This is a genomic window from Streptomyces sp. NBC_00576, from assembly GCF_036345175.1.
Lineage (GTDB): Bacteria > Actinomycetota > Actinomycetes > Streptomycetales > Streptomycetaceae > Streptomyces.
Genome location: NZ_CP107780.1, coordinates 977103 through 1034773, shown reverse-complemented (window position 1 = coordinate 1034773; position 57671 = coordinate 977103). Strand labels below are relative to the sequence as shown.

The window sequence follows — 57671 nt, the reverse complement described above, 5'->3', positions numbered from 1 at the left end:
GCCTGCGAACGTTTCTGTCCGCGAATCGTGTGAGAAGTATTGACGTCATTCATGGGATGTCTAGCATTCTCTTGCTCGACACTTCGACCCTTGTTCGGCATGTCGGACATGGTCGTGCCACGTCGGCATCCGGACCGCCTCTGACGGGGTGGACCGGAGCCGCTTGCTCAGGGATGACGAGGTCCTTATGCGCACACGTAGTTTCCGTCGCAGACGTCCGTCGGTGGTGCTCGCCGCCGTGGTTGCGGCCCTGGCCGCGTTGGCGGCGCTGCTCGTGGCCGGCCCGGCTCAGGCGGCCACCACCAGCGATGTGCGCGGTGTGGATTCCGGCCGGTGTCTCGACGTAGAGGGCTTCAGTCAGACCGACGGCGCGAACGTGCACATCTGGGACTGCCACGGCGGAATCAACCAGCAGTGGACGTTGACGGACAGCAGCCAGCTGACGGTGTACGGCAACAAGTGCCTGGAGGTCCCGGGCAGCGCCACCACGTCCGGGGTCCGGGTGCAGATCCGCACCTGCAACGGCGGTGCGAACCAGCAGTGGCGGGTGAACGCCGACGGCACGGTCGTCGGCGTGCAGTCCGGGCTGTGCCTGGAAGTCTCGGGCTGGGGCAAGACCAACGGCACGGCGGTGCAGATCTGGTCGTGCCACGGCGGCACCAACCAGAAGTGGACCGGCCTGTCGGGGGCGAACAACGTGTGTGGTCTTCCGTCGACGTACCGCTGGACCTCGACCGGCCCGCTGGCGCAGCCGAAGGCGGGGTGGGCCTCGCTCAAGGACTTCACCAACGTCGTCCACAACGGCAAGCACGTCGTCTATGCCACGACGCACAACACCCTCGCCGGTAACGATGGGCGCTGGGGATTGACGACCTTCAGCCCCTTCACGAACTGGTCCGACATGGCCACCGCCACCCAGAACCCGATCCCCTTCGACGGCATCGCGCCGACGCTGTTCTACTTCGCCCCGAAGAACCTCTGGGTGCTCGCCTACAACGGGGGTTGGCCATACAGCTTCTCCTACCGCACCTCGAGCGATCCCACCAACCCCAACGGCTGGGGCCCGCAGCAGGAGCTGTTCACGGGCACCCTCCCGAAGGGCGGCCCCCTCGACGTGACCCTCATCGGCGACGACACGAACATGTACATGTTCTTCGCCGACGATGAGGGCGGCATCTACCGCGCCAGCATGCCCATCGGCAACTTCCCGGGCACCTTCGGTTCGTTCACGAAGATCATGAGCGACACGGCGCTCAACCTGTTCGAGGCGCCGGAGGTCTACAAGGTCCAGGGCCAGAACCAGTACCTCATGATCGTCGAGGCCCAGAATTACACAGGGTTCGGTCGCTACTTCCGCTCGTTCACGGCCACCAGCCTCGACGGCACGTGGACACCGCAGGCCGGGGCCGACACCGTGACCAACCCCTTCGCCGGCAGTGCCAACAGCGGAGCGACGGCCTGGACCAGGGACATCAGCCACGGCGATGTGGTTCGCACCAACCCCGACCAGACCAAGACCATCGACCCTTGCAATCTGCAGTTCCTCTACCAGGGGCGCGACCCCAGCACCGACGGCGGGGACTACGGCCTCCTGCCCTACCGGCCGGGGGTACTGACACTGCAGCGCTAGCCGGCGGCATGACGCAGGTCCCGGTGTTCCTCACGTTCGCGGGCAACGACGCACGCCGAACCGGGCCCGGAGCCCGACTGAAGCATGCCTCGACACCGTCAGGCCCTACCCACCCGACAACGTGACAACGCCCACCCGTGGCCGGCCAGTGCTTTCACTGCGAGGGGACCGGGCATGCCCGCCCGCTGTGGGAGCGGTCGCGGACAGCCGGCTACGCACAGGTTCCTCACCACGCCGTTCCGCCAGTACGTCATGTGCCCGCCGATGCCAACGGGACGGCACAGCAGCCGAGTTGCCGACACGAACGTCGAGCAGCCCGCGCCAGATTCAGCACTCACTCGCAGAAGAGGACGACTGCATGAGAAAGCCTTGGGTACTGTCCCTCATCACGCTGGTCATGGCCGCGCTCGGGATGACGGCAGCAGGTGTGGCACCTGCCTCCGCCGCCTCGAACACGCCCTTGCGGGTCATGCCGTTGGGTGACTCCATAACCTGGGGCGTGGGAAGCAGCACGGGCAACGGCTACCGGGGTCCGTTGTGGGACATGCTCGCGGCGGACGGCCATCCGCTGGACTTCGTCGGCACGTTGCGGGGCGGTTCGATGTCCGACCCCGACAACGAAGGTCACTCCGGATACAGGATCCACCAGATCGCCGAACTCGCCGACGCCTCGCTGACCCGCTACCGGCCCAACGTCGTGACGCTGATGATCGGCACCAACGACCTGGCCGGGAGCTATCAGGTCTCCACCGCCGCCGACCGGCTGAAGTCGCTGGTCAACCAGATCACCGCCGACGTCCCCGACGCGACCGTCCTCGTGGCCTCCCTGGTCGTGTCCACCAGCGGCTCGGAGGAGCAGTACCGTGCCGCGTACAACCAGGCCATTCCCCAGATCGTGAGCGAGGCACAGTCCGCGGGCAAGCACGTCGGGTACGTGGACATGAGCAGCCTGACCACGGCCGACCTGGACGACGCCCTGCATCCCAACGACGCGGGCTACCAGAAGATGGCCGACGCCTTCCACCGCGGCATCCAGTCCGCGGACAGCGCCGGGTGGCTGAGGAACCCCGCCCCCGCCCCCGCACGCGTGCAGTCCGACATGGGCGGCAAGTGCCTGGATGTCAGCGGCTTCGGCACCGCCGACGGGACCGCCGTCCAGATCTGGAGCTGCGGCGACAGCATCAACCAGTACTGGTCCGCCTACACCGATGGCACCCTGCGCTCCATAGGCAAGTGCCTCGACGCCGCCGGCTTCGGCACGGCCAACGGCACCAAGGTGCAGATCTGGTCCTGCCACGGTGGCTCCAACCAGATCTGGGAGCCCTACAACGGCGGCTACCGCAACCCCGCCTCCGGCCGCTGCCTCGACATTCCGGGCTTCTCCACGACCGACGGCACACAGCTCCAACTGTGGGACTGCCACGGCGGCTCAAACCAGAAGTGGACCACTCTGACCGCAGGATGACCCCCGCTCCCGGGACCGGAGCCCCTCCCCGCCCCGCTCCCGGGACCGGAGCCCCTCCCCGCCCCGCTCCCGGGACCGGAGCCCCTCCCCGCCCCGGTCCCGGGATTCGAGGGCCGCTCCTGGACCGGCTGGCATCACCACGTCACCCTGGTCACCGCCGCCCACGCGTTCCTGACCGAGCAGCGCCTGGCTCCCAAAAGCCGATACAGCGGGTTCACCCTCTACCAGATCCTCGACGCCATCCGAGAATGATGTCCGACATTTCGAACTTCGGTCTCTCGGCCCCCTTACCCGTGAGGAAGCTGATCTGCATGTCCTGGCTCCAACACCCCCACAGCCGCCGGAGAGTCATGGCGGTCACCGCCGGCCTGGCCGCGGGCACCACACTGCCGGCGATGGGCGCGATGCGCGCGGCGGCGGCCACGACGGCCCAGCAGGAGCGGTTCACCAACCCGGTGATCTGGCAGGACTTCGCCGACCTCGAGGTCATCCGCGTCGGCGACACGTACTACTACACCGGCTCGACCATGCACTACTCGCCGGGCGCGCCCGTCCTGCGCTCCTACGACCTGGTCAACTGGGAGTTCATCGGCCACTCGGTGCCGGTCCTCGACTTCGGCGACGCGTACGACCTCAACGGCGGACGGGCGTACGTCCAGGGCATCTACGCGTCCTCGATGCGCTACCGCCCCAGCGACAAGACCTTCTACTGGCTGGGCCAGATCGGCTGGCAGCGGTCGTACGTATACAGCGCCACCGCCGCGGCGGGCCCCTGGACCCGGCACGCCGAGATCGGCAGCATCTACTACGACGCGGGGCTGCTCTTCGACGACGACGGCACCCCGTACGTGGCGTACGGCGCCAACGAGATCCACGTCGCGCAGCTCTCCCCGGACATGCGCACCGAGGTCAGGTCCGAGCACGTGCTCACCAAGCCCGACGCGTTGCACCTGATGGAGGGCTCCCGCTTCTACAAGATCAACGGGAACTACTACATCTTCGTCACCCGCCCGCCCAACGGCCAGTACATCTGGAAGTCCACCTCAGGCCCCTTCGGCCCGTACGAGATGCGGGAGGTGCTGTTGGACCTGCCCGGCCCGATCCCCGGCGGCGGCATACCGCACCAGGGCTCGCTGGTCGACACCCCGAACGGCGACTGGTACTACATGGGCTTCATCGACGCCTATCCCGGCGGCCGCGTCCCCGCCCTGGCGCCGGTCACCTGGAACGCCGCCGGCTGGCCCGAGCTCCAGACCGTCAACGGCACGTGGGGCGAGACCTACCCCTACCCGGTCACCCCGCACCCGCTCCCGCCGATGACCGGCGCCGACACCTTCGAGGGGACGGCGCTGGCGCCGTACTGGGAGTGGAACCACAACCCCGACACCGCCGCGTTCACCGTCGACAACGGGCTCACCCTCAGGACCGCCACCGTCACCGACGACCTCTACAGCGCCCGTAACACCCTCACCCGCCGCATCCAGGGCCCCGCCTCCACCGCGACCGTCGTGCTCGACTGCTCCGGGATGGCGGACGGCGACCGGGCCGGGCTGGCGATGCTGCGCGACTCCTCCGCCTGGATCGGCGTCACGCGGCAGAACGGCGTCAGCAGGCTGGTGATGTTCGACGGCCTGACCATGGACGCCAGCTGGAACACCAGCAGCACCGGCACCGAGCAGGCCCGCGCCGACCTCCCCGCGTCCGGCAGTCGCGTCTGGCTGCGCGCCACCGCCGACATCAGCCCGGGGCCGGGCCGCCAGACGACGTTCTCCTACAGCACCGACGGCACCACCTTCACCCCGCTCGGCCCGGCCTTCACCATGAGCGAGAGACCTCATTTCTTCATGGGCTACCGCTTCGCCGTCTTCAACCACGCCACCAAGGCCCTCGGCGGCAAAGTGCGGGTGGAACGCTTCGACCTGCGCGCGTGCGCGCCGACGGCGCAAGCAGGCACGGTGGACACGAACGCCTGGTACGTCGTGGTCAACCGCAACAGCGGCAAGGCACTGGACGTGGCGGGCGCGAGCGCCGCGGACGGCGCCGCGCTCACACAGTGGGGCCGCTACGACGGGACCAACCAGCAGTTTCAGTTCGTGGACTCCGGTGACGGCTACTACCGGTTGAAGGCGAGGCACTCCGGCAAGCTGCTGGACGTCTCCGGCTGGTCGACGGCCGACAACGCCGCCATCAACCAGTGGAGCGACCACGGTGGCGTGAACCAGCAGTTCCGGTTGGCGGACTCACCGGACGGATACGTCCGGTTGATCAACCGCAACAGCGGGAAGGCCGTCGAGGTACCGGGCTTCTCCTCCGCCGACGGGACCGGCATCGTCCAGTACTCGGACTGGGGCGGCGTGAACCAGCAGTGGAAGCTCGTCCGCGTCGGCTTCGTGGGCTCGCGCTCCTGCTGACACCGGTATCTGGTTCAAGCCCACCGAAACTCCCCTTACCCGCTGGGCAAGGGGAGTTTCGGTGGGCGCGCGCGAGGTCGCACAGCCGACATCGAGGTCCGAAAGGAGTGCTTTCTGCGGTGTCCGACAGATCAACAGAAAGGCACCAAAGCCAGTCTTTGCGCGAGTCAGGCCACCGCTCGAAGCGGCATCAGATCATCCTCACAGTTTTCCGGACTTGAGGGTTGCGTTTCCGCTGGTGGAGCGTAGGGCGGGAGGTGCCGTGGGAGTAGTGGCCTGTCGTTGTGTCGTCCAGCACGCGCTCGGCCTAGATCCATGGGCAGCCTGCCTCGACACAGCCATGGGCCTCGCGGCCGACCTCACTCCAACCAGCAACGGCTACGCCACCGTTCGGTTCCTCACCAGCCCTCACCGCGGCCGCATAGCCACGATGGCCGGGCTACCTGAGCGCGGTCCACGAGTCCCGATCGTCCGGCTGCGCGCGGAAACCGGACAAGCCGTCTACCGGGCCGAAAGGAATACCGCCCGCCTCGGCAGCTTCGTCGTGGTCGGCCCCAACCGCGACACGGTCTCCCCATATGCAGACCGTCTGCTAGAAACGCGGACGATCAAGGAGGCTGCCGTGAGGCAGTATCCGAGGGGCTGCGCTGCCAGAGATCCCGGTAACTGGACAGGCTGACAGGCGTTCCCGGCCGCCCGGGTCCGCCGGCCCGGACTTTCCCTGGTCAGCGCACCCTTCCCCGTGGCTTCAGCGGCGTTTCGGGCAGAGCCGGTGCGCGCAGCGGGTCCCCGTCGTAGCCCTTCACCTCGCCGAAACGGGTCCCCTTCGCCCAGTCCTCGCGAGCCTGCACGATCTCCTCCTGCGTCCGCCCGACGAAGTTCCACCACATATCGAACCTCGCCGTTGTTTCCGCAGGTCAGCGCCCTCTGGGATGGCTGCCGGTCAGCAAACCGTCAGCATCAGTCGCGAGGAGTTGGTTGACCGTGACCCAGGGTTCGTTGGCTCGTGGAATGGGGTCGTTCTTCAAGGAGTGCGAGCATCCGCGGTCGAGATGGTCGAAGTGCCCCCACCCGTACAAGATCCGGTATCGGTCGGAGACCGGGAAGCAGGCGGAGGAGTCCGGGTTCGAGACTAAGACGTCATCTCAATTGGTGGATGACTGTGTAGATAGTCGCTGGCAGACGTGCTGTGGTGGCGGTTGAATGCCTTGGTGAGCGACTACTGGACACCCGCGCATCACGCGGTCGAGCACGAGGATGCCGAGACCCTGGCCCGGTTGCTGGCCCACGGTACCGATCCTGATGAGGCCTTCAGCAACATGACGCTGCTGACGCACGCGATCGACGCCGAGGGCGACGGCTCCCTGCAGAGCGGCCAACCGTTGACCGTGCACACCACTGCCGTGCTGCTGGCCTTCGGGGCTGACCCGGAGCTCGCCGATCCAGACGGTCGCACCCCCATGGACATCGCCAAGCACTACGGCCACGACCTGGCGGTGAAACTGCTGCGGACCCACATCAGCGGCCGAGCCGCCGGTAACAGATGAGGGTGCAGGCGATGCTCGTGAAAGCGAGGAAATGCTCGGCCTTGCGCTCATAACGACGGTGGAGACGGCGGCAGCCGGCGAGCCAGGACATGGTGCGTTCGATCGTCCAACGGTGACGTCCCAACCGCTGGGAGCTCTCAACTCCCTTGCGGGCGATACGGTGCCGGATGCCTCGGCTGCTTAACCATCGCCGCAGGTGGGCATAGTCGTAGCCCTTGTCGGCATGAAGCTTGTCGGGCTTGCGACGTCGGGGTCCCCGGCGGGAGCGGACCGGCGGTATGCCCTTCACGAGCGGGATCAGGGCCTGGCTGTCATGGACGTTGGCACCCGATATTCCCACGGACAGGGGCAGACCGGTCCGCTCCGTGATCAAGTGGATCTTTGAGCCGTACTTGCCCCGGTCGACAGGATTCGGACCTGTCAGGTCCCCCTTTTCAGGGCGCGCATGTTCACTGAGTCGATCGCACACCGAGACCAGTCCAGGTCACCGCGGGAGCCGAGTTCGTCAAGGACAAGGCGGTGGAGCTTCGCCCAGACCCTGGCCTTCGTCCACTCGGTGAAGCGGCGGTGAGCCGTCGCGCCGGACGGCCCGAAGGACGCGGCCGGCAACTGCTGCCAGGTGCAACCGGACGTTGCCACGAACACGATGGCAGCCAGCACTTCACGGTCACCGTGCCGCCGCCGACCACCGCCCTGAAGCCGTGAGGGCGCCTCCGGAACCACCCGCTGAAACAGCGCCCACAACTCGTCCGGCACCAGCCGCTCAACGATCCCCACCACAGCCAAGAGCCTAACAAGCCAGCCAAATGAGATGGCTTCTAAGACCGTGTCCTATGTGGTGAGGCGATCGTTGGCCTGATCATGGGGCGGGATACGTGGAGTTGGATTGTTCCGGACGGGCTGTGGGAGATCGCGAAGCCGCTGATCCCGCCGTCCAAAGTGCGGCGGCAGGGCGGCGGAACGCAGGACACGCCTGATGAGACGCTGTTCGCGGCGATCATCTACGTGCTGGTCAGCGGGTGTGCCTGGCGGGCGTTGCCGCCGTGTTTCGGGATTTCAAAGTCGACCGCGCACCGGCGGTTCGTGATCTGGTCGCGGGCTGGGGTGTGGGGCCGCCTGCACGAGGAGATCCCTCACCGGCTCGACGATGCCGGCCTCCTGGACCTCTCCCGAGCAGTCCTCGACTCCGCCCACGTCAGGGCGAAAAAGGGGGCGAACACACAGGTCCAAGCCCCGTGGACCGGGGCAAGCCGGGTTCCAAGATGCACGTCCTGTCGGACGCGAACGGACTGCCCATGGTCGTCGGCATCTCCGCGGCCAACGTCCACGACAGCCTCGCACTGAAGCCCATGGTCGAGGGTCACCAAACGAGACACGACCCCCATCGCGGCCGCCACTTCAAGCCCCAACGCCTGCACGCAGACAAGGCCTACGACGTCCCTCACCTGCGAAAGTGGTTATGGGGCAAGCATATTGGAGTCCGTATCGCGCGGAAGGGAATCGAGTCCAGCGAACGACTCGGTCGCCGCAGATGGGTCATCGAGCGCACCATGTCCTGGCTGACCGGCTACCGACGACTCAACCACCGCTACGAACACCACCCCCGCAACTACCTGGCCTTCCTCGGCCTCGCGGCCGCCCTCTGCTGCTTCAAGCGATACGTCCGCCTCACCACATAGGACACGGTCTAAGCCCAATGCCGTTGCTTTTGCCGTGGGCGTAGGGTGGTTGGGAGTGGGTGCCGGGGGTGGTGCGGGTGGCTGCGAGTGCGTCTGACTTATCGGGTCTTGGCTTGTTGACCTGGGTGTATCCGCCGGGGTTGGTGGACCGGGTGGTGGCCGCGTGCGGACGTTCAGAGCAACGAAGGCGACTGCTTCCTGCGCGGTTGGTGGTGTACTTCGTGTTGGGGCTGGCGCTGTTCTCGCCTGCTCCGTATCTCGAGGTCATGCGACACCTGGTGGCGGGGCTGCGGGGCCTGGGGCTGCTGGGTGACTGGCACGTTCCGGCGAAGTCATCACTGTTCCGGGCCCGGCAGCGGCTGGGTTTTGAGCCGCTTCAGGTGTTGTTCGCGGCGACAGCGAAGCCGATGGCGAAGCCGATGGCGACCGAGTCGACGCCCGGGGCGTTCTGGCGGGGCTTGCGGCTGCTGGCCGTCGACGGGACCTGCTGGGACGTCGCCGACACCGAAGCCAACCAGGCAGCCTTCGGCCGTCCCGGCAACGGCCGCGGAACGGGCCGGAGTGCCTTCGTTCAGGTGCGGATGGCGGCGCTGGTGGAAGTGGGCAGCCACGCGGTGCTGGACGCGGAACTGGCCGGCTGCCGGACCGGGGAAGTCACCCTGGTCGGCCGGCTGCCACGGTCGTGCGGTGCGGGCCAATTGGTTCTTGCGGACCGAGAGTTCCTGGGCGTCCCGCTGTGGCGGGCCTTCACCGCCACCGGTGCCGACCTGTTGTGGCGGGTGCCGGCCAACCGCGTTCTGCCCGTGCGCAAGCTGCTTCGTGACGGGTCATGGCTCTCCGACATCCACGCCGGCACCGACCGGGCCAAGCGTGACCCGGTGCCGGTCCGCGTCATCGCCTACCAGCTCAAAGACACCGGCGGCGCTGCTGTGGCCGGCGACTTCCGCCTGGTCACCACTCTTGTGGACCCCCGCCGTTATCCGGCCCGGCAGCTGGCCGCGCTCTATCGTGAGCGCTGGGAGATCGAGTCCGTTTTCGCTGAGATCAAGACCTACCAGCGCGGTGCGAAGGTCGTGCTCAGCAGCAAGACGCCGGACGGTGTCCTCCAGCAGATCTGGGCCCATCTGCTGGTCCATCACGCGCTGCGGGAACTGATGCTGAGAACCGCGGCCACCCGTCAACTCGACCCCGACCGCATCTCGTTCACCGAAACTCTGCGCTCCGCCCGGCGTAGCGTGACCGTCACCCCGGGCGGCTTTTCCCCCTGAGCTCCTGGTCCAAGCACTGCAAGTCCTTCAAGAGGATCTCCTGGAAAGACTCCTGCCCGTCAGACGCCTGCGCAGCCAGCCCCGCGTCGTGAAGCGCAAGATGTCCAACTACTGGCTCAAACGGCCTGAACACCATCACTGGCCACAACCCACCCGCGCCGGCGCTCAAGCCATCCACATCAAACGACCCCAACCCGCAGACCCTTAAAGCAACAGCATTGGGACTAAGCCGCGAACGCGGGTGTGCATACGTGGTGTTGTGGTGTCATCCGGGCCTGATGGTCTAGCGATCACTGCGGCTGTCAGTGGTTCTCATGGGCGTATCTGGTGGCGGGTGCGGCCTGCGCTTTCTCGAGTGGCAGGCGACCAGCGTGGTGTCGAGGTCCAGGATCAGACGGCAGCCGTGTCCCTCGGTCAGCAGACTGCGGCGGGCACCCTGTACCTCAGGCGGCGTAGCACGTTCCGCACAGAGGTTGTCTTCAGGTTCGCGTACCGCATGTCTGCGGCAACGCACAGCCTGACCTGTGCACGGCGGTTGCTGCCGTCCACAGGGTGCATGAGTATGGCCGCACTGGAGCCCGGACGATGAGCCACCGATGGAGGGCAAGTCATGAGTGAGCTGACCATCGCGCTGGAGGAAGGCTTCCGGGGCCAGCACATCGTGGTCGTCGTGGATGGAGACGTCGTCCTGGACGATCCCGACGTACGCACTCGGCTGCAGATCGGTCTCGCCCGGTCTATCCCCCTCCGCCTGTCGGAGGGGGACCACTCGATCGATGTACGGGTCGACGCAACCGACCGTCTGAACATGCGTGTCGACCCAGGTGTCACCAGATCGGTCCGGATCAGCCTCGCTGCCGACGGCAGCCTGCAGGCCGTGACCGGCGGCGACCTCCCCGGCTACCTCTGATACCCGTTCCCGCGCGGGATTGATGGTCCCCGTGCAATCTCTGCTCGACACCCTCCTTCCTGCAGGCCAATTCCGGTTCCACTCACGACCCTGCGCCACGAGGGTCCGGCCACCGGCGGTCCGGTTGCGCCTCGCCTTCGGCGGGCTTTCACTGACCAGTGGGAACAAGCGCGTTTATCGGGCCTCCCCGTGCGTTTCGCGTGTCCGGCGCTGCGTCCGCCGAACGACGCCTCAACCAGCCGCTCGTGTTGGCTCCAGGTTCGCGGGTCGGCGTCCCACGTGTCCACGTTCTCAAGTCCCGAACGGTCTGGGCTTCCAGCCGTTCAACGTCCCCCTTCACCCGCGCATGCTCCGCAATGTCGGAAGCAGGAGGCAACATGACCACGCAGGAATCCAGCCCGCGCAGCGAGTTCGACCAACTCGTCACCGCAGTGATGGGCACGATCTCCCGCCGTCTGGGCGGCGAAGAGCAGATCGGGTATGAGACAGCACGAGAAGCCGAAGGCATCGCGACGACACGGCGCAGCGGTGTATACCGGCGCGACAACCGCCCCGTCCCGGCCGGGAACGGGGGGCAGGCCGTCGCGACCGGTCCCGCCGCCGAGGCGGGAGCGGTCGCGACGGGAGCGGTCGGCTTTCCCCTGACGTCGGCCGTGTCGCCGGGCGACGGCGAACAGGCCACCCTGCAGCAGATCGTGTCCGGGCAGGCCCAGGCTCAGACCGAGATGGCCGCGCCCGACAGCGCCGCCGTCTCCTTCGAGGAGCTGCGCGTGGACGTGGACGGCCCGGCTCCCACCATGACGGTCTCCGGTACGATCTGGCGGCTCACCAGCGGTCGGCTCACCTGGATCGCCAAGGTCCGCAAGGAGCCGAACGGCTCGTACACCGGACCGATCGGGTACCGCGACGGCAACACGTCCCTGCGGCCCGGCACCGCGATCCGGCTTCGGCTCACCGGCAACCCGCCACTGCAGCACATGGGCGCGCTGGTGACCTTCCTACGGCCGGACGCCCCAGACGAGGTGGCCCGCTACTCGCACGTCACGCCGCATTTCCGTGAGGTCGGGATCGAGTACGACAGGGTCTCCGACGCCGAACAGACCGACGAGTACGAGTTGCACGACCACCCGGTGCGGCCAGCCGACCTCCCGAACATCAAACTCACCGTGGAGGACGCGTTCAGCCGACAGGGTATTCACGTCACCCGTACCCGGGGCAGCAACGTGATTCCGCTCTCGGCCTCCGTGAACGGCACGTGGTCCGACATCGAGATGCACGACGCCATGCAGCAGCACTGGTCCGAGTGGAAGCCCGGTCCTTCCGGACAGGGCCTCGCCCAGTGGCAGGTGTGGACGCTGTTCGCCGGACAGCACGACATGGGTCCCGGCCTGGGCGGCATCATGTTCGACGACATCGGCACCGCCCAACGGCAGGGCTGCGCGGTGTTCTCCAAGTCGTTCATCTCCGAGCAACCGCCGAACGACCCCGACCCCGAGGCGTATGTGCGGCGGATGCGCTTCTGGACGGCGGTGCACGAGATCGGTCACTGCTTCAACCTCGCGCACTCCTGGCAGAAGTCGCTGCCCACGCCCTGGATTCCGCTGCGGGACGAGCCCGAGGCGCTCAGCTTCATGAACTACCCGCACCGCTTCAACGGCGGACCGCAGGCGTTCTTCTCGGATTTCCGGTTCTTCTTCTCGGAGGACGAACTCCGCTTCCTGCGGCATGCTCCCGCGCGATTCGTGCAGCAAGGCAACATCCCCTGGTTCGACCACCACGGCTTCGAGCAGGCACGACGCAGTGCCGGCACCGGGTCGCTGGAACTCACGCTGCGGTTCAACCGCAGTGCCGACCGGGAGGGCGCGTACCGGTTCGCCATGCTGGAGCCCGTGATCGGCGAGCTGAAGCTGACCAACACCACCGGCGTCCCCGCGATGGTGGACCGCGCGACGCTGCGCAGCGACAACCTCAGCATCCTCGTCCAGCGCGAGGGCACGACAGAGGCCCGTGTGGTCCAGCCGTACCTGCGCTACTGCCTGCGCCCCGAGCCCGTCCTGTTGCAGCCGAACGAATCGCTGTACGAGCAGGTCGTCCTCTCCTCGGGCCTCGGCGGCTGGCAGATCTCCGAGCCCGGCGCCTACAGGGTGTACGCGGCGCTGCGGGCTGCCCACGACGGCGCGTCGCCCTCCGCCGACGGCGCGTCTGGCGGCCAGATCCTGGCGGACCCGATCACCGTCCGAGTGAAGCGTCCGGCCAGCCGCGAACAGGAACGCCTCGCGGACGACGTGTTCACCGACACCGTGGGACGCGTCCTCGCACTGGGCGGCAGCCGCGTCCTGGACGACGCCAACGACGTGCTGCGCGAGGTCACCGAACGGATCCCCGACGCGGCAGTGGCCAAGCACTCGGCCGCATGCCTGGCCACCGCAACTGCCGTCCCCGGCAAGGTCCTCACGACCCGGAACGGCACGGCGAGCATCGAGGCCAGGGGAACCGACGCGGAGGCCGGTCGGCAACTGGCCGAGCGCGCATACGGTGACTTCGACGCTGCGGCGAACACCTTCGGCCACATCCGCCTGACGCAGGACGTCACGCGCTGCGCGGTCGGCCTGGAGGAACTGGGCCGACGCGACTCAGCGACCCAACTGCTGGACGGACTCGCCCAGACCCTGGAAGGACGCCACGTCAAGCCCGAAGTGGTGCAGAGGGTGCAGCGTGAGCGGCAGCAGATCGCGGGTGGCCGGGCCGACCGGTAACCGCAACCTCTCTCGCGACAAGTGGCCCCTGACGAAATGTCAGGGGCCACGTCAGCGTCAGACGATGGCCCACCCCGGAACTCTTGCCCCGTCGGCCTCTCAGCGCACGACGTCGGCGACGACCCTCCAGGGCCTCCGCCGCCTCCGCCTCAGACCCCCAGGCAGTCGTGTTCACCCCTGACCGCACAACGCCACCTACAGGAAGCAACCCATCCAGAAAGGGTCAGTGGTGTGTCCTATCGTTCGCACCATGGCGCTCACAGACATCACTGCTTCAACGGTCATGCAGGCAATCGAAGAGTTCGACCGGCGGGGCCGCGGCGCCTTTCTGGAGGCCCACGGCTTCGGACACTCAGTATCAGTGCTCCGTGAACTGGGTTTCACCGTGGTCGACGAACTTAAGGATCAGTCTTGAGGCACCGGCCCAAAATTCCCATCGCAAGTTGCGGCCAGCCGTCGGCATGCACAAACTGGCGGAAGGCCCGGTTTCTGGGGAGCAACTCCGGGCTCCCCAGGCACGCCCATGAGCTTCGGCGGAGTTGAACCGTCGGCATCCCACGACCGAGCCTCGTCGGTGCCGTGCTCTCCGCGCAAGCGGAGGTGAACCGGGAGCGTGGTGACTTCGGTGATCGATGACGTGGTGCTCTCCGCGAAAGCGGAGGTGAACCGATGCTGCCGTGAGGTCGACGGCTGTAGCAGATGTGAAAACGGCCGCACAGGCTCTGCCCCGAGTGCCGGGGCGGAACGTTTGGACGTTGGAAGGGGAATCAGCTGCGCAGGGAGCTGAAGTACCCGGCGGGCAGTGATGAGACCTGCGGTTCTCTCGCTCGGTGCGTGGTGTGGATGTGCGCGGACGTTCCGATGAAGACGTCCAGTGGACGCGTAGTGGACAGAAGGATCGGTATGGATCAGGAAAGCCAAAGTAGAGACGGGACACCTTCGCTTTCCTGACCTGCGAAAACGCGAAAACCAGAGCAGGATCGGGACGGGTGGGGAAGATCCTCAAAGGACTCATAATCCGTCGGCCGTGGGTTCGAGTCCCACCCGCCCCACCGTGCACTCCTGTGAACTGCGGAAACGTCTCATCTGGGGTGCGGATTCAGGGCGTTGGTCCACGGGGCTGAATCCGTTGCTCGTGAGTTCGACTCCGCTGCCATCGGCGTTAGTTGAGGACACTCTGACCTGCGCAGACGTATCGTCCCATGGCTGGAGGATGGCGTCGTGGGTGGGCTGTGCGAGCGTCTGGACGTCGAATTCTGGACGCTGGCTGGACACGAGGATCCGGAAGTGCTGCCCGGTGACCTCGGGTGTCGGGAGACGGCCCAGGCCCCTGTGTACTGACCGCCATGAGGCAGGGTCGGTCAGAAGCTCGGTGCTCGTCGGTGCCGGGCGAGTTCTACTGCTTGAGGTCGATCGTGCGGACCGGCTGGCCCGTCGTGCGAGCGATGGTTTCGAAGTCGTGGTCGTAGTGGAGCAGGGTGAGTCCTGCTTCTTCCGTGGCGGCTACCAGGAGGTCGACGGGGCCCGCGCTGCGGTGCTCCCCCTTGGCGGTCAGTTGTTCCTGGATGGTGCGTGAGCGGCGGTAGACGCCCTCGGGCATGGGGCACCAGGTGTAGTGGGCGTCGAGTGCCGCCTTCAAGCGGACGCGGTCCGTGGCCGAACGATCCGAGTAGAGGACTTCCAGTTCGGTGAGGTCGCAGATCGCGACGAGGCCGCACGTTTGACCTGGGTGTCGGGCAGCTGGACTCCTGGGAGTCGCGCTCCAGTACTTCACCGTCCAAGGCGCACAATCACCGCACCCGCGAGCGCGCCGTCCATCAGAAGCTCAAGCTCTCAGAGTACGGGCTCTTCGACGTCGAGACCGGTGACAAGATCGTCTCCGAGACCGAGGAGGAGGTCTGCGCGCAGCTCGGACTGCCCTGCGTCGCGCCGACCCTGCGCGAGGACCGCGGCGAGATCGAGGCCGGGCTGCGGGTCGAACTGCCCGCACCGATCACAGAGTCGGACCTGCGCACACCCATACCGACCTCACCGTCGGGCTCGCCCCGTCGGCCTCGGTTCACTCGCACGTCAACCTGGGGCGTGACGCGCTGACCCGGCGGCGGGCACGGGGTCTGCGAGAACCCGTACGTCGCCATCACGGGCCACCCCGCCTCCCGCCTCATCGGCAGGCGCCCCGGCATCGATGCCGAACCCGACGCGGTCTTCGCCGCCTGCGCTTGCAGCGGCACCGCTCTGGAGATCAGCGCCCACCCGCACCGGCTCGACCTGCGCGACGAGGAGTCCTGCGGGCAAGGCGGCAGGGCGTGAGGTTCGCCATGAACAGAGACTCCCCGCAGTCTCACCACCGGAGAATGTGATCAACACCTGGCCGGAGCGGCGGTCGCGGGGTTTTCTGCGGAAGAGGAAGCTGTGACGGGCGAGGCTGCCGGACCGTCGAGCGTACCGGTCGGCAAGTCGTCGGAGGAAACCGGACAGATCCTACGGAAGGTGGATGTGGATTGATCTGATTCGCATAAAATTGAGATATGTGCGCCACCCCAGCGAATAACCTGCCTGCTCCGATCAGCACGTTCGTGGGCAGGCGGCGTGAGACCGCCGAGGTCCGTCGCCGTCTGGAGACGGCGCGACTGCTGACACTCACAGGGCCGGGCGGGGTGGGCAAGACCCGGCTGGCCATGGAGGCGACCGCAGCCTCGGTGAAGGAGTTCCCGGGCGGGGTGTGGTTGGTGGACCTGACACCGGTGCAGGACCCGTCGGCGGTGGCGTCCGCGATCGTGTACGCCCTGAGGCTGGCGGAGCAGGGCTCCCTGGCTGGCCTGGAGCAGCTCGCGGGATATCTGTCCCGGCGCCGGGCACTGCTGGTGCTGGACAACTGCGAGCACCTGCTCGACGCCTGCGCGCAGGTGGTGGTGGGGCTGCTCTCCGCCGCGGCCGAGCTGCGCGTTCTGGCGACGAGCCGGGAGAGGCTGGGTGTCACCGGCGAGCACGTCCTTGTCGTGGACCCCCTGCCTTCGGACGAAGCGGTGGAACTGCTGCGGGACCGGGTCACCGCCGTTCGGCCGTTCTTTGAGATCACCGAGGCGGACCGGCCCGCGGTCATCCGGCTGTGCGAGGACCTCGACGGACTGCCGCTGGCTATCGAGCTGGCCGCGTCGCGGCTGCGAAGCTTCACCTTTGAGCAGGTGGCAGACCGGCTGGAGAACCGGTTCGCGCTGCTCACGGTCGGTTCGAGGGGCGCGTCGCCGCATCAGCGCACGCTGCGTGCGACGGTCGAGTGGAGCTGGGATCTGTGCAGTACCGCCGAGCAGCTGTTGTGGGCCCGGTTGTCGGTGTTCGCCGGTGACTTCACCCTGGACAGCGTCGAAGGCGTCTGCGCGGGCGACGGTATCGATCCTGACGAGGTCATGGACCTGCTGGACCGACTGATCATGCGCTCTGTCGTGCTGACGTGCGAGGGACGGAGTCCGCTGCGCTACCGGCTACTGGCGACCATCCGGCAGTACGCGCGCGAGCGGCTCGTCGAGTCCGGCGAGGAGGAACGGCTGCAATTGCGCCACCGGGACTTCATCCTCGCCCTCGCCCAGCACATCGACGACTGCTGGTTCGGCCCCGACCAGGCGGAAGCACTGGAAAGGCTGCGCGCTGAACACCCCAACCTGTTGGCGGCCCTGGACTGCGACGCCGACAACCAGGCCAGACTCGCCCTGGTCACGGCGCTGAGCCACCACTGGCACACGGGATTCCTCCGCGAGGGGCGTCGGCAGTTGGAGCGGGCGCTCGCCGCAGCGCCCGAGCCCACGCCGACCCGCGCCCGGGCGTTGATCCTCGGAACCTGGGTGCCTCTGATGCAGGGCGACCTGACCGTGGGTGACCGGTGGCTGGACGAGGCGGACGAACTGGTCAGGGAACTGGACCGGTGTGCGGAGCGTGACTTGCTGCGCGCCTTCCTGCACGGCTTCCGCGGCATTTCGGCGCAGCACCAGGGGCGAGTTGGGGAGGCAACGTCTCATTACGAGCAGGCGGTGGCCGCCCTGACCGAGCTGGGTGAGGAGCGCGAAGCGGCCGGCTGGCTGATCGCATTGGCCCAAGGGCAGCTCATTTCCGGGGACTCTCGCGCATCGGACACGGGCAGGAAGGCCCTCGCCATCACCGAGGCATACGGGGAGCGGTGGGCGCGCGCGCGTCTGTTGCTGGCGCTCGGCAACAACGCCTGGGTCCGAGGCGAAGTGGAGGCGGCCAAATCGCATATCCGGACCGCACTCGAATGCATGCGGGGCTTCAACGACTATGTGTCGGTCGCGTTGATGCTTGAGCAGCTCGCCTGGGCGACCGCCTCCGGCGGTAGTTATGTGCGGGCGGGACGGCTACTGGGCGCCGCGGATGCCCTGTGTCGGGAAGTCGGCACCGTGTTGTCGTCATTGAATCGGCGTATGTCCGATTACCACGAGCGGTGTGAGGAACAGGTTGTACGGGCTGTGGGCCGGGCCTCGTTCACCGAAGCGCTCACCGAGGGTGCCCGCCACGTCGGCCCGGAGCAGGCCATCGACTTCGCCTTGGAGATCGACACTCCCACCGCCACGGCCCCGGTCACCTCGCCCTTCCCGCTGACTCCCCGGGAGCAGGAGGTCGCAGCCCTGGTGGCCAAGGGTATGAGCAACAGGCAGATCGCGTCCGCCCTCGAACGCTCCACGAGCACGGCCGACCGCCACGTCGAGAACATCCTGGCGAAACTGGGTTTCAGCTCGCGTGCCCAGATCGCAGCCTGGTGGGTGGAAAGCCGGGGACGCGTATCCACTGCGCAGGAGTGATGTGCCAGAGGCCGTCCCCTTCCGCATGTGATCCGCTGGTCGCCTGACCGGGATCGGTAGGCTGGCCGGGGCCAGTAGGGCGAGTCCCATGTAGCGGCGGGCCTGTTCCATTCGTCGTTGGTGCGACGCCGGATCTCCTTGTTCAGCCGCTCCTGCGGGTTGTTGGACCAGATCAACCGCCAGATCTCGCGCGGGAACGCAGTGAACGCCAGGAGATCGTGCTGGGCGGTCTCCAAGTGGGCTGCGGCTTTGGGGAACTTGGCTTCCAGCGCGTCCCAGGGCGCGCCGCATCTGGGCCTGGACAGCCTTCGTGTCGGGTTGTTCGAAGACGATCCGCAGCAGCGTGCCACCCAAGGCTGGGCCGACGTGGGCACCTGGCTCAGCAACGCGCCGGCGTAGTGGGTGCGGCAACGCTGCCGCGAAGCGCCGGGTAGCACCGCTCCGATCGTGTTGACCAGACCGGCATGGGCGTCGGATACGACCAGCTGAACGCCGGACAGGCCACGCGCGGAACACAGGAAGGCGAGCCAGCCTGCGGCGTCTTCGCTGGAGGCGACGTCCGGGCAGGGGATCTCGCGGTGGCCGTCGGCGTTGACGCCGACGGCGATCAGTGCGTGGACGTTGATGATGCGGCCGCCCTCGCGAACCTCCAAGATGAGGGCCTGGTCGGCCCGGCGGCGTCGTTCGAGGAGCCAGTGCGGGAAGCAACTGCCCTGGCGCACCTTGGGAATGGCCAGCGCAATGGTCCCGGCCCTCGTGGCCCACTCGCGCGGGCGATATCTGTTGCAGTGGTTGACGCGTTCGTCGCTGACCTGACCGTACTCGGCATTGCAGAAGGCATCGGCCTCCGCGGACATGAGTGCGTCGGCGAACGTCTTGACCATCGCGCGTAGCAGATCGGGACTCGCCGCAGCGTCAGGTGTGGTCATGGTGCTGATCTCCTTCGATACTTCGAAGATCAGCCGGTGGTCGTTCATCTATGAGGGCACCACTCGTACCCTCCACTTACCTGGACGCAACCGCGGGCGGCCCACCGCCAGGGATTTCGGTCTGTGGCGGATGCCTGGGGTGGTCGGTCCGCTCGGATCGTATGGGGGGGCAGCGACCTTCTCGTGATGACCAGGTTGGGGCTGTTTTCATGCCGATGACCTTCGTTGCTGGTCGCGTCGGGTGTGCGGGGCGTCCGCCTTCGGCGGTTTCGCGCGCATGATGACTGAGGCCGTCGAGACCGTGGTCACCCGGCATGTGGTCGTGTGGAGAGGACTCGGTCATCGGGCACGGCGAGAGCCGGCCCATACGAAAGCGCGCGGTGCGGTCCGAGCGGCGGACGGTCGGCCTCGGCCCGGCCCAGGACGCGGGCTCGCGGACCGAGGAGGGCCGGGCGTGTCCCCCGATGTCCGCTGGCGCGATCATGGCCGTGAGCGGGCCGCTACCGGGCGGCGCGCGCAGGACCTCAACCTGTGGATCGGTTTCTGCACTTCTCAGTCGGAGCCGGCCCGGCGCGCTCCAGCAATAGGACGCGCGAGCGCAGCCGGGATGGGCGGGCACACGGCGCCGGGGATCTTGGCGGGCCCTGCAATCGACGTCGGCCGGGGGCGTTATTGCAGGTCAGCGGCGTGGGTAGAACGACCCATGGACCCAAGCGGGCCGACTGGGCAGAACCACCAATGGCGCTGCGTCAGTCCGCACACCCATCATCAGCGGCATGACGCAAGCGGAAGATCAACCCCGGCGGCACCGGCTCGTGCCCGCGAGCCGCTCTGCCCCCGGGCGCCGGTGCATCTGGTTGCGTTGACCAGATCCCGAGGCGGGCTCCTTTCTGTTCGAAGCGGTCCGAGGGTGGCTTCTTCCCATTCCGAAGCCTCTTTCTCGGCGGCGCCTCTGTGTCACTCCGACTCATTGCGGGAGAAGCGACTCATGAAAGTCCTCCTGCGCTTCCGAGAAGGTAATTCCGATGAAGAATCCTGCGCCTGAGCACGTTACGGCACCGAGAGGGCCCCCGCTCCTGGATCGGCCGGAGAAGTACATTCTCCGGCGAGAGTATTCAGGACAATTCAGGCCCCCCGACCGCAGGGGAGGGGTACGGCGAATTCGGTCACGCTTCCGTGACTTCCCAGGAGAACAAGTTGAGACCTCTCATGAGATCCAAGCGTCGCGCAGGAATGCTGGTGGGCGTGCTCGCAGCCGCCGCGATTCCGCTCGCGGCACCCGTATCGGCGTGGGCGGCGCAGCCCTCGGCGCCCGCCGCCGGGACGGCGTCCACCGGTACCGCGCCGACCTCGCAGCAGTGGAACAAGCTCACTGCGCTCGCTGAGTCGCAGGCTTCCGTGCTGGGCCTCTCGAACGGCGCCAAGCCGGTGCTGTCCCTGGCAGCGGACGTCTCCGCCGCTCAGAAGGCCGCCGTACTGAAGGCGATTCCGCAGGGCGTCGACGTCACCGTCAGGATGAGCGGCCTCACCAAGGACAAGGTGAAGCGGATCGAGGAGGCGGCGACAGGCCGCAAGTGGCACTCCGACGCGCAGAAGTACGGCGTCGCCACCACCTACGACAGCGCCACCGGCAAGGTGGCGCTGACCACCGACGCGCCCAGGTCCGCCCTCACCAAGCTGCTCGCTTCCTACCCTGGCGCCGTCGAGGTGAAGCAGGAGCGGTTCGAAGCCCAGAACACCCGGTGGGCGGATGTGTCGCCTTTCTTCGGTGGCAGCTCGATAACGAACGGCGGGGGTGTATGCACCTCCGGATTCGCCGTGCACGACAGGACGAACCCGTTCAAAGAACATCTGCTGACAGCGGCGCACTGCTTCCCGTTCAACAACCAGGTCTGGAACGGGAGCACGCACGGTCCGTCGCTCGGCGTAGTCGAGCACAAGTTCAACTCCATCGACACCGAAATGATCGGCGGAAAGGACTACGACAAGTACATCTATACCGGCGGCTACACCATGAGCACCAGCACGCACTTTATCTACGGGTATCACGGTGCGACGCTCAACCAGCAGGTGTGTGTGAGCGGGCAGACCACACTCGTCCACTGCGGCCACAAGATCACGAACAACGCGTTCAGTGTCGTCTGGCCCAACACCGGCGGTATCGGTCCCCAGCACAACAGTGGATTCCTCTACGAGCGGGGAGGAACCAACAATCCCTGCTACTGCAATGGAACACTCACGCAGGGTGGTGACTCCGGCGCCCCCATCTACGTTCCGGACTCGACCGACAGCGGTGCCATGATCGTCGGTCTGCACAGCGGTCTCATCGGAACCCGCATGGTCGGAGTGAAGATCAGCAACATTCTGAACGACACCTCCAGCACCCTCGTCACCTGACACCGCATCCGGCTCGCCGGACCGGTGCGATGGGCAACGCCCGCCAACGGCCGTGGCGAGTGGGCACCCCGCCTGCCACGGCCGCCGTTGCTGTCATTGTCCGCTCACCCCACCGCCGTGCCCTGGACACAGACGTCCCCGCCCTCAGCGGGCGGCACCGTACTCGCCTGGAGCCTCACCATGACTTCCGCTGGCAACCGCCGCACCACCACGTCCGTCACCCCGACCTCGATCCACCTGCGCCCGAGCATCGAACCGGGCATGCGCGCCCACGTCCGAGCGCGCAGCTGGCTCCTTTTCGGGACGCCCTATCTCGGCCTCCTCACCGTGATCGGCGGACTGCTGGTCGCCCTCGCCTTCATCATCAGCGGCCCGGACATCACCTCAACCGGCACCGCCGCGCTGAGCAACGGCGACTGGACTCAGGCCGATACCTGGGGCGGGCTGCTGGCCAAGAGCGGTACCAGTCTGCTGGCATTCCTCCCCCCGCTCATCGGCGCCTACATCGCCTACGCCCTGGCGGGTCTACCGGCCGTGACCGCCGGCCTGATTGGCGGCATGGCCGCGATCGGCCTCGACATGGGCTATCTCGGCGGCCCGATGGCCGGCGTCATTGCGGGCGTCACCACACTGGCGCTCCAGCGCATCCCCCTTCCGTCGGCTCTGCAGAGGCCCGCAAACACCCTTCTCGTCCCGCTGTTGTCCACCCTCTGCACCACAGCCTCGCTCTTCGCTTTCGTCGCACCGCAGATCAGCGCGTTGGCTCAGTGGCTGCACGATGAAATGGGCCGACTGCAGTTCCAGAATGTCGTCGTACTGGGCCTGGTTCTCGGACTCATGGCATGCGTCGACCTCAACGGGATCCTGGCAGGCACCGCCATGTCCTTCGGGCTGGCAGGCCTCAATGGCGACAACCCCGCCGACGCCGCACCGCTGAACCTGACCATCATGGCAGCGGTCGTGGCAGCCCGCATGGTCCCTCCGCTGGCCATGTCGCTGGCCACGCTCGTGCGCCCCAAGCTGTTCAGCGTGGCGGAACGCGACTGCGGCAAGGTCGTATGGCTGCTCGGCGCGGTCGCCGTCCCAGAAGGCGCCCTTCCCTTCGCTTTCGCCGCCCCCCTGCGGGTGATCCCGGCCTGCATGGCCGGCGGGGCAGTCAGCGCCGCGTTGGTCATGGCCACGGATGCCACCACGTACGTTCCCTTCGGCGGCGTCATGGCCTTGAACCACTTCGGCAAGTTGCCGTTCTTCCTCCTCGCCCTACTGGCCGGCGTCCTCGTCACAGCCTTGCTGACAGTCGTCCTCAAGAGCTTCGGCCACGCGCAGACCACCGCCAAGCCCGTTTCCGGAGCCACGGTCAGGACCAGAGCACGTGTCAAGGCGCCGGCGGCGGGCTGACACGCACCGCGTGACTCGAGGGATGACAGATGTGGGACCCCGACACCGAATACGCCCTGGCTCGCGGCACCCCTGGCCCGCTGGTCCGGCTTCGCCGTCCGAGAACTACCGCGCCCTCCCGTCCTGACCGAACAGGCCGTGTCCTTCGGCGGGAGGTTTCCCTCCGGCACGGCAAAAGCGGGACTTCCAGCACGGACCCATCGAGGCGGAACCCGGCGTCCCACGCCAGGCGCTGCGGGCTCTGGCGGATCGACGGTGGCCAGGCCCGGCCGCCACCCGGGCAGTCGGCCGCCCGCTGCGTGTCCTCGCGGCTCGATGGGACACGGCGATCTTCGCCACGGACCGAGGGCCACGACGGCTGCCCATCTGGCGGATCGAGATCGACGGGGCCGAGGAACCGCTGCGGGTCCTCGATCCGGCGGTCCGCCACTACGGACCGGGCCCACCGGGAGACGGCGACGCGCACCTCCCCGGGGCCTCAGCCCGCCTCGGCCGGGACGGACGCGACGTGGCCTTCGCCTTCATTGGCGATCCGGAGCAGTACACCCACTATCCACAGGCAGCCGTCCTGCAAACGGAGACAGCTGTCACCGTGGTGCCCGTCGCTGTCGACACCGGCCACCTTGTACGCACCAGCCACGCGCAGTGGCGCCAGGTCACCGTACGCCTTGACGCCCCCCCTGGGCGCTCGTGTCCTGGTCGCGTACCGCACCGGATGCCCCGTACCCGTCGCTTCCGGCCGCGAACCCGGCTGCGCAGACACCCAAACGGCAGACGGGAAATCATCCCCGGGCGGGAAAGACGTGAAAAAGCGTTCGAGTTCGACTCGGGGACGACCTGATAATGGGGCGACCTGAACGCCCATTTAATTAGGGCGAATCATGAACCGCTGGCCGGATGCTCCAGAATTTTGATTCACGACATGAAAGGGTTGTGAATCAAGCGGTGAGGTCCCAGAATTACATTCCGAATCCGCCGTAAAGATGCCTGCAATGCGCTGGCGGAAATCTCTTCACTCGCATGGGTCAGGGAGAATTTCTCCCTCATGTATGGAAACGAAAATGGAGCGAATAATGCCGAGAAAGACTATCTCCCGGTCGCTGCTGATCGGGGCCGTCCTGTCCGCGTCGCTGGCCTTGGGGGCCGTGCCGTCGTACGCGGACATGTCCCCGCAGGCCGCCGGGATCAGCGACTCCGACTGGTCGCTGGTCGGGCAGGTCGGCAGCTACAACAACGCGTACATGGAGTACGTCGACAACCAGGGTGAGGCCACGTTGGTGTTCACCGGAGGGAACGTCCCCGACCAGTTGCAGTGGCCGTCGGGCTTCCCGGGGTTCTCCAACGCCAACCTCGCTCTCTACGGGGAGTACAGCCAGTTCGCCAGCAACAGCGACATCGACACGACCATCAGCGACACAGCTGCGCGGATACAGGCTGCCGGCTACGGCGCCTCTTCGGGCTACGACCCGGACACCGACGTGGTGGACGTGACCACCGATGCCCCCTCGTCCGTCACCAACCCGCTCGTCTCCACCTACGGCAACAAGATCCACATCGTGGTGGGCACCCCCGCCATCAGTGACTCGGACTGGGCCAGGATCCAGGAGATCGCCGACTACAACGGGGCCTACACGGTGTACCTGGACGCCCAGAACCAGCCCACGCTGGTGTTCACCGGAGGCCAGGTCCCCGCCCAGTTGCAGTACCCGTCGGACTTCCACGGGTTCACCGACCGCAATCTCGCTCTTTACGGGGAGTACAGCCAGTTCGCCAGCAACAGCGCCATCGACGCAACCATTGACGACGTCACCACGCGGATAAGCAACGCCGGCTACGGCGTCTCTTCGGCCTACGACGCCTACACCGATGTGGTGGACGTGACCACCGATGCCCCCTCGTCCGTCACCAACCCGCTCGTCTCCACCTACGGCAACAAGATCCACATCATCGCGGGAAGCCTCGCGACGCAATCTGACGGGACAGGAAATGCAGGCAAGACATCCGGTTCCCCGAAGAAGCACTCCTTCAAGAACCACGCGCCCGGCAAGAAGTCGACCGCGACGAAGCACGCGCCCGCCAGGAAGCCGGCACCCAAGAAGCACGTGTCCGCGAAGCACTTCAAGAAGGCGTCGGCCGCGCCGGGAGCGGTGCACAAGACGCGCTTCACGGTGCCCAAGTAGCGGTAACCGGTCCTGCCGCCACAGCGTGAGGTGTCAGGCCGTCGGCTCGGCGGGGGCTCTCCCGGCCGAGCCGACGATCTTCGCGCCGAGCGGCGTCCTCGGCCGGGCCGTCGTTCTCGTAGCCGCTCGGGATCGATGACGAGTCCGAGGTTCGCCGATTCGGTCCGCTGCGGCACTCCTGAGCATCTCCGTTGACCGCTGCGAGTGGCTCTCGTCTGGGCCGAGGGGACGGCCCGGACCGCAGCGGACTGACCGCCAGGCGGCCGGGTCGGTCAGAAGCGCGGTGCCCGTCGGCACCGCGCGAGCTTTACTGCCTGAGGTCGATCATGCGGACCGGCTGCCCCGTCGTGCGAGCAATGGTTTCGAAGTCGCGGTCGAAGTGGAGCAGAGTGAGGCCTGCTTCTTCCGCGGCTGCGGCCACCAGGAGATCGACGGGGCCCGCACTGCGGTGTTCCCCTTTGGTGGTCAGTTGTTCCTGGACGATGCGGGAGCGTTGCCGGGCCGCAGCAGCGCGGCCTCCGGCTCTCCGGACCCGGCTGGGCTGTAGTCGACGAACGCGACGAGCGGATGGTGACCGAAGGGTTTCTTCCAGGTCGCGGTGGCGTCCTGCTTGTCGGAGTGTGCAACCAGCGGCCCGATCTCCCGGTCGGCTTCCTTGATCTCCTCGTCGAGTGCTTGGCAGCGGTGTGCGAGTCGCCGCAGCAGGGTCCTCACCGCGCAGGCCGATCAGCCAGTTCGCCCGCTGGACGCGTGCGTCGATCAGCTCGCGAGCGGACAGACCTCGCAGCCTGAACGCCGGCCGTGTCTGGTCCCTGACGTCCCGGGCTCTGGAAGGCTTCGGCAACAGCCATCTGGAGGCTGCGACCGACCGGCGGGTCGTACCTGCGCATGGCTGGGGCCGGCGCCGACCAATGCGGAACCGCAGACATAACCGCGGGCCATCGTCTGCGCCCTCGCCGCATGCCTTCTCTAGAGCAACTTCCTTACCGGTTCTGCGCCTTGTGGACAGGGTGGGGTCGGCCCGGGGCAACGGGATCACCTGCCACATCGAAGGGTTCGGAGTGGGTCAGGGTTTCGGGCCGACGCGATCCGCCCGCGCACTCGGGGGAGTGTGCGGGCGGATCGTTCACCGACGGTGCGTGCCGTCGGCTGTCGGGTCGTGGCTACGGCGTGACGGTCAGCGCCGTGTGTCCGAGGGTGGTCGTGCCGTCGCTGTACTCGACGGCGCCGACGTAGCGTTGGCCGCGTGTGGCGTCCGGCCATGACACCGTGACCTGCGGACGGTCGCCTGCTGAGACGTGCTGCTGGGCCGGGGTGATGGTGGGTGTCACGGCCGGGGTGCTCTGGCCGACCTTCCAGCTCCAGAGGGTGTACTGCTGGCTGGTGGTGCCGGCCGGGAGTTCGTACTGGAGGACGTAGACGTCGTAGTCGCCGGGCGGCAGGTCGACGTGCTCGTCGGAGCCGGGGCCGGCCCAGTCGCCGATGTGGTTGCCGTCGGTGTCGAAGGCGTACAGGTCGAGGTTGCTGCCGGGGACGTGGTCCGCGGAGGTGATGGCGAACCGGGTGAAGGGGACGCCTGCGGGGACGTGGACGAGGTGTTTGACGACGGCGTCGTTGGTGCGCTGACTCATGGTGAAGTCGGCCTGGTCGGTGCCGGTGAGGGTGCCGGTGGTCTTCTCGCCGGTGTAGAGGGATGCCTTCGCGGTCAGCTCGCCGTTCCAGTCGACCCCGGTCCTCAGCGTCGCGGAGCCAGTGCCGGTGACCGTGGCCTCGCGCGGGGCGGAGAACGCTACGGAGCGCAGGGCGATCGGACTGGTGACCTCGTGGTGGCTGTGCGCGTCGCTCAGCGTCAGGGAGCCGAAGGACCAGGTGTCGTGAGCCGCACTCGTCCGCTCGAACGCCACCTTGTACGACGCCGACGCGCCCGGCGCGAGCGTCAGCCGCTTCGGGGTGACCTCGGCGCGGAAGCCCGGCGGGGTCTGCAGCGTCGCCTTGTAGGTGGCGGTCTGCGCCGTGACGTTGGTGACCGTGCGCGTCACGGTCTGCCTGCCCAGTAGGTCGCCGACCGCGATCGAGGGGTAGTTGAGGTCGCTGGGGTCGGTCTTGGTGGCCGTGGCGCAGGCGTCGGTGCCGTCCTCGGTGGCCGGCTTCTGGCCGATCGCGCAGATGTACGCGGTCCAGTCGGCGGAGGTGGAGTCGTAGACCAGGCCGGGGTCGGTGGCCCGGGTGACCCGGGGCAGGCCCGCGCCGTAGTCGAGAGGTGAGGCGGAGTCGGCCAGGTTGCGGCCGATGGGGTCGCCGTTCTCGTCGGTGGGTGTGGCCGTCGTCATCAGCGCCGACTTGATCTCCATCGGTGACCAGTCGGGGTGCAGCTGCCGCAGCAGGGCGGCGAGGCCGGCGATGTGCGGGGACGCCATCGAGGTGCCGTCGGCGAAGCTGAACCGGCCGGGGTAGTAGCTGGCGCTGCCGGGCACCACGCCCGCCGGGATGAGCTGGCCGAAGGAGGCGATGTCGGGCTTGAGCAGGTCGCCGTCGCTGAAGTGGTCCGGGCCGCTGGAGGAGAAGGAGGTGATCTCCCGGGTGGCCTGGTGGCTGCTCTGCGAGGGCGTGAACCGGGCGGTCGCTCCGGCCTGGGAGGCGTACGCGTGGATCGCTTTCGCGTCCTCGGTGCCGACCTGGATCGTGGGCACCGAGAAGACGTACGGGGGCAGGAACTCGTCGTAGGCCGGGGTGTCGGTGAACACGAGCCCCTTGCCGCCGGCCGCCAGGACCTCGTCCGCCTTGGAGTCTTCCCAGGTGCCGGCACCGCCTCGGTCGCAGACGATGATCTTGCCCTTGGCCTGTGCCGGGTCGAGCGTGCCCGTCGCGCACAGCGCGGCCCTGTCGGCGTCCGAGCCGTCCTTGCGTACGGCGGCTGCCTCGACCAGCGGGGCGGAGCCGGCCCCCGGGTTCAGGCTGACGCGGGTGTAGCGGCGGCCGTCGCCGAGGACCAGGGAGGCGGTGTACTGGGTGTCGTGCGACGACGCGGCGACCGTCGTGACCCACGGGCCGGTGTGCTGCACCGAGTCCGGGCCGGCGTTGTTGGCGGCCGCGGCGATGAACACGCCCGCCTTGGCCGCGTTGAACATGGCCTCCATGTCGGGCTGCTCGGTGAGGGTGCCGTTGAGGGAGAAGTTGATGACGTCGACGCCGTCCGCCACGGCCCTGTCGATCGCGGCGGTGAGGTCCGCGGTCGGGCAGCCGAAGCCCGGCCAGCACGCCTTGTAGAAGGCGAGGCGGGCAGCCGGGGCGACACCGCTGAGCCGGCCCTCGGCGTTGCTGCCGGGTACCGACGCGGCGACGCCGTAATTCCCGGCGGCCGTGCTGCCCGTGTGCGTGCCGTGGCTGCTGGTGTCCAACGGTGAGGGGGAGTCTTCGCGGTCCGCGGGTACTCCCGCACCGAACCACTGCGCGCCGATCACCTTGTTGTTGCAGGTCACCTTGCGTGCGGGGTCCTCACCCGGGTCGCAGCCGCCGTGCCACTTCTTGGCGATGGCCTCGGCGTCGGGGCGCGGCTCCGGCAGCGCGCCGAACATCGGGTTCGAGGGGTCGAAGCCGGTGTCCACGACCCCGACGATCACGCCTTCTCCGGCGTGCTCGGGGCCGCCCGCCTTCGCCCACAGACCCTTGGCGCCGGAGAGGCCCAGGAGACGGGGGATGTCGGGGAACTGGGCGGGGCGGGCTGTACGGGGCGTCTTGGAGCCCGGGGTGTGCGGTGTTCGGACGGCGGCGGGGCCGGTGAGGGCTGATCGCGCAGCGATACGGGGTTCCGCCCGGCCATACGCCCCCGGCCCGCCGTTCGGACCTGTCGACGTCAGCTGGGCGACCCGGTTGCGGGTCACCGAGGCGACTCCAGGAGTCGAGGCCAGCTTCGCGGCCTGCCGGCCGGTCAGTTCGGCGGCGAATCCGCTGAACGTGTAGGAGTAGTCGTAGAGCGTCTCGACACCGGGCACGGCGTCGAGGACCCGCTCCCGGCGGTCGTCCAGGTGCGCCACGTACTTCTCGACCGCGGCGGAGCCGGCGTCGAGCCGCTTCCCCTCCGCGGGCGTCGTTCGCTTCAGCCGGGGCAGCCCGCCCTCGTACGCGGCGACGGGCGGGTCGGCGAGCTCGACAATGTAGGTGTCGTCGCCGTAACTACCACCGTTCCCAGCGGGGTTGGCGTCGGCGGCGGAGGTGGGAGCGATGACCGCCATGACGGTCAGGGATCCGACGAGGAGAGACGCGAGAGTGGTGACGGCCGCTCTCGGGCGTATGCGTGTGCGTGTCACTTGTGATCCATATCGATCGGGCGCCGCGGATGCTTCGGCAGGCACGGGCTGTGTCACACTCCGGGACTCCGCTGAACTGACAGATCGTCAACGGGCGCGTCGGGCATTGCCTCGCTCACGTGGATTGGTCGTCCGAGATGCCCATGGCTGGATGAGCGCGCCGTCGGGGTCGTAGAACAGGAAAGATCGGAGTCCCGGCCATGGGGCCAGATGTAGTCGGTCTGAACCTCGATACCAGCGGCCTTGACACGCTGACAAAAACGTCATCGATGTCGGGCACTGTGAGCGCCAGCTCCGTGATGCTGGTCGCACCGTAGCGCAGGTACTCGTCCGGAGCCTTGGTGGTGATCGGGTTGACCGCCTGTTGCAGCTCCAGCGTCACGCCGGAGTCGTCGGAGACGGCCAGGATCCGGCTCGTCGCGTTCTTGGCGCCAAAAATCTCGTCGAACGTCGAGGGGTCGAAGAAGGTTCCGGGCTCGGTGCTCTCGAACAGCACGTTCTTGAATCACGGGAGGTCCTGATAAAAGGGCAGTGATCGCTCCGGATCACTCACCATGACGCAGATGTGATGGAAGGGCATGATTCTCCTCTGTGGGGTGAGGGAATGGGCGCCGCAGGCCCTGGTCCGGCGGCACCGATACAGACCAGTCTTCGGCCAAGTCCCGGCGCTGGTCTGCAACTTCAGCCGCAACGGTAAAACCTGACTCTAGTGGCAGGTGCAAGTCTTTCGAGGTGAGACTTCCGCGAGGGGAAAGGCCGAGGCGGCGGCCGGTTCGGTGAGTGACCGCCCACCACTCTGGTGAGATGGTGAGTCAGAACCGCCAGTCTGTGACGTTCTGCAACTGGTGGGCCAGTCTGTAGAGTTGTGCGGACTGCCGGAAGGAGCCGGGTACATCGGGCGGAGTTTCTGCGTGCCAGGGAGGTAGTCGGGCGGGGCGGGTTGTCATTCGCGCAGCAGTGCGCCGCCGTTGATCGACCAGACCTGGCCGTTGATCCACTCCGCGTCGTCGGAGAGCAGGAACGCCACCACTCCGGCCAGGTCGCCGGGCTGGCCGAACCGGGGGCTGGGGATGGTCATCCGCGCGAATTCCAGCGCCTGGGGGGTCAGGGCCATCTTTTCGGCGGATTCGGTCATCACCACTCCGGGCGACACGCAGTTGCAGCGGATGGACTGCTTGCCCCAGCGGGAGGCGACGTGGCGGGTGAGTGCGTTGATCCCGGCCTTGCTGGTCTGGTACGCCGCGCGCTTATGGTCGCCCACGTGCGCGGACAGGGAGGAGGTGTTGACGATCGCTCCGCGGCCCTGTTCGAGCAGCAGGGGAAGGGCCGCGCGGCAGGTGAGCGCGAAGCCGATCAGGTTCACCTCGAGGGTGCGCCGCCATACGGCCGGGTCCATGTCCAGCAGGTCGCCGTCACGGCCCAGCACGTCCGCCGAGGCGTCGGCGGCGACATTGTAGAGCCCGTCGACTCCGCCGAGCTGGTCGACGGCGGTGTCGAACAGGGCGCGTACCGACCGCTCGTCGGCGAGGTCGAACTCGACGGCGAGGGCGCTTCCCCCGGCGTCGGTGATGCGCTTGGCAGTGGCCTGCGCCGCGTCCGCGTTGATGTCGCCGACCACGACCGTGGCGCCCTCGGCGGCGAGGCGCTCGGCAGTGCCGGCGCCGATCCCGTTGCCGCCTCCGGCAATGACGATGCGCTGTCCGGTGAGTCCCCTCATAGCATGGCTCCTGTTGTTGTGTTCTTGCGTGGTGTGGTGTGATTGCGCGCCCGGCCGTCGACTCCTCGCGCGGTGCGCGGTACTCGGTCGGCCGGACCAGCTTGTGGGCTGATGAGCTTGACGAACCGCTCCTGGTGCTCGCCGAGTCCGGGAGTGGCTCAGATGCCCTCTCAGCCCATGACGTGGGGTTGGCCGGTCCAAGCGGTGAGTCCGCCGTCGACGGCCAGGGTGACGCCGGTGATGTACGAGGCGTCGTCGGAGGCGAGGAAGGCGACCACCGACGCGATCTCGGATGGTTCGGCAGCGCGTCCCAGCGGGATGTGGTCTTCGTAGAGGTCGCGGACATCGGTGCGGGCGTCCAACCACTGCCGCAGACCCTGGGTGAGGACGGGCCCCGGGGCGATGGCGTTGACGCGCACGCCCTGTTTGCCGAAGTCGACGGCGACGCTGCGGGTGAGGTTGATGACGGCGCCCTTGGCAGCGTTATAGGCGGCGAGGTTGTAGTCGCCACCGAGTCCGGAGATGGATGCGGTGCTGACGACGGAGCCACGTGTTGCCGCCAGGTGCGGCAGGGCGTAGCGAATGGTGTGGAACACCCCGTTGAGGTCGACGTCCAGCACGGCCTTCCACCCGTCGAGGGTGACGTCGGCAGCGTGGCCGGGAGCGGCGATACCGGCGTTGGGAACGACGAGGTCGAGCCGGCCGTGCTCGGCGACGACCTCCTCGATCACTGCCCGTGTGGCGTCGGCGTCCGAAACATCAAGCACACGGGGCTGCAGACGAGTCGGGTCGTGCTGCGTCGTGAACGACGCGACAGCATCTGCATCGATGTCCACCGCGACAACGAACGCGCCCTCAACCAGCAGGCGTTCGGTGATCGCGGCACCGATACCGGAGACTCCGCCGGTGACCATCGCCACCTTGCCGTCGAAACGGTTCTCTACTCTTGCGCTCATCTCAATGCCCTCTTTCTGGGTGGGGTCAGTCGACGCTGAGTTCAGGGGTTCGGGTAGCCGTGCGCCTCCGGCCTTGCCGGCGCCGCAGCACGTCCGCCGAGACTCGCGCGGGTGTAACCGTCCTCGCCTGTCAGGCCGTCGACCTGCCAGCTGCCGTGGTGGTCACCAGGCGACCGGCAGCACGTGAGGGCCATAGGTGATGGTGTTGTTCCGGAAGGCGATCTGGTCCAGTGGCACCGCCAGCTGGAGGTTCGGCAGTCGACGCAGCAGCGCGGGCAGTGCGATCTGCAGTTCCACCCGGGCCAGGGGCTGGCCGAGGCACTGGTGGGTGCCGTAGCCGAAGGCGAGGTGGCCGCGGGTGTTGCGGTCCGCGTCGAAGGTGTCGGGGTCGGCGGAGAAGGACGCGTCGCGGTTGCCGGCGGGCAGATTCATGAGCAGGGCCTCGCCGGCCCGGACGAGCTGCCCGCCGATGGTGACGTCCTCGGTGGCGACGCGGAAGATCCCGTCCTGGACGATGGTCAGGTACCGCAGCAGTTCCTCGACCGCGTTCGCCACCACGGCGGGGTCGTCGGTGTCACGGATCCGGGCGAGCCGGTCGGGCTTCTCGAGCAGGGCCAAGGTACCCAGGGCGATCATGTTGGCCGTCGTCTCGTGCCCGGCGACCAGCAGCGCCAGGCCGTTGACCACCACGGTGTCGCGGCTGATCTCCCCGGCGGCGACCCGCTGGAGCTGCCGGCTGATCAGGTCGTCCGTCGGCTCGCGCTCCCTGCGCGCCACCAACTCGTACATGTAGCCGGCCAACGCCAAGTTGGCCGCCTGGTTCTCCTCGTCCGTCGCGTCGGCCCTGACGATGGTGGCGCTGTGCTCCTGGAAGAACGTGTGGTCCTCGTAGGGCACACCGAGCATCAGGGAGATGACCATGGAGGGGATCGGGAAGGCGTAGGCGCTCACCAGATCCGCCGGTGACCCCTGGCTGATCATCTGCTCCAGGAAGTGATCGACCTGCTCCTGGATCAGCGGGCGCAGCCGCTCCATCCGCTTGACGGTGAACTCGCCGGTCAGCATCCGACGCAGCCGGATGTGCTCCGGGTCGTCCATCCGTACGAAGGACTGGGCCACCTCCAACCCGGCAGCGGCCGGGACAGGAAAGCCCGGCGTACGGTCGTCCGCGCTGAGCCGCGGATCACTCAGGGCCTCCCGGATGTCGGCGAATCGGCTCACCACCCACATCGGTTCGCCACGCCACAGCGCCCGTCGCAGACCCTCGCCCTCACGCCAGTCCGCGTAGCCGGCCGGCGGATCGAAGGGGCAGCGAGCGGACCGCACGCCGGGGAACGGCGGGAGACCGGTGTGGTCGACCGGGTCGGTCATATTGGCCGTCGTACTCATGGATCACTCCTCGGAAGGGCTTGGAGAAGGGGAGGGGGTGTCTTCGCCGCACGCCACGGTGCGGCCTACAAGGTCGGTGAAGCGGTGGTCATGGCCGTGGTGGCTGTGTCCCAGGTGGTGCCTGACGCGATGAGCGCCCGATAGGCGCGCAGGGCCTTGGGTGCCTTGCCGACGGCGAGCACACCGGTGAGCCGGTCTCCCCGGCGGTAGGCCACGAGTAGCCGGCGGCCCGTTACATCGCTGTCCAGGACGAGGGCTTCGTCGTGGTCTCGCAGATATCCGTACGCCTGGATCCTGGTGTCGTACTGGTCGGACCAGAAGTACGGCACGGGGGCGAACGGCCTTGGCGCGTGCGGGTTGAGCAGGTTGTGGGCGACGGTGAGTGCCTGCTCACCCGCGTTGGTGCGGTGCTCGACGCGCATAGCCGTGTCGAACAGCGGGTTGTGCCAGCACGCCACGTCCCCCACCCCATATACCCCGGGGGCGGCAGCGCTGTACTGGTCGCACATGAGCCCGCCGCCAAGCGTGAGCCCGCTGTCGGCCAGCCATTCGGTGTTGGGCACCGAGCCGATGGTGACCAGCACGTCGTCGGACGGGAGCACCCGCCCGTCGGCCAGCTCGACACCGACGGCCTCGCCGCCGACGCTGATCACCTCGGCCACCGTGACTCCCGTGAGCAGCCGGACACCGTGGTAGCTGTGCAGCCGCGACAGAAATCGCCCCGCCTGCTCGCCGACGGCCTGGGCCATCGGAACCGGATCGGCTTCCAGCAGGGTCACCTCCACGCCCAGCCCCCGCGCGACGGCGGCCACCTCGGCACCGAGGAACCCGGCGCCGACGATCACCAACCGCCGCCCCGCGCGCAGCCGGGCCTTCAACGCCACCGCATCGGCCCGCGTGCGCAGCGTGTGCACCCCGGCCACTCCGTCAGTGCCGGGCAGCGGGCGGGCGCGCACCCCGGTCGCCACGACCAGCGCCTCGTATGACAGTCGCGTGCCGTCTGACAGCGATATCGTCCGCGCGGCCGCGTCCAGCCGAGTCGCCCTCACCCCCAGCCGCAGATCCAGATCCAGCTCGTCGATGTCCGCCCGCGGACGCAGGGCCAGCCGGTCCAGCTCCCACTCCCCCTTCAGGAACTGCTTGGACAGCGGCGGCCGATCGTACGGCAGGTGCGGCTCATCACCGACGAGCGTGATCCCGCCCCGGTGCCCCGCCCTGCGCAGCGCCTCCGCCGTGGCCAGTCCGCCCGCCGACGCGCCTACCAGCGCAATTCGGTTCACTACTCCGCCACGTGGATCGCGGCGGCGGGACAGGCCAGGGCCGACTCACGCACGGCCTGGTGCTGGTCCGCCCCGGGAGCCTCGGTCAGTAGCACGACGATGCCGTCCTCCTCCCGTTGGTCGAAGACGTCGGCCGCGATCAGGACGCACTGCCCGGCGGCCACGCACTTGGGTTCGTCCACGGTGATCTTCATGGGGGATTCCTCTCTCGGCCCGGAAAGGCCACTTCCGAAAACCACGTTAACCGACATCCGTCGGCAATCCAACATCCGTCGGTTAGGTAATGTGTGAGCCATGACCACGACCCGACAGCACGCACCGGCAGGCGACCGGCGCGTACGGCGCACTCACGCGGCCTTGCAGGGAGCACTGATCAAGCTCGTCGAGGAACAGGACCTGGGGCAGATCAGCGTCGCGGACGTGGCCGAGCAGGCCGGCGTGAACCGCACGACGTTCTACGACCACTACCGGGACGTGCACGAACTGGCCGAGGCCGCCTGCACCTCGACGATCGACACCCTGATCGACTCACTCCCCGCCCTGGACCCCGCGCCGGCGGACCCGGACGCAGACCCCGCCCGGTCACTCGTCGCGTTCTTCGAGAACCTTGCCGAGCACGCCGGCCTCTACCGAAGCCTCCTGGGGCCACAGGGCAGCGCCCGCGTCACCGACCACATCCGCAGCCGCATCTCCGCCACCGTCCACGTCGCCATGCGCCTGAACGCCGGCGCACCACCGGAAAGCGTTACGCCGACCGACATCCCCCACGACGTACCCGCCGCCTTCACCGCCGGCGCACTCCTCGGCGTGGCCACCGACTGGCTCCAACGCGACAGCCCCCGCACACCGACCGAGATGGCTGAGCTGACCTGGCCACTCCTCGTCGCGAGCCACGCCGCCGCCCAGGACGCCAAAACATGAGGTGCTCCTCCGGCTCGCGAGCCTCGGGGAGAATCGTCTGAGCATGACGATCGAGGTCAACCGGTAGCGCCGCCGGAAGCTTTCACGCACTGGCCCCTGACGGCGCATGAGGACGGAACCCCTCCTCGAGCCGTCGGCCGAGCTCCGCAGAAGGGAAGGGCGGGACCGACAGCCGCAGGGTCTGGCGTGGCCACCGCGTCTGCCAGGCACGCCTACGACGACCGTAGACGCTCGAAAGTCGACATGGGTGTCGAGCACTGGCTTGCTCTGTTGACAGAAGGGCACCTTCGTTGCCTGAGCCGGTGCGTGTCGGAGGACTGGTCTTGACTCCATGGGGCCCGGCGCTTGACCGTCCTGGTCGACGGGCAGCGTCACAACGCCCGTCTGACGCTCGCGGTACCGGCGTCAACTTCAGAGGACCGCACCGGTTCGCCGGAGGAAGTCCGGGAGCGGATGAGCGGAAACCTCTGCCGCTGCGGGTCGCTCCGTCCGGGCTCCTGCGTCAGCAGGACCCGGATGCCCCGCTCGGTCTGAGGCAGGGCGTCGATCCGTGTGGTCACGAACCTGCCGCCGTCCGCCACCGCCCCGATAGCGGCCTGCCCGAGCATGGCCGTGTCCAGAACGGCGTCGACCCCTTCGGGGCGCACCGTGCGGACGGCCTCGGCCGGCGTCTCCGACGCCGGTACGTACACGTCGGCCCCCGCCACCTTGGTCGCGAACGCGCCGTCGGGCGACAGGTCGGTCGCGATGACCACGGCTCCCCGGCGCTTGGCCAGCTGCACCGCGTAGCCGCCGACCGCCCCCTCCGCGCCGGTGATGAGCACGGTCTGGCCCGCCTGGATGCCGAGCAGTTCGACGGACTGGGCCGCCGTGAGGCCGTTGAGGGGGATGGTGGCGGCGTGGACGGGGTCGACACCCGCGGGCGCGGCGGCGATCGCCTGGGGAGGAACCGCGATGTACTCGGCCTGTCCCCCGTTCAGCCCGAGGGGCAAGGCGTGGCTGAACGCGATGACAGGCTGCCCGGGTATCCAGTGGCTACCCGGGCCGACGGCGTCGACAACGCCGGCGACGTCCCAGCCGAGGCCATACGCGGTCCCCTCCGGTGGAGCAGGGAAGAAGCCCCCGCTCCAGGCCGCCACATCGGTCGGATTGAGTGCGGCCGCCCGAACCTTGATACGAATGTCGCTCAAGCCCGGAACAGGCTTGTCGACCTCGGCGACCTCAACCGCGTCCGGGCCGCCGAGCAAACAGCTGCGCGCATTTGTGCTCTTTTGTGAGTCGCACCTGCTCACAGCAGGCGCGGAAGATCTTTGACAGCATGGAAGCGATGTCCGCAGGGAGCCGCGGAGCACCAACAGCTGCCACGCTAAAACCTGATGCCAACGTCAGGTGCAAGTTGGCTCGGTCTGGCGTCCCGATCTTCCGGCCGCGGTCCGTGGGCCTGTGCCTGGCTACCGGCCGTTTGCCCGTGTCGAGCCCGGACGCGTGCCGACACACCCCCGGCGGTGCTGGACCTGCTGCGCAACCTCCCTTTCCCCTGCATATGTGACCATCGGCGCTCATGCGCCACAGGCCGACAGCGGTCTACGGCCGGATGAGTGGCAGGGACCCGGCTGGCAGCGCCTGAGCCGCCCGTGCCGACGCGAACGTGGTCCGACTGACAGTGGAGTGGCTGCCTGGACTCGATCCGCACTCCGTCGCCGGCGCAACCTGCACCTACGGCGCTCGCGTTCGTGTCGATGGGAGGTCAGTCGCAGTGGCCGCACGAGTCGTCTGCGCCGGTCTCGGGCGGTCGGAACCGGTCATGTTGATACTGACTTCTTCGGGTTGTTGTCGGCTGCTGGGTGAGAGCGAGTCCGGTGTCGGCAAGGCAGCCGTCGATCAGCGGGTGGCGCCGTAACAGTGACCAGCTTTCCAGGGGATTCAAGGCAGGTGCGTATGAGGGCAGTTGCAGCCGGTTGGGGCCGCTGGTCCAGCCTGGTTCCAGCAGTTTGTCGGAGACGGGACGGCCGCTGATCTGATCCTGGGGTGGTGGACGCCGAGTGCGGTGACGTAGGCGCGGATACCGGCTCCGCCGGGAGGTTGAACTCCCGGCGGAGCGGAGGCACGGGGTCGGGGGAGTGCGGCCCCGGTCATTGGGCAGGTGGACGGGGTCGGTGTGGACCCGGACCCGCCAGTTCATCGCTTCAGGTGGCTCCGGAGGAGCCGTAGCATGGAACGGTGCAGCGGGGTGCGGTGTGCGACGGTTCCCCAGGCGTGGTCCGCGGGCGCCCTCGACGATCTCGACATGCGCGCGGCTGTCTGGCCCGCTCGCCGCAAGGGTGCGAAGTACCGCCCTCCGTGCAGTGGATGGTCGGCTCCATGATGATGGCATCGGCCTTCGTCCGTCACGGCCGCAAGGACGTTGTCACCGGCAACGCGCTGGGCGGGGCCCGGCACGTGTCGTTGTTCGACAGCGACACCACCGGCCGGCACTGTCGGCACGGCCACGGTGGTGACCACCTGTTCACGACTCCACACTTCGCTGGGGATATAGGGCATGGTCAGCTTTCGGCCTTGTAGTCGGCGTCCATCTCGTCGAGGAGTTTCCCGGGGGTGGTCTGGCCGCTGAAGATCTCCTGGAGGCCGCTGACCAAGGTCTGCCCGACCTTGGCGCTGGGCCACAGCTGGTCCATGAACGGCACGGTTCGGTCCGCTTCGACGAATTTCGTCACCTCGGCCAGGGACGGGTCCGCCGCGAAGCCCGTGTCGGGCAGGGTGGGCAGACTGCCCTGCTTCTCGACGAAGGTGTTCATGCCCTCAGGCGACATCACGAAGTTCACGAACTTCAGGGCGAGTTCCTTGTTCTTCGCCTTCGCATTGATCGCGTAGCCGGCGCCCGACGCGGCCGGCATGATGGTCTCGGACGGGTTGTCGGTGGCGGGTAGTGCCTTCAGCGTGAAGGTGGCCTTCGGGTTCTTCTCCTTGAGCAGGGTGACTACCCAGTTGCCCTGCACGATGCCGAGGGTCTTGCCGGTGGCGGCGAGTTGCTGGCTGGCTTCGTAGCTGGTGCCGAGCGGCTTCTCCTGGAAACAGCCGGTCTTCTCCATCGTCAGGTACTTGTCGAGGGCGGTGGTCCACGGCGATTTGGCGAAGGTGGCCCGGCCGGTCTGCATCTTCTTGTCGAAGTCGCGGTCGCCGCTGTAGACGGTCGTGGCGACCAGCGCGTACTGGACCATCTGGTCGACCCAGCCGTCCTGGATGCCCAGCGCGAAGGCGGGGGTGCCTTTGGCCTTCGCAGCCCGGCAGAAGGCCAGCAGATCGGTCCAGGTGTCCGGCGGGGTGAGGTCGGCCTTCGCCATGGCCTGCTGGTTGTAGATGGCGCCGATGCCGTTGAGCCCGAAGAGCGCGGTGTAGGTCTTGTCCTCGTACTCGGTCATGTCCCTGACCGCGTCGGGCAGTTTCGCGACCCAGGGCTGGTCCGAGAGGTCGCGCAGATAGCCGGGTTTGGCCAGGACTTGAGTGGCCGCGGCGTTCCCGTTGCCCGGCCAGACCGACATCACGTCTGGTGCCGTGCCCGAGCTCAGCTGGGTGCGGATCTGCTGCTGGTACTGCTCGGTGCCGGTGACGGTGTAGCGGACCCTGACGCCTGGGTTGGCCTTCTCGAACGCCTTGACAACGGCATCGATGGAGCCCTGGTCCTGCGACGCGAGTGTGAGGGTCTTGGATCCGCCCGAGCCTTTGTCTGAGCCTGCGTTGGTGCCGCCGCTGCAGGCGGCAAGGAGGGCGGCGGCCGCTATTGCGGCGATCAGGGCCACGGGTGTGCGTGTGTTCATGGTGTCTCCCTTGAGAAGAAGGCGAGGGTCGTCATCCCTTCAGCCCTCCCGCGAAGCCGTTGATGATGCTGCGCTGCAGCAGGAAGTAGAGGAGCAGGACGGGCAGGACGCTGATCACCAGTGCGGCGAAGATGAGGTTCCAGTCGGTGACGTACTGGCCGACGAATCCGGCGATCGCGACCGGCAAGGTCTGCTGGGCGCTGCCGCTGAGGTACAGCAGCGGGGTGAAAAAGTCGTTCCAGACGGCGACCGTGTTGAGTACCAGGGCGGTGGCCGTGACGGGTTTGAGCATCGGCAGGACCACGTACCGGAAGCCCTGCAGCGGGGTGCACCCGTCGATCAGTGCGGCGTCCTCGAAGTCCGGGGGCAGGGCGCGCAGGAAGCCGACGTAGAGGAAGACGGTGAAGGGCACCTGCAGGCCGGAGTAGAAGAGAACCAGTGCCCACGGGCTGCCGAGCAGGCCCATGTCGCGCATGGTCTGGTATAGCGGGAGCGAGGCGAGTTGGAAGGGCAGCGCCAGTCCCAGAAGGACGAGCAGGTACGTTCCCCTCGCCCAGTGGGCCGTCACGCGGGCCAGCGGATAGGCCGCGAGCGACGACACGGCCAGCACGATGACGACGCTGCACACCGTCACCAGCACGCTGTTTGCCAGCGCACCGCCGAGTGCGCCCTGTTGCCAGGCCTGGGTGAAGTTGTCGAGGGTGGGGGAGGTGGTCGGACTGATGGGCGAGGAGGTGTCGGCTGTCGGTCGCACGGCGAGGTTGACCAGGACGTACACCGGGAAGGCGACGAACAGAGCGCCGGCGATCATCGCCAGTTCGAGGGCGAGGGTACGGCGGCCGTAGCGGTTCACGAAGTGGCCCTCTCGTTGCGGGACAGCATGAGGTACTGGCCGGTGGAGGCGACCGCCACGATGATCGTCAGTACTACCGCGAGGGCAATGCTGTAGCCGAACTCGCCGAGCGTGAAGGCGTCTTTGTAGATCAGCGTGGAGAGGGTGTCGGTCGCGTGTCCCGGTCCGCCGCCGGTCAGCGCGTAGACCTGGTCGAAGAGTTTGATGCCGCCGATGATCGACAGCATGAGATTGATGGTGAAGGCCGGGGCCAGCAACGGTCGGGTCACCGACCAGAAGCGCCGTACGGGACCGGCTCCATCGATCGCCGCGGCCTCGTGGACCTCCCTGGGTACCGACTGGAGTCCGGCCAGGAAGATGACCATGGAGTAGCCGGCGAACTGCCACACGATCACTCCGACGATCGCCCAGAGCGCGAGATCGGGATCTCCGAGCCAGTCCTGCTCCCAGCCATTCAGTCCGATCGCGCCCAGCAGGCTGTTGACCGCGCCGTCCGGTCCGAGCAGGTTGCGCCAAAGGTAGGCGGTCACGATCGGGGTGATCACGGCCGGGGCGAACAGGAACACCCGCAGCATGTTGCGGGACTTGATGGCCGAGTTGACGCCCAGGGCAAGGACCAGCCCCACCGCGTTCTGAATCACGGTGATCGAGACGGCGATCAGCAGAGTGTGCCAGATGGCCTGTGTTGCGTCGGCATCGCGCAGCATGTCGGAGAAGTTGTCCAGGCCGACAAAGGAGAAGTGGGGATCGAGGCCGTCCCAGTCGGTGAAGGCGTAGTAGACACCGCGAGCGCTCGGCACCAGGACGACGAAGGCGAACAGCAGCAGCGCAGGCAGCGCGAACCACCATGGCGGGGTGGTACGCGCCTGCCGGATGCGCGGCAGACGCTTCGCGTGCGGGGACCGGCTCACCGGCGAACCAACTTTCTTGAAACGTTTCAAACGCTTGCTGATCAATTCCTTCGGTCGCCGTTCCATGGAAGGCACCGGTCGGCCTCTTCGTCTGGGGGTGGCGTGATCCGCTCCCGGGTCGCCGACCCGGGAGCGGGGGTGGGTAACGTTTCCCAAAGGGTGTAGCCGGACCCTAGAGAGCGTGCCGCGTGCCGTCAAGATGCCGCGCAAGTTGCGTTTGTGTCACAGCGAAGGGCTACGAGGCGCCTCTGAGCTGCGGGATCCTCCCGCGCCCGCGGCCCTACACTCGGCGGCAACGTTTCGCGGAGAGGCAAGGAGCGAATGGAGCTGCCAGCACCGCGCCGCAGGGTCACCATCGTGGACGTCGCCCGTCACGCCCAGGTGTCCACCACGGCCGTGTCGAAGGTGCTGCGCAACGCCTACGGGGCCAGCCCGGAGATGCGTGCCAAGGTGCGCAGCGCGATCGACGAACTCGGCTACCGGCCGCACGCCGGGGCCAGGGGCCTGCGCGGGCAGACCTACACCATCGGCGTGATGCTGCCCGACATCCGCAACCCGTTCTTCCCCGAGATCCTCGACGGCATCACCGCCTCCCTGGAGGACACCGAGTACCAGGTGTTTCTGGGACCGGGCTGCAACGGCGAGCAGGCGGAAGCCCGCGTCACCGAGGCGATGATCGACCGCGGCATGGATGGCATCGTCCTCGTCGCACCAGTGTCGTCACGCACGCACCTGGAGCGCATCGCCGCCTCGGTGCCGACGGTCGTCGTCGGCCGGCACGGGGCCTCCCCGGTGTACGACACGGTGGCCGACGACGACATCGAGGGCGCGGCCCTGGTCGTCGGCCACCTCACCGGTCTCGGGCATCACGGGATCGCCCACATCGAGCATCACGAAACGAACCCGACCCGCCTCGTGGAGATGCCCAACGCCCGGCGCGCCGACGGATACCGGCAGGCGATGCGGGCGCACGGGTTGGCGGAGTGGATCGGCGTGGTCTCCGCCAGCTACACCCGGGAAGGCGGCTACCAGGGCGCCAAAGAGCTGCTGGCCCGTCCGCGCCGGCCGACGGCTGTCTTCGCCGGAGCGGACATCGTCGCTATGGGCGTGATCGAGGCGTTCGCCGAAGCCGGGCTGTCCGTTCCGGGCGACATCTCGGTGGCCGGATACGACAACACCACCTTCGCCGCCTTCGGCCCGATCTCGCTGACCAGCGTCGACCAGGCCGGGCACGAGATGGGCAGCAACGCCGTTCGCCTCCTCCTGGAACGGATCACCGATCGTCGCCGGCCGTCGGTTCAGATCACGCTTTCCCCCACTCTCGTGCCACGCCGGACCACTGCCAGGCCAGGGGAATAGGCGTTCGCGCGGCGCCCGGCCGCGCGCCGACCGGTAGTGGTCCTTGCGTAGAGCCTCCCGTGAACCGTGGGCGCCGTCACCTGCGGGCCTGCGTTGGGGAGGGTAAATGAGCGAGAAGGTTCTCCGGCGGCACGGTCCGGCGAACGAGTCGAAGACTGGCTCCTTCTCCTGGTGTTCCAGCCTGGTGATGAGATCGGACATGGAGTCTCTCCACTGTTCGCGCAGGTCAGGACGCGGCAATCCGGCCTCGCGACTCAACGATGGTGGCGAGGATCGATACGTTCTCGTCGAGCGTGTGGTCGGGTGAGCCGGTTCGCCCCTCGCCGACGAACCGCGCCAGTGCCGTGGCCTCCCACGACAGCCCGTCGAAGGCCCTGAGGCCGGTCGGATCCCCAGCGCTTCCACCGCCTGCCGGATCCGCTCCCGAGTGGCCTCGGAGAGCTTGTGAGGCTTGTGGAAGTAGTTCGACACAAGACTGCGACACTCGGGCGAGCTCGGCGACATCCCTGATTGTGACCTTGTTCAGGAGCCCTCCAGGCGAGTCCCTCAACCCAAACCGCAGCTCAGCGGCATGACCATGCTGGTCCCGGTGGCTTCGGCACCGGCGACCGGCAGTCGTCACGACCGGCTCGCACCATCGCTGACTCCCGGGCGGGCAGAGGGGCCGCGGTTTCGAGCCCGGTTGGGTTCTTCTCGGCAGTCAGAGGCTCGGCAGGCCCTTCCACTTATACGTAACAGTTAAATCACGGCACCGCTTGGCCAAACAAGGCGAAACCGGGCGCCGATCACGGTTCCCTGACGTGTCAGATACCTGGGCGTTACCTCCGCAGGCGAACAGTGAAGGTCCGCTGTCGGCTGCCCACAGCGCCTTCACGGGTGTCTGGCACAGTACGTGCGCTCCAGCTTTCAAGCACCTTGGCGTGCACCCCCCACTAGAAGGGCCGAAGACCCATGGGTAGTCCAGGACAACCGCAGCGCAGAGCCATACTCACCGGAGGGCTGCTGGCTACGGCAGCCCTGATCACCGGGTGTTCGTCGAAGTCTTCGGACAACGCCGCCTCGGAGAAGCCGGCGGTAGCGGCGGCGAACTCTCCCTCCCCCACCGAGAGCGCGCGGCCGGATTCGCCTTGGGCCGCGTTCGCGCGGCTGATGGAGGGCAACAAGCGCTGGGTCGACGGCAAGCTTCAGCACCCCGACAGGGACCCCAAGCGCCGTGAGTTCGTCGCCGAAGGGCAGGATCCCTACGGCGTGATCCTCTCCTGCATCGACTCACGGGTGCCGCCGGAGCTGCTCTTCGACACCGGGCTCGGCGACCTGTTCGTGATGCGCACAGGCGGCCAGGTGGTGGACTCAGTGGTCACCGGATCCGTCGAGTACGGCCCCATGACGTCCGGGACACCACTGATCGTCGTCCTCGGGCACCAGCGCTGCGGCGCCATCAAGGCGGCGTACGAAGCGATGCGCGACGGCAAGGAGTTGCCCGGCAATCTCCAGGCGATCTCCGAAGCCCTGCGGCCGGCGTACGAGGCGACCGTCAAGGAGAAGGCCGCCGACCCGGTCGACGCCATGATCCGCGTTCACGTCAAGCAGACCTCCGCCAATCTGCGGACCAACAAGGACCTCGCTCCGCTTGCGCGGAAGGGAAACCTGGCCGTGGTCAGCGCCTACTACTCGCTCGACACCGGCCGAGTCGAAGTTCTCAGCGGCGCGCCGTCTCGCTGACCGAGGCCTCGAACCGGCGGAACCGAGGCCACGTACTGCTGAACTTCCTGCTCTGACCGTGATGCATGAGGCATGGCCCGGTAGATCGTGCTGTGGACGCTCGCCGTCACCGACCGCAGAGCCCGTCACTCCGGCTTCATCGACCCGATGCCGCCGCCGAAGGCAGCAGGGCTCGGATGAGGTCTGTGCGGCCCAACTGCCAGGTGGCAGGTGATGTTGGCGGCCGTGCGGCGAGGCGTGCAAGCGGCCCGCTGCGTGTCAGGGCGCAGCGGGCCGCGGTACGGGGGGACCGGCCGCGCGCGATCAGATAGGCTCCGGCGATGCCGTGCTCGTCTCCATGAGCTCATCCGGCAGTTGTCTGGGCAGGAAACCCACGAACTGGCGCATAGCCATGGAGGACAGCAGGCGCAGTGCGTCGGCATTGCCCTCCGCCGCTGCGGCGGCTTCCTCCTCGGTCAGCCCGGACAGCATCGCGGAGGTCAGCGCGGGCCCGACCCAGGGGTGGCCTCAACTCGATCTGCTCCGGCGGCAGAAGCAGGTGCTCCCTGTCGAAGCCCTCGGACTCGTCGGCCTCGCGCAGCCCGACGACGAGCACGGCTGTGTCGGCCCCGGCGGCCAGCGCGACGGCCTCTTCACGCAGTAGTGCCGCTTCCGAGCGGCCCGTGGTGTCGTACCCCTGGGCGAAGTCGACCTGGGCGTCGGGCAGCAGAGCCCGCAGCTCGTCCACCGGGCTGTCGACCTGTGTGGCGTTGACATGGGAGATGCCGCCGCCCTGGTAGCGCAGGGCCGCGGCGAACTCGCCGATGACGGCGACCCGGCCGGTCGGAGCCAGCGGCAGCGTCCGATTCTCGTTCTTCAGCAGCACCAGGCAGTCGGCGGCGGCCTCTCGGGCCAGCCGGTGGTGCGCCCCGAAGTCCACGACGGGCGGGCGGGCGTCGGCGTGGACCCGCCCGGCCAGATCGCGCAGCCTGGCCACCGCAGCGTCGACGACGGCCTCGTCCCGCTCACCCGACCGCACCCCGGCGGCGACCTCCGCATCGGTGCCGCGACCGTTGCCGGGCATCTCCAGATCGGTACCGGCCAGCAGCGCGGCGACACGGTCCCCTACCGCCCCCCAGTCGGAGACGACCAGTCCGTCAAAGCCCCACCCCTCCAAAGTACCTGGGTCAGCAGCCAGTGGCTCTCGGCGGCGTAGGTGCCGTTGGCCTTGTTGTAGGAGCACATGACGGTCGCCGGACGTGCCTGGGCCACGATCCGTTCGAAAGCCGGGAAGTGGATCTCCCGCAGGGTGCGCTCGTCGACGTCGGCGCTGACCTGCATCCGGTCGGTCTCCTGGCTGTTGGCTGCGAAGTGCTTGACCGAGGCGCCGATGCCCTGGCTCTGCACACCCACCACGTGCGCCGCGCCCAGTACGCCACTGAGGAGCGGGTCCTCGGAGAAGTACTCGAAATTGCGGCCGCACAACGGTGAGCGCTTGATGTTGACGCCCGGGCCGAGCAGTAAGTTCACACCCAGTGTCCTGGCCTCGCGGCCGAGCGCCGCAACCCACCCTGCCGACCAGTTCGAGGTCCCAACTGGGGGCCAGCGCCACCGCGGGCGGGAAGCAGGTCGCCGGCTCGCTGTCGTACAGGCCGAGGCTGTCGGCGTCCCGGCGCTGGCGGCGGACATCGTGCGGGCCGTCGCTCAGGACGAGCGAGGAGATTCCCGCCCGTGGGGAGGACTTGGTGGACCAGAAGCCCTGACCCAAGAGCAGAGTGGTCTTCTCGTCGAGACTCGGCTCGGCGGCGCTGCGGTCGTGGCTGATGGCCATGGTGCGCATTCCTTGGGTGCGCGGAGTCATGAGCCGGCGTGGAGGATCAGGTGGTGGTGACCGGATCCGAGCCGACCGACCCCGGTGGGGCAACGCCAGCTCTCGGGTGCCCTGAACCGTCCGGTCGTGCCGGGCGGCAGCGAGATGTCCACTGCCAGCGTGTTGCTGCTGATCGACCAGGCGACGGATACCGTGCCGTACGGAGTGACGATCGAGGCGTCCGCCGAGGTGAGGTGGCCTCCGGGGTGGGGAGCGATGTCCACGGTGCGGTAGCCCGGAGCGGTGGGGCGCAGCCCTGCGACGGACCGGTAGAGCCAGGCGGCGACCGCGCCGTAGGCGTAGTGGTTGAACGACAGCATCGTGCCGGCCTTCTCGGTGTCGATGGTGCCGTCGGGGCGGATGGCGTCCCACCGCTCCCACATGGTGGTGGCGCCGCGTTCCACCTGGTAAAGCCAGCCCGGACACTCCGTGTTGAGGAGGAGCTGATACGCCTCGTCCGAGTGGCCGCTGGCGGTGAGCGCGGGCAGCACGAAGGGCGTGCCGAGGAAGCCGGTGGCGATGCGCCCGCTGTTGGCGCGCACCAGGGCGGCGAGTGCCTCGCCCACGTCGGCGCGTTCGGTGGCGGGCGCGATGCCGAATTCGAGGGCGAGCGCACAGCCGGTCTGGGTGGTGCGGGCGTGGTCGCCCCACTTGCGCCAGGCGGCCTCGGCGGTACGCCGGTGCAAGGCCGCATACCAGTCGGCGTCCTCGACATGGTCCAGTTCCCGGGCCGCGTCGGCGAGCAGGCGGGCGCTGTTCGCGACGAATACGGTGGCGACATAGGCGGAGTCAGTGGTGGCACGCTCCGGGTGCTCCGGTGGGGCGGCCGGGTCGAGCCAGTCACCGAGTTGCGCGTTGCCGCTCCAGGTTCCGTCCTCGTCCAGACGACCGGCGGTGAACTCGACCCACGCGCGCATCGCCGCATAGTGGCGTCCCAGCAGGCTGCGCCGGCCGTAGGCGTCGAAAAGGGCGGTCGGCACGACGGTGGCGGCGTCGCCCCAGCCCGCAGCGGTGCCGGCGAACGGCAGGTCCATCGGTGGCAGTTCGCCGAGGTCCACGTCGGGAATCACCAATGGGACCGCGCCGTCAGGGCGTTGTTCGATGCGGAGGTCGGTGAGCCAGCTGTCCAGGAAAGTGCGGCTGTCGAAGTTGGTGCAGGCCGTGGGGGCGAAGGCCATGATGTCGCCGGTCCAGCCGAGCCGTTCGTCGCGTTGCGGGCAGTCCGTGGGGACGGCGAGGAAGTTGCCGCGCTGGGAGCGTACGACGTTGTCGTACAGCGTGTTCACGCGCTCGTCGGAACAGCGGAAGTCTCCGATCCTGCGCAGATCGCTGGCCATGACGTCGACTTCGATCGCCTCGATGGTGACGCCGGGGGAGGCGTCGATCTCGGCGTACCGGAAGCCGTGGAAGGTGAACTCCGGCTTCAGTTCGACGGTGCCACCGACCAGGGTGTACTGGTCGGTGGCGCGTGCGCCGCGCAGGATGCTGGTCAGCAGGCGTCCGTCTTCGTCGAGGACTTCGGCGTGCCGGACGGTCACCGTGCTTCCTGCCGGTCCGCCCGCGCGGAATCTGAGCCAGCCGGTGATGTTCTCGCCCGCGTCGAGGGCGATCGTGCCGTCGGTCAGTGTCCGCCGCTCGGGCTGGATGACCTGCACGACGCGTACGGGTGGGTGCGTCCGCTGGGTGAGCCCGGTGGGCAGCGGAAGTGCGTCGGCCTGCTCCCAGTCGAGGTCGTCGAATCCCGGCAGCTGCCAGCCGTCCGGCTCGTGGCGGAGGTCGCGCTCGCAGCCGTCGTACAGGTCTGCCGCCAACAGGTCGCCGTAACTGCCCCGCCAGTGGTCGTCGGTGACGACCATGACGGTGGTGCCGTCGGCCAGGGTGACTTCGAGCTGGGCGAGAAGTGCCGATGTATCGCCGTAGACGTTGCGGTTCTTGTGCCAGGTGAGGTGGCCGCGGTACCAGCCGTCGCCGACTGCGGCGGCAAGGGCGTTGCGGCCGGGGACGAGCAGGCCGGTGACGTCGTAGGTGGCGTACAGCAGCCGGTTGGGGTAGCTCGTCCAGCCCGGTTCCAGCAGCTCGTCGGAGACGGGGCGGCCGTTGACCGCGGTGCGGTGGACGCCCAGCGAGGTCACATACAGGCGCGCGGATACCGGCTCCGCCGGGAGGTCGAACTCCCGGCGGAGTAGCGGCACCGGGCCGGGGGAGGTGCGGCCCCGGTCACTGGGGACATGGACGGGACGGGCCGTCCAGTCCATCTCGTCGAGCAGTGCGGCTTCCACCTGGACGGGCCCGCTCCACTCCGTCCACCCGAGGTCGGTGCGGACACGGACGCGCCAGTAGCGGAGCTCGCGACTGCGCAGCGGAGGCGCCGGCCACGGGTGATCGGTCACCAGGCCGGACTCGACCTCTCCGCTGGACGCAGGGTCGTCGAAGGACTGGTCGGCTGACACCTGGATCTCGTAGGCGTGCTGGAGGACGCCCGGCCGTTCGCTCGCCAGAGACCACGACAGACGGGGTTGCAGGCACGGGGTGGCCACGAGACCGGAGTCGTCCGAGGTGTGCAGTCCGATGACCGTAGTCGTGGTGTCCATGGTGTGGGATTCCTCGATGCTGGACGTCTTCATCACTTGAGGTGCTCCCGGAGGAATCGCAGGGTGGACTGGTGCAGCGTGGTGCGGTGCGGCACGGATCCCCAGGCGTGGTCCGCGCCCTCGACGATCTCGAGGTGCGCGTCGCCGTCGTAGTGGTCCAGGTAGCGGCGCACGTACTCGATGGGGCCAATGTCGTCCTTGTCGCCGTGCAGGATGTGGACCGGGCCGGCGTACCCGCTCGAGCGCCCGTAGACGTCGAGACCGGCGATGTCCTCGACGAGCGCGGGGCTCATGCGGTGCCCGTCGGTGTCGACGTAACCCTTCTCCGCGATCTCCGGAGCGAGCCTGCGGCCCTTGAGGTAGCCGCTGCCGATCTCGAAGGGGGCGACGGCGGCCGGAGACCACAGACACAGCGCGACGATCCCCGGTTCCTCGGCGGCGACGATGCCGGCGACCACCCCGCCCATGCTCATACCGACCAGACCGATCCGTTCGGGGTCGACGAAGTCGAAGGTCCGGACCGTTTGGAGCACCGCGCGGGTCTCGGCGATCTCACCGGTGATCGTGACGTCGAAGAAGTCGCCGTCGCTCTCGCCGTGGCCCGAGAGGTCGAACCGGACCGAGGCGATGCCGTGGGCCTCCAGCAGCCGGGACATGGCGACGAAGTTGGGCAGTTCGATCCGGTTGGAGGTGAAGCCGTGCACGAATACCACTGTGGGCCAGCGGGTTCCCGTCGGCCCTTCGGGGATGTGCACAGTGGAGCGCAGCGTCATGCCGGTATAGCGGAAGTCGTGATGGCGGATCACGCGGATGCCTTTCGGGATGTGCCGAGTGCGGGCGGGTGCGGCGGTTGGTGTGCTGCGGCTGCGCCTCACTCGGTCTGCACCGGCGAACAGGGACGGGGGATTCCTGACGGGGCGGGTCCGGCCAGGAGCAGAAGTGCGCGACGTCACTCAAGCGCGTTACTTAAACGTGTAGGTAAGCTGAGCGGAAAAGCTAACCGCAGCAGTGGGCTTTGGCAAGAGACCTGCCAGAGGGAGCCGATAGATGTCGGGAAGATCCGACCGACAACGTGTGACCAGTGCGGATGTCGCGCGCGAGGCCAAGGTCTCCCGCGCGACGGTGAGTTACGTCCTCAACGACTCCCCACACCAGAAGATCCCCGAAGACACCCGGCGAAGAGTGCGGGAAGCGGCCGCCCGGCTCGGCTACGCGCCGTCGGCCGCGGCACGCTCGCTGCGCAGGGGGCGCTCGGACATCGTGCTCGGCCTGCTGCCCGACTGGCCGATCGAACACGTTCTCGGGCGACTCGTCCAGCAGCTGACCAGCGCCTTGGCCCAGCATGAGCTCACCTTTCTCGTGCACTCGGCGGCTCACCCCGCCCGGCCCCTGCGGGAAGTTTGGATGGCCTTGACGCCTGCAGCAGTTCTGGCACTGGATGCGTTCCCGGAGGCCGAGGCGGAGGCCGGCACCATGCGGGCAGCGGGAATCAAGGTCGTCATGGCGGTGCACGGCTCGGTACGAAGCGGACATCGGTCTCCTCTCGTGTCGGAGGAACGAATCGGAACAGCGCAGGCCCGGTACCTCGTCCAGGTGCACCACCGGCTCGGCTATGCCTACCCGGTCCTGGCGGGGCTCGATGTCCTGGCCGGTCCGCGACTGGACGGTGTGCGCAAGGTGTGCGCCGGACTCGACCTCCCGGAGCCGGACGTTCGGACCGTGCCCGTCGATCCGGACGGTGCCGTCGCGGCGGTGAAGGCGTGGCGCGCCGCCGATCCGCCGGTGACGGGTGTCTGTGCGTTCAACGACGCTGTCGCCCTGGCCGTTCTGGCCGCCCTGCGGTCACTGGGACTGCGGGCACCGCAGGATCTCGCCGTGATCGGCGTCGACGACATCCCCGGCGCGGTCCTGGCCCAGCCGCCGCTCACCACGATCGTCCGTGACACCGACACCATCGCGCGGGGCCTGGCCCGCCGTATCGTCGACGCCCTCGACGGTGCGCAGGTCTCCGCCGATCCCATCCAGGACCCACTTCGGGTTCATGTTCGAGTGTCCGCCTGACCGGCTTCGCTGTCGCAGCGGTTCACCGGCCGCCTCCGGATTCCTGCCGCCCCGCGCCATGCTGTCACCACGATCGTCTTCGGCGAACCTCTTGCGCCACGAAGGCGACACAGTTAATTTACGGGCACTATCGCTTAAAGGTGTAAGCGCCGACCCGATACCCCGGAGTGACGCGCGCCGGAGGCGACACCTTTGCGTCGACGTCACCTCCAGCAGCTATCGCGCCGGGATTCCCACCTCAACCGCGGCGGATCGTCATGGCTCCGCTCATTCGAAGCGGCCATCCAGTCCAACACCTGCCGCTCGGTCCGTCCACCTCGGTGGCCCCATCGTGTCCCAGGTCGTCCGCCCAGTTCTCCCCGGTCTCACCGTGCTTTCCCCAGCCGCACATCCCCATCCCTCCCGACCCCACGGAGATCTCGATGAAGAGACGAACCGTCCTCCAATCCTCCCTCGGCGTGGTGGCAGCGCTCGCGCTCGCTGCCTGCGGCGGCGGAAACACCAGCGGCGGCGCCGGCCCGGTGAACCTGACCATCGCCCTGTCCTCGGCGCCCAACAGCCTGGACCCCTCCCAGATCGCTGTCGGGCCCTTCCTGAACTACATGGATCCCGCCTACGCGACGCTGCTGACCCTCAAGGCCGACGGCACCCTGGGGGCCGGGCTGGCCGACAAGTGGGGCTACGTCGGCAAGGGGAACACCAAGTTCGAGCTCCGCCTGCGCAGGGGCGTGAAGTTCGCCGACGGCACGCCGATCACCGCCGCCGACGTCGTCAACTCCATCAAGTACTTCCAGAAGGGCAGTGGATCCGGCGGCGCATGGTTCCGTCCCCTGACCTTCTCCACGCCGGACACCTCGACCGTGGTGGTCAGCAGCCCGACGCCGAACCCGAACATGGGGGCGCTGTTCACCCCCGCGCTCCTGGGCGGCGCCATCATCAGCCCGGCAGGACTGAAGAACCCGAAGAAGCTGGCCTCCGCGACCTTCGGTGCCGGGCCGTACGTGTACAGCGCCAAGGAGTCGGTCTCCGGCGACCACTACGTCTTCGTGCCGAACAAGAACTTCTACGACCAGGCCGCCGTCCACTTCAAGAAGATCACCGTCCGGGTGATGCCGAACGTCAACTCGCAGGCACAGGCCCTGAAGTCCGGGCAGATCGACCTCATGTACGGCACCCCGGACGTGGCGCCGACGCTCGCCGGCAACAAGTCGATCACGACGCTCAAGAAGCCCACTACCTGGGCAGGTCTGTTCCTCCTGGACCGCGAGGGCACCGTCGTTAAGGGGCTGGGCGATGAGCGGGTCCGGCAGGCACTGAACTTCGCCATCGACCGTGCCGCCATCACGAAGGCTGTCTACGGAGACTTCGGCGCACCGCTCTCTCAGCCCGCGATGCCCGGTTACGACGGCTACAGCCCCGCGGCCGAGAAGACGTACTCCTACGACCCGGCCAAGGCCAAGGAACTGCTGAAGGCGGCGGGGTACGGGAAGGGGCTGACCATCCCGGTGAACTACGGGTCGTTCGACCCCTCGACGACCAAGATGATCCAGGCCGTGCAGGACCAGCTCGGCAAGGTGGGTGTGACCGTCAAGCTGAGGGCCGCCGCCAACTTCGGTGGCTGGATCAACGACCTGTTGTCGAAGAAGTACGCGGCCACCGTGCTCTCGCCGGGCTCGGGTGGCGACACTAACTTCTACGCACAGCAGGCGCCGTTCACCAAGACGGGCCTCATGAACCTCTTCGGCGCGACCGACCCGGACTTCGATGCCGCGTACGCCAAGCTCGCCAAGGCGGACCCGCAGTCCAGTGGCGCCGCGGCGAAGGATCTCACCGATGTGATCGTGCGGAAGGCGCTCGCGCTGCCAGTGTCCGCCACCGACACGATCGCCATGTACAACAGCAAGCTGCGCGGGGTGGAGTTCCCGGAGGGCTCCGCCCAGCTGACCTCGAACACCATGTGGACCACCGGCTGACGAGGACCGATGCTTCCCATCATTTTCCGCAGGCTGGCACTGTCCATTCCGCTCCTGGTGGTCGTCTCGGCGATCACCTCGCTTCTGGAGTCGTTCGTGCCGGGTGACCCGGCACGAACGATCCTGGGTATCAACGCGACGAAGGAGCAGTACGACGCGCTGAGAGCCTCGCTCCATCTCGACAAGCCGTTCGTCGAGCAGTACTGGCTGTACCTGCGCGACATCCTGCACGGCGACTTCGGAAACTCGCTGTTCAGCGGTGAATCCGTGCTGGGGGTGATCGAGCAACGCCTGCCGGTCACGCTGATACTGGTGATCGGGGCCACCGCGCTGTCGACCCTGGTCGGCGTCCTGCTCGGCGTGTACAGCGCGACGCGCGGCCGGTTCAGCCGCCGGATGTTCGACGTGGTGTCCCTGTTGGGCAGCGCCCTGCCCAACTTCTGGCTCGCGCTGATGCTCGTATCCCTGTTCGCCGTCAAGTTCCCGATCTTCCCGGCCACCGGGTACACCCCGTTCCCCGAGTCAGCGGGGCAATGGGCGGCTGGCCTCGTCCTGCCCGTGATCTCTCTCTCGATCGGGGGTGTCGCCCTGATCTCCAAGATCACCCGCGACGCGATGCTGTCCACCCTGAACCTCGACTACATCAGAACGCTGCGGGCCTCCGGCGTCCGGCCCGCATCCATCGTCTGGAAGCACGCCCTGCGCAGTTGCGGGCTGCCGGTGGCGACCGCGGTCGGTCTCACGATGATCGCGTACATCCCCGGCACGATCCTCGTCGAGAACATCTTCACCCTGCCCGGCCTCGGGACGACGGTTGTCGACGCGACCAACCAGCACGATCTGCCGGTCGTGCAGGGCCTCACCATCACCTTCACGGTCATGGTGATCGTGATCAACCTTCTCGTCGACGTTCTCTACAGCCTCCTGAACCCGAAGGTGCGTGTGGCATGACCGCTACAGCTCCGCCCGTGAGCGTGCCATCACGGAAGTGGACCAACCCCTTCGCCGGGATCTGGCGCCGTCCTCTCACCGCGGCAGCGCTCGCCGTGGTCCTGGCGGTTACCGTCGCCGTGATTCTCGCCCCGCTGCTGGCACCGCACCCGCCGCTGGCGCAGGACCTGCTCCACGCGCGGGGCGGTCCGTCGGCCAGCCACCCGCTGGGCACCGACGAGCTCGGCCGCGACGTGCTGAGCCGGTTGCTCCACGGCGGGCGGCCTGCCCTGCTGGGGGTGGGTGTGGCGGTGAGCGTCTACGTCGTCCTGGGCATGTCACTCGGCATTCTCGCCGGCTATCTACGGGGCTGGACCGACCGGGTCATCGTGGCTGCGATGGACGTCATGCTCTCGGTTCCCGCGGTCATCCTCATGCTCGCCGTCCTGGCGATCTTCAGCCAGAGCAACATCGCCGCCATGCTCACGCTCGGCGTCCTCTCCTCCGCAGGCCTCGCACGGATCATCCGCAGCTCGTGCATCGCACTGCGGGAGGAACTGTTCGTGGACGCGGCCAGAGTGTCCGGGCTCAGCCCGGCGCGGATCATGGCACGACACATCCTCCCCGGCCTGGTGGGGCTGTTGCTCGTCCAAATGTGCCTCTTCTCGGGCATCGCCCTCATGGTGCAGACCGGCCTGGGCTTCCTCGGCCTGGCCACCCCGCCGCCCGCCCCCAGCTGGGGCGGCATGGTCGGAGAGGCCTCGCAGGTCATCGAGCAGAACCCCTACCTGCTGCTCATCTCCGGCGGCCTGATCGGCCTCATGTCCATCGCCTTCGGGCTGCTCGGCGACGGGCTGCGCGACCTCACTCAGGACCGGAGAGAAGGTACCGGCAGCCGGTCGCAGCGGCCGGTCCCCGTGGTGGTCGCCAAGGACACCGCCGAAGCGTCGGACACGAACCCGGACGCGGGTGTGCTCGCCGTGCGCGACTACTCGATCGCCTTCGCCACCCCCCAGGGCCCGCGCACCGTCGTCGACTCCGTCAGCTTCACGGTGAAAACCGGCGAGATCTTCGGTCTCGTGGGCGAGTCCGGCAGCGGCAAGACGGTGACGGGCCTGTCCCTGCTCGGACTGCTCGCTCCCAACGGGACGGTGACGGGTGGCTCGGCCTGGCTGGCCGGCAGACGGATCAGCGGTCTGCCGGAGCGGGAACTGCAGCGCATCCGCGGCAGCGAGATAGCCCTGGTGTCACAGGAACCCATGGTGGCACTCGACCCCTACTTCACCATCGGCTCCCAGCTGTCCGAGGTCATCCGACGCACCGGCACCGTGTCGGGCGGGAAGCAGGCCGTCAGGCAACGGGTCCGCGAACTGCTGACCAGCGTCCACCTGCGCGATCCGGACGACGTCGCTCGCCGGCACCCGCACGAGCTTTCCGGTGGCATGCTCCAGCGCGTGGCCATCGCCATGGCGCTGTCCGGGTCACCGAAGGTGCTGATCGCCGACGAACCCACCACGGCACTGGACGTCACGGTGCAGGCCGGCATCCTCGATCTGCTCCGGTCGCTGCGCGATGAGCGTGGCATGGCGATCATCCTGATCACGCACGACTTGGGAGTGGTGGCCGACATCTGCGACCGGGCGACCGTGATGGAGAAGGGCCGGATCGTGGAAGAAGGGCCGGTCGAGAACATCTTCTACCAGCCCCAGCACCCGTACACGAAGAAGCTCATCGACAGCACCCCCAGCATCACGACAACCGAGGGCAGGATCGCGTGACCGGCACACCCATACTCCAGGTCGACGGGCTCGCGGTCCGCTACCCGTCCCGTGGCCTGCGCAAGCCCCCGAACACGGTCATCGAGAACGTGTCGTTCGAGGTCGGTCCCGGCGAGACGGTCGCCCTCGTAGGCGAGTCCGGCTCGGGCAAGACCACCATCGGCAAGGCCGTCCTGGGACTGACCCCGGTCAGCGGCGGGCGCGTGCTGCTCGACGGACGGGACATCACCCGTCTTACCGGCCGTGCCCGCCGCGCACTGTCCGCCGACCTCCAGGCGATCTTCCAGAACCCGTACGGGTCACTCAATCCGGCCCTGCCGATCGGACGGACCCTGGCCGAGCCCTTGCTCGCCGGCTCGACCCGCTCACGCGGCGAAGTCCGCGAGCACATCGCCGACCTGCTCCGCCGCGTCGGCCTGCCCGAGGACGCGGCCGACCGCTACCCTGCCCAGTTCAGCGGCGGCCAACGTCAGCGCATCGCCATCGCCCGGGCGGTCGCCAGGCAGCCCAAGCTCATCGTCTGCGACGAGCCGACCAGCGCTCTCGACGTAACCACCCAGGCCACCGCCCTGGACCTCCTCTCCGAACTCCAGCAGTCACTCGGGTGTGCATACCTGTTCATCACGCACGACCTCGCCGTCGTCAAGGAGTTCGCGGCGCGCACCCTGGTACTGCAACACGGACGCATCGTCGAAGAGGGACGCAGCACCGACGTCTGCGACCAGCCGCAGCACATGTACACCCGGAGACTGGTGGCGGCCGCCCCCGTCCCCGACCCGGTCCTGCAGCGCAGCCGTCGACACAAGCGACTTGACCTGGAAGCAACCTCATGAAAAACCGGCGTCCATGCCACACGAAGCGTCCGGTGTTCGCGGCGGCGTCGTCATGACGCCGACCGAAGCGCGGGCGCAGCCGACCGAAACCCAGGCCAGGAGGCCACAGCGATGAACAACTCACATGGCGAGAGCCGGATCGTGTTCCCCAGGGACTTCGTGTTCGGCACGGCCACCAGTGCCTTCCAGATCGAGGGGGCCTGGGACGAGGACGGGAAAGGTCCATCGATCTGGGACACCTTCGGGCACACCCCGGGCAAGGTGCACCTGGACATCCCCGGCGACGTCGCCGTTGACCACTACCACCGGTTCCGCGAGGACGTCGCACTGATGCGCGACCTGGGCGTCGATTCCTACCGTCTCTCGCTGAGCTGGTCCCGGCTGTTCCCCGAGGGAACCGGTGCCGTGAACCGCGCCGGCGTCGATTTCTACCACCGCCTCTTCGACGAACTGGACGCGGCCGGGATTTCCCCGAATGTCACGCTCTACCACTGGGACCTGCCCCAGGCGCTCGAGGACCGCGGCGGCTGGGGCAACCGCGATGTTGCGCAGTGGTTCCGTGACTATGCCGCGTTGGCGTTCGAGGAGTTCGGCGAGCGGGTGCCGCGCTGGGTAACTCTCAACGAGCCCATCGCCATCTGGGTGGGATACGGCATGGATATGTTCGCGCCCGGCCACGCGGATGCCCGGTTGGGCAAGCGGGCCATGCATCACGCACTCCTCGCGCACGGTGAGGCGGTCCGCGCCTTTCGGGAGCTCGGCGCACCCGGATCCGAGATCGGCATCGTGGTGGACATCTGGAAGCAGCACCCCGCCACCGACGACCCCGCCGACGCGGCTTTCGCGGCGCGGAACGAGGACGACTCCTTCCGGTTCTTCCTCGACCCGCTACTGAACAAGGGATACAGCGAGCGCAACGTCGAACGCCTCACCCGCGAGGGCACCATGCCCGAGGTCCGCGACGGCGACCTGGACCTGATTGCCTCCCCGGTCGACTTCCTCGGCCTGAACGTGTACTCCAGGGTCGTCGCCAGCGCCAAGGACG

General features: G+C 67.9%; 40 protein-coding genes and 8 pseudogenes (1 of these 48 only partly in view). 26 read left to right on the top strand and 22 right to left on the bottom strand.

Translation table 11 applies throughout. The features are described 5' to 3' along the window. The first annotated feature begins 187 nt into the window (after positions 1-187). The 6 genes and pseudogenes from OG734_RS04450 (at position 188) to OG734_RS47875 (ending at position 6185) form a co-directional block, all read left to right on the top strand. Positions 188-1630 carry a non-reducing end alpha-L-arabinofuranosidase family hydrolase gene (locus OG734_RS04450; protein ID WP_330286143.1) on the top strand — a complete coding sequence of 481 codons (1443 nt, stop codon included), beginning with the start codon at positions 188-190 and terminating at the stop codon, positions 1628-1630. 358 nt (positions 1631-1988) lie between these two features. Next, positions 1989-3095: a ricin-type beta-trefoil lectin domain protein gene (locus OG734_RS04445; RefSeq protein ID WP_330286142.1), complete on the top strand. Its 1107-nt coding sequence runs from the start codon at positions 1989-1991 to the stop codon at positions 3093-3095. A gap of 105 nt (positions 3096-3200) precedes the next feature. Then, positions 3201-3339, top strand: a pseudogene (locus OG734_RS04440) (IS701 family transposase); the annotation flags it as partial. Between the two features lie 67 nt (positions 3340-3406). Beyond that, positions 3407-5017 (top strand): annotated as a pseudogene (locus tag OG734_RS04435) (glycoside hydrolase family 43 protein); the annotation flags it as partial. After that, a complete protein-coding gene (locus OG734_RS04430) occupies positions 4994-5506 on the top strand; it encodes an RICIN domain-containing protein (protein WP_330293559.1) in 513 nt (170 codons plus the stop codon). The pseudogene OG734_RS04435 and the gene OG734_RS04430, both read left to right, overlap by 24 nt. Before the next feature lie 340 nt (positions 5507-5846). Next, a complete protein-coding gene (locus tag OG734_RS47875; RefSeq protein WP_443065062.1) occupies positions 5847-6185 on the top strand; it encodes a hypothetical protein in 339 nt (112 codons plus the stop codon). 46 nt (positions 6186-6231) lie between these two features. On the opposite strand, the pseudogene OG734_RS04425 reads toward OG734_RS47875, so the two are convergent. Beyond that, positions 6232-6396: pseudogene (locus tag OG734_RS04425) on the bottom strand (pirin family protein); the annotation flags it as partial. A 321-nt stretch (positions 6397-6717) separates the two neighbouring features. Between OG734_RS04425 and OG734_RS04420 the strand changes: the two are divergent. After that, positions 6718-7053: an ankyrin repeat domain-containing protein gene (locus OG734_RS04420; protein WP_330285397.1), complete on the top strand. Its 336-nt coding sequence runs from the start codon at positions 6718-6720 to the stop codon at positions 7051-7053. On the opposite strand, the gene OG734_RS04415 is transcribed toward OG734_RS04420, so the two are convergent. Further along, positions 7025-7839 (bottom strand): IS5 family transposase gene (locus OG734_RS04415; protein WP_443064822.1). Its coding sequence is split into 2 segments (ribosomal slippage): positions 7025-7485 and positions 7485-7839, totalling 816 coding nucleotides; the frame shifts between segments, so codons are not numbered across the junction. The genes OG734_RS04420 and OG734_RS04415 overlap by 29 nt on opposite strands. A 75-nt stretch (positions 7840-7914) precedes the next feature. Here OG734_RS04415 and OG734_RS04410 point away from each other — a divergent pair. From OG734_RS04410 to OG734_RS04390, 5 genes are all read left to right on the top strand, one after another. Continuing rightward, a protein-coding gene (locus OG734_RS04410; RefSeq protein ID WP_330286141.1) for an IS5 family transposase occupies positions 7915-8732 on the top strand; the annotation gives its coding sequence in 2 pieces (ribosomal slippage) (positions 7915-8257 and positions 8257-8732; 819 coding nt in all). A 59-nt stretch (positions 8733-8791) separates the two neighbouring features. Then, complete coding sequence (locus OG734_RS04405) at positions 8792-10000, top strand: IS4 family transposase (protein ID WP_330286140.1); 1209 nt, start codon at positions 8792-8794, stop codon at positions 9998-10000. Between the two features lie 610 nt (positions 10001-10610). Beyond that, positions 10611-10910: a hypothetical protein gene (locus OG734_RS04400; protein WP_330286139.1), complete on the top strand. Its 300-nt coding sequence runs from the start codon at positions 10611-10613 to the stop codon at positions 10908-10910. A 377-nt stretch (positions 10911-11287) separates the two neighbouring features. Continuing rightward, positions 11288-13666, top strand: coding sequence for a hypothetical protein (locus tag OG734_RS04395; protein ID WP_330286138.1), 2379 nt, complete (start codon positions 11288-11290; stop codon positions 13664-13666). 250 nt (positions 13667-13916) lie between these two features. Then, positions 13917-14081, top strand: coding sequence for a hypothetical protein (locus tag OG734_RS04390; protein WP_330286137.1), 165 nt, complete (start codon positions 13917-13919; stop codon positions 14079-14081). A 981-nt stretch (positions 14082-15062) separates the two neighbouring features. Here the strand turns inward: OG734_RS04390 and OG734_RS04385 are convergent. Continuing rightward, positions 15063-15380: pseudogene (locus tag OG734_RS04385) on the bottom strand (PIN domain nuclease); the annotation flags it as partial. Between the two features lie 11 nt (positions 15381-15391). Here OG734_RS04385 and OG734_RS04380 point away from each other — a divergent pair. Then, complete coding sequence (locus OG734_RS04380) at positions 15392-15760, top strand: hypothetical protein (RefSeq protein ID WP_330293557.1); 369 nt, start codon at positions 15392-15394, stop codon at positions 15758-15760. 434 nt (positions 15761-16194) lie between these two features. After that, positions 16195-18477 carry an ATP-binding protein gene (locus tag OG734_RS04375; RefSeq protein WP_330286136.1) on the top strand — a complete coding sequence of 761 codons (2283 nt, stop codon included), beginning with the start codon at positions 16195-16197 and terminating at the stop codon, positions 18475-18477. 176 nt (positions 18478-18653) lie between these two features. Here the strand turns inward: OG734_RS04375 and OG734_RS47870 are convergent. Together OG734_RS47870 and OG734_RS47865 are read right to left on the bottom strand one after the other, a co-directional pair. After that, positions 18654-19130 (bottom strand): annotated as a pseudogene (locus tag OG734_RS47870) (transposase); the annotation flags it as partial. Beyond that, positions 19131-19406: pseudogene (locus tag OG734_RS47865) on the bottom strand (transposase); the annotation flags it as partial. Positions 19407-20615: 1209 nt separating this feature from the next. Here OG734_RS47865 and OG734_RS04365 point away from each other — a divergent pair. From OG734_RS04365 to OG734_RS04355, 3 genes are all read left to right on the top strand, one after another. Beyond that, complete coding sequence (locus OG734_RS04365) at positions 20616-21803, top strand: hypothetical protein (RefSeq protein WP_330286135.1); 1188 nt, start codon at positions 20616-20618, stop codon at positions 21801-21803. Positions 21804-21983: 180 nt separating this feature from the next. After that, positions 21984-23201 (top strand): fructose-specific PTS transporter subunit EIIC, encoded by a 1218-nt coding sequence (locus OG734_RS04360; RefSeq protein ID WP_330286134.1) that lies wholly within the window; start codon positions 21984-21986, stop codon positions 23199-23201. A gap of 1073 nt (positions 23202-24274) precedes the next feature. Beyond that, positions 24275-25381: a hypothetical protein gene (locus OG734_RS04355; RefSeq protein WP_330286133.1), complete on the top strand. Its 1107-nt coding sequence runs from the start codon at positions 24275-24277 to the stop codon at positions 25379-25381. Between the two features lie 307 nt (positions 25382-25688). Here OG734_RS04355 and OG734_RS04350 read toward each other — a convergent pair. From OG734_RS04350 to OG734_RS04310, 9 genes and pseudogenes are all read right to left on the bottom strand, one after another. Continuing rightward, a pseudogene (locus tag OG734_RS04350) lies at positions 25689-25877 on the bottom strand (PIN domain-containing protein); the annotation flags it as partial. Next, positions 25859-26011 (bottom strand): annotated as a pseudogene (locus OG734_RS04345) (IS1380 family transposase); the annotation flags it as partial. The pseudogenes OG734_RS04345 and OG734_RS04350, both read right to left, overlap by 19 nt. A 533-nt stretch (positions 26012-26544) precedes the next feature. Further along, positions 26545-29688, bottom strand: a complete 3144-nt coding sequence (locus tag OG734_RS04340) for a S8 family serine peptidase (protein WP_330286132.1) — start codon at positions 29686-29688, stop codon at positions 26545-26547. Positions 29689-29803: 115 nt separating this feature from the next. Next, positions 29804-30184: a hypothetical protein gene (locus OG734_RS04335; RefSeq protein WP_330286131.1), complete on the bottom strand. Its 381-nt coding sequence runs from the start codon at positions 30182-30184 to the stop codon at positions 29804-29806. Between the two features lie 447 nt (positions 30185-30631). Beyond that, positions 30632-31405, bottom strand: coding sequence for an SDR family NAD(P)-dependent oxidoreductase (locus OG734_RS04330; RefSeq protein WP_330286130.1), 774 nt, complete (start codon positions 31403-31405; stop codon positions 30632-30634). A 170-nt stretch (positions 31406-31575) separates the two neighbouring features. Next, positions 31576-32361: an SDR family NAD(P)-dependent oxidoreductase gene (locus OG734_RS04325; RefSeq protein ID WP_330286129.1), complete on the bottom strand. Its 786-nt coding sequence runs from the start codon at positions 32359-32361 to the stop codon at positions 31576-31578. Positions 32362-32523: 162 nt separating this feature from the next. After that, positions 32524-33750, bottom strand: coding sequence for a cytochrome P450 (locus tag OG734_RS04320; protein ID WP_330286128.1), 1227 nt, complete (start codon positions 33748-33750; stop codon positions 32524-32526). Positions 33751-33815: 65 nt separating this feature from the next. After that, complete coding sequence (locus OG734_RS04315) at positions 33816-35030, bottom strand: NAD(P)/FAD-dependent oxidoreductase (protein ID WP_330286127.1); 1215 nt, start codon at positions 35028-35030, stop codon at positions 33816-33818. Continuing rightward, positions 35030-35224, bottom strand: coding sequence for a ferredoxin (locus tag OG734_RS04310; protein ID WP_330286126.1), 195 nt, complete (start codon positions 35222-35224; stop codon positions 35030-35032). The genes OG734_RS04315 and OG734_RS04310 overlap by 1 nt, the downstream gene beginning before the upstream one ends. 100 nt (positions 35225-35324) lie before the next feature. Here OG734_RS04310 and OG734_RS04305 point away from each other — a divergent pair, with 100 nt between their 5' ends. Next, entirely contained in the window at positions 35325-35951 is a 627-nt protein-coding gene (locus tag OG734_RS04305) for a TetR/AcrR family transcriptional regulator (protein WP_330286125.1), read from the top strand. Between the two features lie 371 nt (positions 35952-36322). Here the strand turns inward: OG734_RS04305 and OG734_RS04300 are convergent, their stop codons facing one another. From OG734_RS04300 to OG734_RS04285, 4 genes are all read right to left on the bottom strand, one after another. Further along, on the bottom strand, positions 36323-37141 hold the full coding sequence (locus tag OG734_RS04300; protein ID WP_330286124.1) for an alcohol dehydrogenase catalytic domain-containing protein: 819 nt from the start codon (positions 37139-37141) through the stop codon (positions 36323-36325). Positions 37142-38494: 1353 nt separating this feature from the next. Then, positions 38495-39766, bottom strand: coding sequence for an ABC transporter substrate-binding protein (locus OG734_RS04295; RefSeq protein WP_330286123.1), 1272 nt, complete (start codon positions 39764-39766; stop codon positions 38495-38497). Between the two features lie 31 nt (positions 39767-39797). Then, a complete protein-coding gene (locus tag OG734_RS04290; protein ID WP_330286122.1) occupies positions 39798-40619 on the bottom strand; it encodes a carbohydrate ABC transporter permease in 822 nt (273 codons plus the stop codon). Then, on the bottom strand, positions 40616-41530 hold the full coding sequence (locus OG734_RS04285) for a carbohydrate ABC transporter permease (RefSeq protein ID WP_330286121.1): 915 nt from the start codon (positions 41528-41530) through the stop codon (positions 40616-40618). The genes OG734_RS04290 and OG734_RS04285 overlap by 4 nt, the downstream gene beginning before the upstream one ends. A gap of 321 nt (positions 41531-41851) precedes the next feature. On the opposite strand from OG734_RS04285, the gene OG734_RS04280 reads away from it, so the two are divergent. Together OG734_RS04280 and OG734_RS04275 are read left to right on the top strand one after the other, a co-directional pair. Further along, positions 41852-42889, top strand: a complete 1038-nt coding sequence (locus tag OG734_RS04280; protein WP_330286120.1) for a LacI family DNA-binding transcriptional regulator — start codon at positions 41852-41854, stop codon at positions 42887-42889. A gap of 951 nt (positions 42890-43840) precedes the next feature. Beyond that, positions 43841-44611: a carbonic anhydrase gene (locus tag OG734_RS04275; protein ID WP_330286119.1), complete on the top strand. Its 771-nt coding sequence runs from the start codon at positions 43841-43843 to the stop codon at positions 44609-44611. Between the two features lie 343 nt (positions 44612-44954). Here the strand turns inward: OG734_RS04275 and OG734_RS04270 are convergent, their stop codons facing one another. From OG734_RS04270 to OG734_RS04255, 4 genes are all read right to left on the bottom strand, one after another. Further along, the gene (locus OG734_RS04270) at positions 44955-45674 is read right to left on the bottom strand and encodes a glycoside hydrolase family 3 protein (protein WP_330286118.1); all 720 of its coding nucleotides are present in this window, start codon (positions 45672-45674) and stop codon (positions 44955-44957) included. A gap of 41 nt (positions 45675-45715) precedes the next feature. Further along, positions 45716-46120, bottom strand: a complete 405-nt coding sequence (locus tag OG734_RS04265) for a glycoside hydrolase family 3 N-terminal domain-containing protein (protein WP_330286117.1) — start codon at positions 46118-46120, stop codon at positions 45716-45718. A 327-nt stretch (positions 46121-46447) separates the two neighbouring features. Beyond that, positions 46448-49051 (bottom strand): family 78 glycoside hydrolase catalytic domain, encoded by a 2604-nt coding sequence (locus OG734_RS04260; protein ID WP_330286116.1) that lies wholly within the window; start codon positions 49049-49051, stop codon positions 46448-46450. Between the two features lie 32 nt (positions 49052-49083). Then, positions 49084-49857 (bottom strand): alpha/beta hydrolase, encoded by a 774-nt coding sequence (locus OG734_RS04255; RefSeq protein WP_330286115.1) that lies wholly within the window; start codon positions 49855-49857, stop codon positions 49084-49086. A 268-nt stretch (positions 49858-50125) separates the two neighbouring features. Between OG734_RS04255 and OG734_RS04250 the strand changes: the two genes are divergently transcribed. The 6 genes from OG734_RS04250 to OG734_RS04225 form a co-directional block, all read left to right on the top strand. After that, on the top strand, positions 50126-51112 hold the full coding sequence (locus OG734_RS04250) for a LacI family DNA-binding transcriptional regulator (protein WP_330286114.1): 987 nt from the start codon (positions 50126-50128) through the stop codon (positions 51110-51112). Between the two features lie 422 nt (positions 51113-51534). Beyond that, positions 51535-53085, top strand: coding sequence for an ABC transporter substrate-binding protein (locus OG734_RS04245; protein WP_330286113.1), 1551 nt, complete (start codon positions 51535-51537; stop codon positions 53083-53085). 9 nt (positions 53086-53094) lie between these two features. Further along, positions 53095-54036: an ABC transporter permease gene (locus OG734_RS04240; protein ID WP_330286112.1), complete on the top strand. Its 942-nt coding sequence runs from the start codon at positions 53095-53097 to the stop codon at positions 54034-54036. Then, positions 54033-55793 (top strand): dipeptide/oligopeptide/nickel ABC transporter permease/ATP-binding protein, encoded by a 1761-nt coding sequence (locus OG734_RS04235; RefSeq protein ID WP_330286111.1) that lies wholly within the window; start codon positions 54033-54035, stop codon positions 55791-55793. The genes OG734_RS04240 and OG734_RS04235 overlap by 4 nt, the downstream gene beginning before the upstream one ends. Further along, complete coding sequence (locus tag OG734_RS04230; protein WP_330286110.1) at positions 55790-56626, top strand: ABC transporter ATP-binding protein; 837 nt, start codon at positions 55790-55792, stop codon at positions 56624-56626. The genes OG734_RS04235 and OG734_RS04230 overlap by 4 nt, the downstream gene beginning before the upstream one ends. A gap of 111 nt (positions 56627-56737) precedes the next feature. After that, positions 56738-57671, top strand: partial view of a GH1 family beta-glucosidase gene (locus OG734_RS04225; protein ID WP_330286109.1) — the 5' portion only. It continues 431 nt past the right edge of the window; 934 of the gene's 1365 nt are visible here — the first part of the coding sequence; its start codon is at positions 56738-56740; the stop codon falls past the right edge of the window.

Bases quoted from the DNA above. Each gene is read 5' to 3' on its own strand.
- OG734_RS04450 (WP_330286143.1), top strand. From the start codon at position 188: ATGCGCACACGTAGTTTCCGTCGCAGACGTCCGTCGGTGGTGCTCGCC.
- OG734_RS04445 (WP_330286142.1), top strand. From the start codon at position 1,989: ATGAGAAAGCCTTGGGTACTGTCCCTCATCACGCTGGTCATGGCCGCG.
- OG734_RS47875 (WP_443065062.1), top strand. From the start codon at position 5,847: ATGGGCCTCGCGGCCGACCTCACTCCAACCAGCAACGGCTACGCCACC.
- OG734_RS04400 (WP_330286139.1), top strand. From the start codon at position 10,611: ATGAGTGAGCTGACCATCGCGCTGGAGGAAGGCTTCCGGGGCCAGCAC.
- OG734_RS04395 (WP_330286138.1), top strand. From the start codon at position 11,288: ATGACCACGCAGGAATCCAGCCCGCGCAGCGAGTTCGACCAACTCGTC.
- OG734_RS04390 (WP_330286137.1), top strand. From the start codon at position 13,917: ATGGCGCTCACAGACATCACTGCTTCAACGGTCATGCAGGCAATCGAA.
- OG734_RS04375 (WP_330286136.1), top strand. From the start codon at position 16,195: ATGTGCGCCACCCCAGCGAATAACCTGCCTGCTCCGATCAGCACGTTC.
- OG734_RS04365 (WP_330286135.1), top strand. From the start codon at position 20,616: ATGAGATCCAAGCGTCGCGCAGGAATGCTGGTGGGCGTGCTCGCAGCC.
- OG734_RS04360 (WP_330286134.1), top strand. From the start codon at position 21,984: ATGACTTCCGCTGGCAACCGCCGCACCACCACGTCCGTCACCCCGACC.
- OG734_RS04355 (WP_330286133.1), top strand. From the start codon at position 24,275: ATGCCGAGAAAGACTATCTCCCGGTCGCTGCTGATCGGGGCCGTCCTG.
- OG734_RS04330 (WP_330286130.1), bottom strand. From the start codon at position 31,405: ATGAGGGGACTCACCGGACAGCGCATCGTCATTGCCGGAGGCGGCAAC.
- OG734_RS04325 (WP_330286129.1), bottom strand. From the start codon at position 32,361: ATGAGCGCAAGAGTAGAGAACCGTTTCGACGGCAAGGTGGCGATGGTC.
- OG734_RS04320 (WP_330286128.1), bottom strand. From the start codon at position 33,750: ATGAGTACGACGGCCAATATGACCGACCCGGTCGACCACACCGGTCTC.
- OG734_RS04310 (WP_330286126.1), bottom strand. From the start codon at position 35,224: ATGAAGATCACCGTGGACGAACCCAAGTGCGTGGCCGCCGGGCAGTGC.
- OG734_RS04305 (WP_330286125.1), top strand. From the start codon at position 35,325: ATGACCACGACCCGACAGCACGCACCGGCAGGCGACCGGCGCGTACGG.
- OG734_RS04295 (WP_330286123.1), bottom strand. From the start codon at position 39,766: ATGAACACACGCACACCCGTGGCCCTGATCGCCGCAATAGCGGCCGCC.
- OG734_RS04280 (WP_330286120.1), top strand. From the start codon at position 41,852: ATGGAGCTGCCAGCACCGCGCCGCAGGGTCACCATCGTGGACGTCGCC.
- OG734_RS04275 (WP_330286119.1), top strand. From the start codon at position 43,841: ATGGGTAGTCCAGGACAACCGCAGCGCAGAGCCATACTCACCGGAGGG.
- OG734_RS04270 (WP_330286118.1), bottom strand. From the start codon at position 45,674: ATGCCCGGCAACGGTCGCGGCACCGATGCGGAGGTCGCCGCCGGGGTG.
- OG734_RS04260 (WP_330286116.1), bottom strand. From the start codon at position 49,051: ATGGACACCACGACTACGGTCATCGGACTGCACACCTCGGACGACTCC.
- OG734_RS04245 (WP_330286113.1), top strand. From the start codon at position 51,535: ATGAAGAGACGAACCGTCCTCCAATCCTCCCTCGGCGTGGTGGCAGCG.
- OG734_RS04240 (WP_330286112.1), top strand. From the start codon at position 53,095: ATGCTTCCCATCATTTTCCGCAGGCTGGCACTGTCCATTCCGCTCCTG.
- OG734_RS04235 (WP_330286111.1), top strand. From the start codon at position 54,033: ATGACCGCTACAGCTCCGCCCGTGAGCGTGCCATCACGGAAGTGGACC.